This is a genomic window from Mycobacterium sp. SMC-13, assembly GCF_045311035.1.
Classification (GTDB): domain Bacteria; phylum Actinomycetota; class Actinomycetes; order Mycobacteriales; family Mycobacteriaceae; genus Mycobacterium.
This window is the reverse complement of sequence record NZ_JBJIAI010000030.1, coordinates 1-50,067: the sequence shown is the minus strand read 5'-3', so window position 1 is coordinate 50,067 and position 50,067 is coordinate 1. Positions and strand designations below refer to the sequence as shown.

46 protein-coding genes and 1 rRNA gene are annotated in these 50,067 nt (G+C 67.9%); 13 read left to right on the top strand and 34 right to left on the bottom strand.

Translation table 11 applies throughout. From position 1 onward, the window contains the following. The 3 genes from ACJH6I_RS28250 to ACJH6I_RS28240 form a co-directional block, all read right to left on the bottom strand. Window positions 1-62: ribosomal RNA gene (locus ACJH6I_RS28250) — 16S ribosomal RNA — on the bottom strand; the annotation flags it as partial. 396 nt (window positions 63-458) lie between these two features. Then, window positions 459-1,757 (bottom strand): tyrosine--tRNA ligase, encoded by a 1,299-nt coding sequence (gene tyrS / locus ACJH6I_RS28245; protein ID WP_406784959.1) that lies wholly within the window; start codon window positions 1,755-1,757, stop codon window positions 459-461. Window positions 1,758-1,795: 38 nt separating this feature from the next. Then, window positions 1,796-2,407 (bottom strand): DNA-3-methyladenine glycosylase, encoded by a 612-nt coding sequence (locus tag ACJH6I_RS28240; protein WP_061007313.1) that lies wholly within the window; start codon window positions 2,405-2,407, stop codon window positions 1,796-1,798. Window positions 2,408-2,475: 68 nt separating this feature from the next. Between ACJH6I_RS28240 and ACJH6I_RS28235 the strand changes: the two genes are divergently transcribed. From ACJH6I_RS28235 to ACJH6I_RS28225, 3 genes are read left to right on the top strand one after another with little or no spacing between them, the layout of a single operon-like run. Further along, entirely contained in the window at window positions 2,476-3,240 is a 765-nt protein-coding gene (locus ACJH6I_RS28235; RefSeq protein ID WP_406784958.1) for an ABC transporter ATP-binding protein, read from the top strand. After that, window positions 3,174-3,992, top strand: coding sequence for an ABC transporter permease (locus tag ACJH6I_RS28230; RefSeq protein WP_406784957.1), 819 nt, complete (start codon window positions 3,174-3,176; stop codon window positions 3,990-3,992). Before ACJH6I_RS28235 ends, ACJH6I_RS28230 begins: the two co-directional genes overlap by 67 nt. Continuing rightward, window positions 3,989-4,612: a TetR family transcriptional regulator gene (locus tag ACJH6I_RS28225; RefSeq protein ID WP_064860761.1), complete on the top strand. Its 624-nt coding sequence runs from the start codon at window positions 3,989-3,991 to the stop codon at window positions 4,610-4,612. The genes ACJH6I_RS28230 and ACJH6I_RS28225 overlap by 4 nt, the downstream gene beginning before the upstream one ends. Here ACJH6I_RS28225 and ACJH6I_RS28220 read toward each other — a convergent pair. The 3 genes from ACJH6I_RS28220 to ACJH6I_RS28210 all read right to left on the bottom strand — a co-directional run bounded on the left by ACJH6I_RS28220 (window position 4,609) and on the right by ACJH6I_RS28210 (window position 8,314). After that, window positions 4,609-4,815 (bottom strand): Trm112 family protein, encoded by a 207-nt coding sequence (locus ACJH6I_RS28220; RefSeq protein ID WP_406784956.1) that lies wholly within the window; start codon window positions 4,813-4,815, stop codon window positions 4,609-4,611. The two genes, ACJH6I_RS28225 and ACJH6I_RS28220, sit on opposite strands and share 4 nt — an antisense overlap. A gap of 6 nt (window positions 4,816-4,821) precedes the next feature. Then, window positions 4,822-5,253, bottom strand: coding sequence for a hypothetical protein (locus ACJH6I_RS28215; protein ID WP_406784955.1), 432 nt, complete (start codon window positions 5,251-5,253; stop codon window positions 4,822-4,824). 88 nt (window positions 5,254-5,341) lie between these two features. After that, on the bottom strand, window positions 5,342-8,314 hold the full coding sequence (locus ACJH6I_RS28210) for an acyl-CoA synthetase (protein WP_406784954.1): 2,973 nt from the start codon (window positions 8,312-8,314) through the stop codon (window positions 5,342-5,344). Window positions 8,315-8,445: 131 nt separating this feature from the next. Here ACJH6I_RS28210 and ACJH6I_RS28205 point away from each other — a divergent pair, with 131 nt between their 5' ends. Continuing rightward, on the top strand, window positions 8,446-10,254 hold the full coding sequence (locus ACJH6I_RS28205) for an ABC-F family ATP-binding cassette domain-containing protein (protein ID WP_406784953.1): 1,809 nt from the start codon (window positions 8,446-8,448) through the stop codon (window positions 10,252-10,254). Here the strand turns inward: ACJH6I_RS28205 and ACJH6I_RS28200 are convergent. The 14 genes from ACJH6I_RS28200 to ACJH6I_RS28135 form a co-directional block, all read right to left on the bottom strand. Next, window positions 10,244-10,609 (bottom strand): DsrE family protein, encoded by a 366-nt coding sequence (locus ACJH6I_RS28200; RefSeq protein WP_061007321.1) that lies wholly within the window; start codon window positions 10,607-10,609, stop codon window positions 10,244-10,246. The genes ACJH6I_RS28205 and ACJH6I_RS28200 overlap by 11 nt on opposite strands. Further along, on the bottom strand, window positions 10,606-11,004 hold the full coding sequence (locus tag ACJH6I_RS28195) for a nuclear transport factor 2 family protein (protein ID WP_406784952.1): 399 nt from the start codon (window positions 11,002-11,004) through the stop codon (window positions 10,606-10,608). The genes ACJH6I_RS28200 and ACJH6I_RS28195 overlap by 4 nt, the downstream gene beginning before the upstream one ends. Before the next feature lie 52 nt (window positions 11,005-11,056). Beyond that, window positions 11,057-12,616, bottom strand: a complete 1,560-nt coding sequence (locus ACJH6I_RS28190) for an HD domain-containing phosphohydrolase (protein ID WP_406784951.1) — start codon at window positions 12,614-12,616, stop codon at window positions 11,057-11,059. A 26-nt stretch (window positions 12,617-12,642) separates the two neighbouring features. After that, on the bottom strand, window positions 12,643-12,942 hold the full coding sequence (locus ACJH6I_RS28185) for an HNH endonuclease (RefSeq protein ID WP_061007324.1): 300 nt from the start codon (window positions 12,940-12,942) through the stop codon (window positions 12,643-12,645). Between the two features lie 123 nt (window positions 12,943-13,065). After that, window positions 13,066-14,502: a tetratricopeptide repeat protein gene (locus tag ACJH6I_RS28180; RefSeq protein ID WP_406784950.1), complete on the bottom strand. Its 1,437-nt coding sequence runs from the start codon at window positions 14,500-14,502 to the stop codon at window positions 13,066-13,068. A gap of 6 nt (window positions 14,503-14,508) precedes the next feature. Further along, on the bottom strand, window positions 14,509-15,927 hold the full coding sequence (argH, locus tag ACJH6I_RS28175; protein ID WP_061007326.1) for an argininosuccinate lyase: 1,419 nt from the start codon (window positions 15,925-15,927) through the stop codon (window positions 14,509-14,511). Continuing rightward, window positions 15,928-17,127, bottom strand: a complete 1,200-nt coding sequence (locus ACJH6I_RS28170) for an argininosuccinate synthase (protein WP_064857955.1) — start codon at window positions 17,125-17,127, stop codon at window positions 15,928-15,930. A gap of 26 nt (window positions 17,128-17,153) precedes the next feature. Beyond that, entirely contained in the window at window positions 17,154-17,627 is a 474-nt protein-coding gene (locus ACJH6I_RS28165; protein WP_133428208.1) for an arginine repressor, read from the bottom strand. Next, the gene (gene argF / locus ACJH6I_RS28160) at window positions 17,624-18,553 is read right to left on the bottom strand and encodes an ornithine carbamoyltransferase (protein ID WP_135355142.1); all 930 of its coding nucleotides are present in this window, start codon (window positions 18,551-18,553) and stop codon (window positions 17,624-17,626) included. The genes ACJH6I_RS28165 and argF overlap by 4 nt, the downstream gene beginning before the upstream one ends. After that, window positions 18,550-19,737, bottom strand: coding sequence for an acetylornithine transaminase (locus ACJH6I_RS28155; protein ID WP_167837869.1), 1,188 nt, complete (start codon window positions 19,735-19,737; stop codon window positions 18,550-18,552). Before ACJH6I_RS28155 ends, argF begins: the two co-directional genes overlap by 4 nt. Next, window positions 19,734-20,618, bottom strand: coding sequence for an acetylglutamate kinase (gene argB, locus ACJH6I_RS28150; RefSeq protein ID WP_064857959.1), 885 nt, complete (start codon window positions 20,616-20,618; stop codon window positions 19,734-19,736). Before argB ends, ACJH6I_RS28155 begins: the two co-directional genes overlap by 4 nt. Beyond that, window positions 20,615-21,820 (bottom strand): bifunctional glutamate N-acetyltransferase/amino-acid acetyltransferase ArgJ, encoded by a 1,206-nt coding sequence (argJ, locus tag ACJH6I_RS28145; RefSeq protein ID WP_207546778.1) that lies wholly within the window; start codon window positions 21,818-21,820, stop codon window positions 20,615-20,617. Before argJ ends, argB begins: the two co-directional genes overlap by 4 nt. After that, entirely contained in the window at window positions 21,817-22,851 is a 1,035-nt protein-coding gene (argC, locus tag ACJH6I_RS28140) for an N-acetyl-gamma-glutamyl-phosphate reductase (RefSeq protein ID WP_061007331.1), read from the bottom strand. The genes argJ and argC overlap by 4 nt, the downstream gene beginning before the upstream one ends. Window positions 22,852-22,910: 59 nt before the next feature. After that, window positions 22,911-23,462, bottom strand: coding sequence for a TIGR03086 family metal-binding protein (locus ACJH6I_RS28135; protein WP_020103331.1), 552 nt, complete (start codon window positions 23,460-23,462; stop codon window positions 22,911-22,913). A gap of 174 nt (window positions 23,463-23,636) precedes the next feature. Between ACJH6I_RS28135 and ACJH6I_RS28130 the strand changes: the two genes are divergently transcribed. Then, on the top strand, window positions 23,637-24,665 hold the full coding sequence (locus ACJH6I_RS28130) for a zinc-binding dehydrogenase (RefSeq protein WP_061010623.1): 1,029 nt from the start codon (window positions 23,637-23,639) through the stop codon (window positions 24,663-24,665). Window positions 24,666-24,694: 29 nt separating this feature from the next. Next, a complete protein-coding gene (locus ACJH6I_RS28125) occupies window positions 24,695-25,723 on the top strand; it encodes an alcohol dehydrogenase (protein WP_406784949.1) in 1,029 nt (342 codons plus the stop codon). A 58-nt stretch (window positions 25,724-25,781) separates the two neighbouring features. Here ACJH6I_RS28125 and ACJH6I_RS28120 read toward each other — a convergent pair whose 3' ends face one another. The 5 genes from ACJH6I_RS28120 to ACJH6I_RS28100 are packed head-to-tail and all read right to left on the bottom strand — an operon-like array spanning window position 25,782 to window position 30,569. Then, on the bottom strand, window positions 25,782-27,209 hold the full coding sequence (locus tag ACJH6I_RS28120; protein ID WP_212814122.1) for an NAD(P)/FAD-dependent oxidoreductase: 1,428 nt from the start codon (window positions 27,207-27,209) through the stop codon (window positions 25,782-25,784). After that, window positions 27,209-28,129 carry an NADP-dependent oxidoreductase gene (locus ACJH6I_RS28115; RefSeq protein ID WP_061007340.1) on the bottom strand — a complete coding sequence of 307 codons (921 nt, stop codon included), beginning with the start codon at window positions 28,127-28,129 and terminating at the stop codon, window positions 27,209-27,211. The genes ACJH6I_RS28120 and ACJH6I_RS28115 overlap by 1 nt, the downstream gene beginning before the upstream one ends. A gap of 5 nt (window positions 28,130-28,134) precedes the next feature. Next, complete coding sequence (locus ACJH6I_RS28110; RefSeq protein WP_061007341.1) at window positions 28,135-28,965, bottom strand: alpha/beta fold hydrolase; 831 nt, start codon at window positions 28,963-28,965, stop codon at window positions 28,135-28,137. An 11-nt stretch (window positions 28,966-28,976) separates the two neighbouring features. Then, entirely contained in the window at window positions 28,977-29,696 is a 720-nt protein-coding gene (locus ACJH6I_RS28105) for a hypothetical protein (RefSeq protein ID WP_061007335.1), read from the bottom strand. A 9-nt stretch (window positions 29,697-29,705) separates the two neighbouring features. Further along, complete coding sequence (locus ACJH6I_RS28100) at window positions 29,706-30,569, bottom strand: alpha/beta fold hydrolase (protein WP_061007336.1); 864 nt, start codon at window positions 30,567-30,569, stop codon at window positions 29,706-29,708. A gap of 160 nt (window positions 30,570-30,729) precedes the next feature. Here ACJH6I_RS28100 and ACJH6I_RS28095 point away from each other — a divergent pair, with 160 nt between their 5' ends. Continuing rightward, window positions 30,730-31,551, top strand: a complete 822-nt coding sequence (locus tag ACJH6I_RS28095) for an alpha/beta fold hydrolase (RefSeq protein ID WP_406784948.1) — start codon at window positions 30,730-30,732, stop codon at window positions 31,549-31,551. Here ACJH6I_RS28095 and ACJH6I_RS28090 read toward each other — a convergent pair. Then, on the bottom strand, window positions 31,538-31,993 hold the full coding sequence (locus tag ACJH6I_RS28090; RefSeq protein ID WP_406784947.1) for a winged helix-turn-helix transcriptional regulator: 456 nt from the start codon (window positions 31,991-31,993) through the stop codon (window positions 31,538-31,540). The two genes, ACJH6I_RS28095 and ACJH6I_RS28090, sit on opposite strands and share 14 nt — an antisense overlap. A gap of 54 nt (window positions 31,994-32,047) precedes the next feature. On the opposite strand from ACJH6I_RS28090, the gene ACJH6I_RS28085 reads away from it, so the two are divergent. Next, window positions 32,048-34,750 carry an AAA family ATPase gene (locus ACJH6I_RS28085; RefSeq protein ID WP_406784946.1) on the top strand — a complete coding sequence of 901 codons (2,703 nt, stop codon included), beginning with the start codon at window positions 32,048-32,050 and terminating at the stop codon, window positions 34,748-34,750. Between the two features lie 106 nt (window positions 34,751-34,856). Here ACJH6I_RS28085 and pheT read toward each other — a convergent pair whose 3' ends face one another. Genes pheT through ACJH6I_RS28065 form a run of 4 tightly spaced genes read right to left on the bottom strand, consistent with a single transcriptional unit; the run spans window position 34,857 to window position 40,021 of the window. After that, a complete protein-coding gene (gene pheT / locus ACJH6I_RS28080; protein ID WP_406784945.1) occupies window positions 34,857-37,343 on the bottom strand; it encodes a phenylalanine--tRNA ligase subunit beta in 2,487 nt (828 codons plus the stop codon). Then, window positions 37,343-38,386 (bottom strand): phenylalanine--tRNA ligase subunit alpha, encoded by a 1,044-nt coding sequence (gene pheS, locus ACJH6I_RS28075; protein WP_029105651.1) that lies wholly within the window; start codon window positions 38,384-38,386, stop codon window positions 37,343-37,345. The genes pheT and pheS overlap by 1 nt, the downstream gene beginning before the upstream one ends. Next, complete coding sequence (locus tag ACJH6I_RS28070) at window positions 38,362-39,108, bottom strand: rhomboid-like protein (RefSeq protein ID WP_406784944.1); 747 nt, start codon at window positions 39,106-39,108, stop codon at window positions 38,362-38,364. The genes pheS and ACJH6I_RS28070 overlap by 25 nt, the downstream gene beginning before the upstream one ends. A gap of 10 nt (window positions 39,109-39,118) precedes the next feature. Beyond that, window positions 39,119-40,021: an adenylate/guanylate cyclase domain-containing protein gene (locus ACJH6I_RS28065; RefSeq protein ID WP_406784943.1), complete on the bottom strand. Its 903-nt coding sequence runs from the start codon at window positions 40,019-40,021 to the stop codon at window positions 39,119-39,121. A 203-nt stretch (window positions 40,022-40,224) separates the two neighbouring features. Here ACJH6I_RS28065 and ACJH6I_RS28060 point away from each other — a divergent pair, with 203 nt between their 5' ends. Together ACJH6I_RS28060 and ACJH6I_RS28055 are read left to right on the top strand one after the other, a co-directional pair. Next, entirely contained in the window at window positions 40,225-41,253 is a 1,029-nt protein-coding gene (locus tag ACJH6I_RS28060; protein ID WP_406784942.1) for an oxygenase MpaB family protein, read from the top strand. 4 nt (window positions 41,254-41,257) lie between these two features. Then, complete coding sequence (locus ACJH6I_RS28055) at window positions 41,258-42,499, top strand: acyl-CoA dehydrogenase family protein (protein ID WP_406784941.1); 1,242 nt, start codon at window positions 41,258-41,260, stop codon at window positions 42,497-42,499. Between the two features lie 7 nt (window positions 42,500-42,506). On the opposite strand, the gene ACJH6I_RS28050 is transcribed toward ACJH6I_RS28055, so the two are convergent. The 4 genes from ACJH6I_RS28050 to infC form a co-directional block, all read right to left on the bottom strand. Then, window positions 42,507-43,247, bottom strand: a complete 741-nt coding sequence (locus ACJH6I_RS28050) for a TrmH family RNA methyltransferase (protein ID WP_406784940.1) — start codon at window positions 43,245-43,247, stop codon at window positions 42,507-42,509. A 41-nt stretch (window positions 43,248-43,288) separates the two neighbouring features. Continuing rightward, a complete protein-coding gene (gene rplT / locus ACJH6I_RS28045) occupies window positions 43,289-43,678 on the bottom strand; it encodes a 50S ribosomal protein L20 (protein ID WP_029121325.1) in 390 nt (129 codons plus the stop codon). Window positions 43,679-43,718: 40 nt separating this feature from the next. Continuing rightward, window positions 43,719-43,913, bottom strand: a complete 195-nt coding sequence (gene rpmI, locus ACJH6I_RS28040) for a 50S ribosomal protein L35 (protein ID WP_020103309.1) — start codon at window positions 43,911-43,913, stop codon at window positions 43,719-43,721. 70 nt (window positions 43,914-43,983) lie between these two features. Next, complete coding sequence (infC, locus tag ACJH6I_RS28035; RefSeq protein ID WP_082762265.1) at window positions 43,984-44,583, bottom strand: translation initiation factor IF-3; 600 nt, start codon at window positions 44,581-44,583, stop codon at window positions 43,984-43,986. Between the two features lie 259 nt (window positions 44,584-44,842). Between infC and ACJH6I_RS28030 the strand changes: the two genes are divergently transcribed. Genes ACJH6I_RS28030 through ACJH6I_RS28020 form a run of 3 tightly spaced genes read left to right on the top strand, consistent with a single transcriptional unit; the run spans window position 44,843 to window position 49,990 of the window. Then, on the top strand, window positions 44,843-45,190 hold the full coding sequence (locus tag ACJH6I_RS28030; protein ID WP_061003551.1) for a DUF1844 domain-containing protein: 348 nt from the start codon (window positions 44,843-44,845) through the stop codon (window positions 45,188-45,190). A gap of 51 nt (window positions 45,191-45,241) precedes the next feature. Next, window positions 45,242-48,574, top strand: coding sequence for a bifunctional lysylphosphatidylglycerol synthetase/lysine--tRNA ligase LysX (lysX, locus tag ACJH6I_RS28025; RefSeq protein WP_064857970.1), 3,333 nt, complete (start codon window positions 45,242-45,244; stop codon window positions 48,572-48,574). A 39-nt stretch (window positions 48,575-48,613) separates the two neighbouring features. Then, complete coding sequence (locus ACJH6I_RS28020; protein WP_406784939.1) at window positions 48,614-49,990, top strand: alpha/beta hydrolase; 1,377 nt, start codon at window positions 48,614-48,616, stop codon at window positions 49,988-49,990. Window positions 49,991-50,067 lie beyond the last annotated feature (77 nt).

The window sequence follows — 50,067 nt, the reverse complement described above, 5'->3', positions numbered from 1 at the left end:
ACTTGCATGTGTTAAGCACGCCGCCAGCGTTCGTCCTGAGCCAGGATCAAACTCTCCAAACAAAAACTCCCCATCCAAAGACAGGGCAGAATTTCAAGTTCAGAACAATCTGACCTAAACAAAAGACACCAAACAAACTGGCATCAAAAAAACAACCACACCCCACAAACGGGAAAACACGAGGCATGGTCAAAAAACAACAAACAAAAACCACCAAACACACTATTGAGTTCTCAAACAACACGCCCGGCCTGACCGCGCAACAAACCCGCGGCTAAAAGCCGCGGTCCGTAGTGCGGGCAGTGAGGAACTCCCAACTTAATGGGTGTTACTCTCGGATTTGGTCTTCGCTCTCCGGCGCTTGTCCGTGTCGCTCTGACCTGGAATAAGTTACGGCAGGGCTAACAGCGAGTCAAATCGCCAGGTCAGCGGGATGTTTCCCCTGGTCAGAGGGGCCGTCACACCTGGCCGGAGCCGCCAACCCGCCGCACCCCTGCGATGTGGCGCTTGCCACGCCGCAACACCAGCCAGCGCTCACCGAGAAAGTCCGACTGCTGTGGTACCCACTCGTCGCTTTCCACTCGTGCGTTGTTCACATAGACGCCGCCTTCGGCGACCGTCCGGCGCGCTTCCCCGCGGCTCTTCGACAGGCCCGTCGCAACCAACAGATCGGTGATCCCGTCCGGACCACCTGGTGCCAGCTCCGCGACCTGGCCATTACTGGCCTCCGTCAGCGCCGCCGACAGCGTCGACTCATCGAGATCCGCCAGCTCGGCGCGGCCGAACAGCGCCTGACTCGCCAGCTCGACGGCGTCGGTCGCCGCCTGACCGTGCACCAACGTGGTCAGCTCCCGAGCCAGCCGGCGCTGCGCAGCCCGCTCGTGCGGACGCTCCGCGGTAGCGATCGCGAGTTCACCGAGCTCGTCGGCGGACAGGAAGGTGAACCAGCGCAGGTAGCCCACGACATCGGCGTCGGCCGCGTTCACGAAGTACTGGTACCAGGCATATGGGCTGGTCAGCTCCGGATCGAGCCACAGATTGCCGCCGCCGGTCGACTTGCCGAACTTCTTTCCGTCGGCCGAGGTGACGAGCGGAACCGTCAGCGCATGTGCGGTCGCGCCCAGCTTCTGGCGCACCAGGCGGACGCCCGCGATGATGTTCCCCCACTGGTCAGAGCCGCCGACCTGCAGACTGCAGCCGTGCTTCTTGTACAGCTCGACGAAGTCGTTGGCCTGCAGGAGCATGTAGCTGAACTCGGTGTAGGAGATGCCGTCGCCTTCGAGGCGCCGCTTGATGGTGTCGCGGTCGAGCATGACGTTGACCGAGAAGTGTTTGCCCAGGTCACGCAGGAACTCGATGGCCGACATCGGCCCGGTCCAGGACAGGTTGTTCTCGACGATCGCACCGTTGCCGGAGTCGTTGAACTCGACGAAGCGCTCCAGCTGACCGCGAATACGTTCGGCCCAGTCGGCGACGGTGTCGGCGGTGTTCATCGTCCGCTCACCGTTGTCGCGGGGATCGCCGATCATGCCGGTGGCACCGCCGGCCAGCACGATGGGTCGGTGGCCGGCCTGCTGGAATCGCCGCAGCGTGAGCAGGGGAACCAGGTGTCCGGCGTGCAGGCTGGGTGCGGTCGGGTCGAAGCCGGCATAGAGCGTGAGCGGCCCATCCGTCGTCGCGGCGGCGAGCGCTTCGCGGTCGGTCGATTGCGCGATCAGGCCGCGCCAGTCCAGTTCATCGAGGATGCCAGTACTCACGACGTCGATCTTCCCCTATAGCAGGTCGGCCACCGCCATCAGTCGCTGTCGCCCAGTGCCGGCGCCCGGGGACTGCGCCGGTAATTCGATACCTCGGGCGTACCCGGCAACCAGAACCGCCATGGGCGGTCGGCGGCCTGACTGACGCCCACTCGCGGCCCGGCGCTCGCCTCCTGCGGCGGATTAAGTTCGATCCGAACCGGTGATCGGCGATCCATCAGGTCAATGCCGTTGTCCGCCAAGGTGATTCCGAGCGCCTCGCACAGATTGCCCGGGCCCCGGGCGTACGCCGCGGGCGTGATGCCGGCCCGCCGCCGACTCGCGGCCACGCCGTCACCACCGACGATGCGAGCCGCACGGAGCAGTACGGCACCGGCCACGCCATCAGTGCAACAAACCACGTTGGCGCACACATGGATTCCGTGACTGCGGTAGGTGTACAAGTGCCCGGCCGGCCCGAACATCACCGAGCTCCGGGGCGTCGGCCCACGGAACGAGTGCGCAGCCGCGTCCGGCCAGGGTCCCGATGGTGGGCCGCCATAGGCCTCGACCTCGACCACGGTCGCGACGACGCCCCGGCCGTACAACGTGGCGCCGAGCAGCCGTCGAGCCGCGGTCACCGGATCGACGGCGAGTAGCTCGGCACTCATGGCCCGCCATTCTGCCCGGTCCGAGCCGGCCGTTGACACGTCGACGCCATGAGCGGATTATTCATCCTATGATGAGTTCATCGGTTGGTGAATTACATGGTCATGCCGCTGACGTGGCAATTCGGATCGAGAACCTGACCGTGGTCCGCGGTAAGCGGCGCGCCATCGACGACGTGTCCCTGCAGGTCCGGCGTGGCAGCATCACCGGCTTGCTCGGCCCCTCCGGCTGCGGCAAGACCACCCTGATGCGCGCCATCGTCGGTACGCAGATCATCACGAACGGCACGGTCACCGTGCTCGGGAAACCCGGCGGATCGGCCGACCTGCGCCGCCGCGTCGGGTACGTGACGCAGGAGCCGACGGTCTACAACGATCTGCGCGTCATCGACAACGTGCGGTATTTCGCGGCGCTGACGGGCTCGAGCAAGACCGCGGCCGACGAGGCGATCGCTGCCGTCGGCCTGCAGGATCACCGAACGGCGTTGTGCGGCAACATGTCCGGCGGGCAGCGGACGCGCGCCTCATTGGCCTGCGCATTGGTGTCCAAACCTGACCTGCTGGTGCTCGACGAACCGACGGTGGGCCTGGACCCGGTCCTGCGGGTCGACCTCTGGGACCAGTTCGACCGACTGGCCCGCGGCGGCACCACCCTGCTGGTGTCCAGCCATGTGATGGACGAGGCCGATCACTGCGGCGAACTGCTGCTGATGCGCGACGGCCGTCTGCTCGCACACACCACGCCCACCCAACTACGAGAGGACACCGGATGTTCATCGCTGGAGGAAGCGTTCCTGACCGTCATCCGGCGCAGCACCGCGGCCAGAGCCGGCTGACGCTGCAGCCCTACCTGGCCACGACGGCCCGCATCCTGCGTCAGCTCGCCGCCGACCATCGCAGCATGGCGATGATCCTGGTGGTGCCGAGCGCCGTCATCACCTTGATGTACTTCATGTTCGACGATCTGCCGCACCGTCCCGGCACGCTGTCGCCGTTCAACAACGCCTGTCTGATCCTGCTCGGCGTCTTCCCGCTGATCGTCATGTTCCTGATCACCTCGATAACCATGCAGCGCGAACGGGTTTCGGGCACGTTGGAACGGATCCTGACCACTCCCCTGCGCCGGCTGGATCTGCTGGCCGCCTACGGATCGGCATTCTCGGTGGCCGCGGCCGCTCAGGCGACGCTGGCCTGCCTGGTCTCGTTCTGGTTCCTCGGGTTCGACACCGCAGGTAGTCCCGCCCTGGTCTTCCTCATCGCGATCATCAACGCGGTGCTCGGCGTCGGACTGGGCCTGTTGTGCAGTGCCTTCGCGCGTACCGAGTTCCAGGCCGTGCAGTTCATGCCGGTGGTCATCGTTCCGCAACTGCTGTTGTGCGGCATCATCGTTCCCCGCGAAATGCTGCCCGACTGGTTACGGTGGATCAGTGACGCACTACCCGCGACCTACGCGCTCGAAGCTCTCCAGCAGGTGGCCGGCCACCCCGACATCACCAGCACCACAATGCGCGACATCGTGATCGTGATCGCGTTCGCGGTCGTCACCATGTGCCTGGCCGCCGCGACCCTGCGTCGTCGGACCCCATGACCACGACACAGCCGCGGCCGCGCCGCAAGCCGCCCGGTCGTCCCACCGGAACCTCGGACACCAAGGAGACGATCCTGTCGTGTGCGCGGGACCTGTTCGCCCGCAACGGTTTCAACAACACGTCGGTGCGGGCGATCGCCGCTGCCGCCGGTGTCGACGCGGCGCTGGTGCATCACTACTTCGGGACCAAGCAGCAGCTGTTCGCAGCGGCAGTGCACATTCCCATCGATCCGCAGATGGTGCTGGGCCCGTTACGGGAGACCCCCGTCGACGAACTCGGCCACACCCTGCCGTCGCTGTTGTTCCCGATCTGGGATTCGGAGCTCGGCGTGGGATTCATCGCGGCGTTGCGCTCGATGCTCGCGGGCGACGACGTCAACCTGATCCGGATTTTCCTGGAAGACGTGATCACCGCCGAAGTCGGTGCGCGGGTTGACAATCCGCCCGGCACGGGACGAACCCGCGTGCAGTTCGTCGCTTCCCAGCTGATGGGCGTCGTGATGGCCCGCTACATCCTGCAACTGGAGCCGTTCAGATCGCTTCCCGTGCAACAGATCGCGGAAACGATCGCGCCCAACCTGCAGCGCTACCTCACCGGCGACCTGCCGGCCCTGAGCTAACGCTGGCCAGCGGCGAGCAGTCGCTGATGCTCGGCGCCGTCGGTGACGTCGACCGCCTCGTCGATGAGCAGCACCGGTACCCCGGCGTCGATCCGGTACGCGCGGCGCAACCGCGGGTTGTACAGGCATTCGTCCCCGACCAGCAGCAACTCACCCCGGTCCTGCGGGCACACCAAAATCGCGCGCAGCGCTTCGTCGATCACCGTGCGTCAGCCACCCAACGGAATCTGCGAGCCACCGGTACCCGGCACCAGGCCAGGCGGCAGGCCACCCGGACCACCGATGACGATGGGGTTCTGCGGCTTCGCGCCGGCGGCGCGCGCCTGATTGCGCTTCTGGAACTTCACCGTGTCCTGCAGCGCATGGATCAGCGGCACCTGGTTGGGACGCTGGTCGAGCGCCGCCTCGATATCGGCGAGGTTGCCCCGCGAGGGACCGAAGCCCTGCGAACGCAGCTTGAGCGCCGTGTGGAGCAGCTTCGAGAGATCACCGCCGCTGGCACCGATGTCGTACTGGGCGTCCAGGTCGTCCAGGATGTCGGCGTGTGCCGCGGCAGGAGTGACCATCATCCCGGCAGCCACAGCTCCCGCCAGAATCGCGCCGGCAACACCACGCCGCCTCCGGCTGGTGTGTGACGTCATGCGTTCTCCATTCGATATCTGCGCCCGACGGCGTGAACCCCGACTGACAAACCGCAGCCTAACAGCGACAACCAGGACCGGCAGGCTGTCACGACAGACTGCTCGTCCCGGTCAACTCGGCCTGGGCGGCCGCGGTGAAGGGCACGAACGAGTCGCTGTCGACGTCGAACTGCCACGAGTTGTCCGTCGATTCGGGCACGCCCGCGGCCCGCAGTTCGGCCAGCACCGGGCGATACGACGCGTTGAGCGCCAGCTCCGGCACCACATGGATGAGGTCCGGCACCACACCGACAGGCAGATCGGCCAACGCTTCACGGAGGTCGGCGGGCAGCACACTGCCACCCGGACGCAGGCTCAACGCCGTGACCGCCAGCTCCCGATCGGCAACCGGCACCCGGTAGGTGACGGCGATGTCGACCGCGTCGAGACGGCCCAGCGCATTGCCGACCTCCTTGCCGAACACGGCGCCGCGCGGAGTGCGGATGACCGAACGGCGGTTGTCGACCATCCAGTAGTCGCCGTCGTCGTCGCGGCGGAACAGGAACTCGGTCGAGACCCAGGTGTCCCCCGGCGCGAAGACACCACGCTTCACCGACGCCGTCGGGTCGACAGGCCCACGGGGCTTGGCCAGCAGCACGCCCACCTCGTTGGGCTCGGCGAGCGCCACGAAACCGTCGTCGCCCTCGAGGATGAGGTCGTCGTCGACGTCGTAGGCGGCCAACGCGATCTGGCCGCCGCCCGGCAGTGGCCGGCCCTCGCTGCCGATCTTGGCGCCCGACACGTTGGCCAGCACGGCCTGACCGTCGGTCGTGGTGAAGAATTCCAGGACATGCGCGGGCTGGAACGCCTGCTCGACGCGGCGCCACAATCCGGCCGGCATGCCTGAGCCGATGAACAGGCGCACCGGGTGGGTTCCGTTGATCACGAACGACGGGTCGTCGATGACGTCGCGCAGCATCGCCCACGTGTAGGACACGACGGTGACGCCGTACTGCCGCAGTTCGTGCACGAAGCGGTCGGGCCGCAATCCACGGGACAGCGCGATGCGCGCGCCGCCGACGACGGCGCCGCCGAGCGAGACCAGCAGGCCGGACTGGTGGTGCAGCGGGGTCAGGCAGTAGACGGTGTCGCCGCGGCCCAGGTTGGCCGCCGATGCGGTGCCGAATGCCGACAGCGCCCAGCGGAAGTTGGTGATCTGCCGGGCCACCAGCTCGCCGCCGACGTTCGCGAACGCGATGTAGGCCAGGTCCTGCGCGTAGCCGGGGTTGGGCCGGTACCAGCCGGGCAGCTCGACGACGTCGGGGTCGATCTGTTCCATGTCGACGACGTCGGCGTCGTCGGTCAGGTGCAGATCGCGGTTCTCGCCGCCACCGAGCACCAGCACGCGCGTCCGCAGCCGCCGGGCCGCATCGAGATTCGCCGGGTCCGAGATGATGTCGGTGACGCCACCGAGGCGGGCTGCCACGGCCAGGTCGGCATCGGGCGGCATCAGGACGGCCACCGCGCCGAGACGCGACAGCGCCGCGATGGCGACGAGCGCACTGGGTCGGGTCTCCATCAACACGCCGACCCGAACGCCCTGCCGCACACCGACTTCGATCAGTCCGCGGACGACGTTGTTGATGCGGCGGTCCACTGCCTCGTAGGTGTGCACGCGGCCGTCGAACAGCAGGAACTCACCGTCCGGCGCGCCCTGGGCCTGCTCACAGATGATGCGGCCCAACGAGATTCGCGTGTGGTCGTTGATCTGGCCGAGACGGGCCAGCCGCGGCAGGGTCCGGACGGTCTCGATGGCCAGCGCCCGCGTCGACTTACCGGCCGTCACCACGGCGTCGGCCGCGGTGTTGGCGAGACTGAACGCCATCTCCGTCGCGGCTGCGGCACCGTGGGCCACGCGGATCGCCAGCGGCACCGACTCGCGCGGCAGTTCGGACTGCAACGGCATCGGTACCACGTCGGCAGGCATCGGTCCGCCGGCGTCGAGCCACTTGACCCACGACGCCACCGTCGGCCAGCTCTGGCCGGCGGCCTTGGAACCCACGACGAGACCGAAATGCCCGACGCGAATGAGGTATTCGTAGACGTCGGCCTCCGGGGCGGCGCGCTTGATACCGCGCACCGCGGCGGGCTGACCGATGTCGTCGACCTCGCCGACCACGGCGAGGACCGGGCAGGTGATGTCGGACAGCGTCACCAGATTGCCGTGGATGGCGAAGCCGCCGGTCATCATGCGGTTGTGCGCGATGAACTGCTTGAGCAGCTCCGCGATGGCCGGGCCGGACCAGGCGATCCAGCCGTCGCTGGCCAGGAACCGGCGCTGCTGCTCGCGCGGCAACAACGCCTCACGGTCATGCAGCTGGCGCAAGAAGTCGAGGCGCGACTGCGCGGTCTTGATCGGGTCCAGCATCTGAAAACCGTTGCGCGCCAGCCAACCCGGGATGTTGAGGCGGCTGAAGACATGGTCGGCCATGAAGTCCGCGACACCGGATGCCAGGTTCGCCGGCATGTTCATCGGCAGTGCGGCCAGCGTGTCCACCGGGGACCCGAAGGCGATGATGCTGGCCAGATCGCGGGACTGCCGGTACGCGGCGGTCTGGTAGGCGAACATGCCACCCTGCGAATAGCCGGCCAGGTGGACGTGTTTGCCGGTGGTCTCCTTGACGGTGTCGATGGCCGCACTGAGCCCCACCACATGGTCGGCCAGGTTGCGGTCCATGCCGCCCTCCACCTGATCCGGCGAGCCGAAGTCGATGACCCACGGGTCGAGGCCGGCGGCGTGCAGGATGCCGACGGCGCCGTCGTCGCGCGTCACGTCCCACATGTCGGCGGACATCATCATCGGATGCACCATCAGCACCGGCGAACCGGCCGGCGCCGCGCCCGGACGCGCGTCCGGCGGGAAGTAGCGCCGCAGGCGGTACATCGGCACGCTCTCGACGATCTGGAACGGCGACGGCACGGCGCCCGTCTCCAAACCGCCATAGCGCAGCACTTCCAGGCCGTTTTGAGCGGTAGCTACCAACCGCTCCACCGGCCCGGTGATCACCGAAAAGTCCACCACCGGGTACTCCCTTTTGGTCAAATAAGTACAAATCCCCCCGATTACGACGCCATCATGGCACAACGCGCTGGTTACCTCGTGGTTACGGCGTGGCAGAGGCACCTGCGGCCGACGCCTAGAATCTGCGCCTGATGGCGCATCTACTCGGGGCCGAAGCCCTGCATCTGGAATTTCCGACCCGTGTGGTTTTCGATTCGCTGACGGTCGGGATCGAGGAGGGCGACCGGATCGGCATCGTCGGCCGTAACGGCGACGGCAAATCCAGTTTGCTGGCAATGCTGGGCGGCCGGCTCAAGCCCGACTCCGGGCGGGTGACGGTGCGCGGCGGCGTCCGGATCGGGATGCTCGACCAGGCCGACACCCTCGACCACACCGACACCGTCGGGCACGCCGTCGTCGGCGACGTCCCCGAGCACGAATGGGCCGGCGATGCGCGCGGCCGCGACGTCATCGCCGGGCTGCTCGGCGACCTCGACTGGAACGCGGTGATCGGCACGCTGTCGGGCGGACAGCGCCGCCGCGTGGCCCTGGCCCGTCTGCTCGCCGGCGACCACGACGTCCTGATCCTCGACGAGCCGACCAACCACCTCGACGTCGAAGCGATCACCTGGCTGGCCGCGCATCTGAAGAAGCGCTGGGCCGCCAACGCCGGCGGCTTGCTCGTCGTCACCCACGACCGGTGGTTCCTCGACGAGGTCTGCACCGCGACCTGGGAGGTGCACGACCGCATCGTCGAGCCCTTCGAAGGCGGCTACGCGGCGTACATCCTGCAGCGCGTGGAGCGCGACCGGCAGGCGGCCGCCTCTGAGGCCCGGCGGCAGAACCTGGCCCGCAAAGAACTCGCGTGGCTGCGCCGCGGCGCACCCGCGCGCACGTCGAAACCGAAGTTCCGCATCGACGCCGCCAACGCGCTGATCGCCGATGTGCCCGAGATCCGTGACAAGGTGGCGCTGCAGTCGCTGGCGGTGACCCGGTTGGGCAAGCAGGTCGTCGACATTCTGGACGCGTCGGTGACCTACGGCGACCGGCAGGTGCTGCAAGACGTCGAGTGGCGGATCGCCCCCGGCGAGCGCACGGGCATCCTCGGCGTCAACGGCGCCGGCAAGTCGACGCTGCTCGGATTGATCGACGGCTCGGTCGAGCCGACCGGGGGCCGGGTCAAGCACGGCAAGACGGTGCAGATCGCCGCCCTCACCCAGGGCGTCGAGAAGCTGGCCGAGCATCTCGATGAACCCGTGCGTGTGGTGCTGAGCCGGCTCGCCACGACGTACTCGTTCGGATCTGGTTCCAAGGCACAGGAACTCACGCCGAGCCAGCTGCTGGAGCGCCTCGGCTTCGCCAGTGCCCAGCTGTCCACGCCGGTAAAGGATCTGTCCGGTGGACAACAGCGCCGACTGCAACTTCTGCTGATCCTGCTGGAACAACCGAACGTGCTCATCCTCGACGAGCCGACCAACGATCTGGACACCGACATGCTGGCGGCCATGGAGGATCTGCTGGACTCCTGGCCGGGCACACTGATCGTCGTCAGCCACGACCGGTACTTCCTCGAGCGCGTCACCGATCAGCAGTTCGGCATCCTCGGCGGTCGTCTGCGCCACCTGCCCGGCGGGGTCGACGAGTACCTGCGGCTGCGGGCCTCGCACGCGGCGCAGACCGGTGCGGCGGTGACAAAGCCGGCGGCGGTGGCGGCCGCCGGCTCAGCCGGGGGCTTGTCCGGCGCCGAGCTGCGCGCGGCGCAGAAGGAACTCACCGCCATCGAGCGGCGACTGGAGAAACTCTCCGGCCAGATCGACACGGCACACCAGCGTCTGGCTGAGCATGACCAAGGCGATTACGAAGGGCTGCAACGCCTCACGGGCTCGCTGCGCGAGCTCGAAGGTGAAGTGACCGAACTCGAGGACCGCTGGATGGAGTTGTCCGAGGACGTCAGTAGCTGAACGTGGTGGCCGGTTCGTCGCCGATCCACTGCCACAGCGGGATGGTGCCGCCGAGGTCCGCGTTGGCCACGATGTGTTCGGCGTCAAGGGCTTTGGCGTTGAAGCAGATCGGGCAGATGAGGAACTTGCCGCCGGCGGCGGCGTAGCGGGCCATCAGGTCAGGCAGTGGTGGGCAGCCGTCGCACGCGACGCCGAGCGCGAATCCCGGTTGGGCGAGGCGCACGGCTTCCTTGGCCAGGAACATCATCGTCGGGTGTCCCTGTTCGGCCGCGCCGACGGCCATGAGCAGGGCGATGGTGACCTTCTCGGCGTCCTCCAGACCGGTGGTGAGGCTGATCGCCACTTTCGAGCTCATGAGCGGTTCTCCTTCTGTTCGGGCTGAAATCCTGAGCACAGCAAGTCGATTGAACGGATGCGGTCATCGGCGGCGGCGAACAGGCGCTGCTCGACGATCTTGACGGCGGTCGGGTCGCCCGGTGGCGAGGTGCGAACCCGCCAGCTCAGCGCGACGCGGTCGCCGACGCGGCCGACGGAAGCATCGACCAGTTCGAAGGTGTCGGCGCCGAACCAGTGCCGGAAGCGCCCGACGGTGTCGTCGGCGCCGGTCACGTCGACGAGGCCGGGCGGGATCAGGGCGCGGAAATGTACCTCGGGATCTAGGCATTCGGCGAGCGCGGCGAAATCCTGGCCGGCGAAGGCCTCCAGGAAGGCGCCCGCCACTGCCCATCCTGTGCCGGTGTCGTTGTTCATGTATCGGTTCTACGGCCCGCCGACACCCGGGCACATCGGGTGAATACCCGATCTATTCAGCCGTGCTGACCAACCCGTGGCGCATGGCGAACATGGCGGCGGCGCCGCGGGTCGACACCCCGATCTTGGTGTAGATGTGTTCGACGTGGGTGCCGACGGTGCGTGGGGTGATCGAAAGATGTTGGGCGATCTGCCGATTGGACGAACCACGGACCAGTAGCTCGAGGACTTCGAGTTCGCGGCCGGTCAGGCCGGCGACGAGTGGGGTACGGCGGCCGGGCCGGCAGCCCGCGGCGGTCAGCACCGCTCCGACCGCGGCGCCGTCGAGCCGCCCTGCGGTGACCTCCGCGCGCAGGGCCTCGGCGCGGTCGGCGAGTGCCAACGCGGTCCGGTGCGGGCGATCCTCGCCGAGTGCCTGGTAGACCGCCGCGGCAGCCAGGAGCCGGGCCGGCGCCGGGATCGCCGTGCCAGTGAGCCCGCGTGGGTACCCGCTGCCGTCCATGCGTTCGTGGCCGGCCGCGGCGACCGCGCCGATCTCGCACAGCCGCGGCTGTCGGCACAGCACCCGTTCGGTGAGATACGGGACGGTGCGAACGCGCTCGCGTTCGGCAATGGTCAAGGGACCCGGCTTGTTCCAGATGCCCGTCGAGACACCGATGGCCCCGATCCGGTGTACCAACGCCGCGCGCTCGGCGAGAGCGACGTCGTCGGCACTGAGTCCGGCCGCTCTGGCCGCCGCCGCGGTGAGTTCGGCGACGCGGCGTGAATAGCCCAGGAACCAGGGCGATTTCAGGTCTGCGTAGTCGGCGAAAACCCGCAGCACCGCGGTCAATTCGGCGTCGGGGATGGTGCAATCGAGCGACGCGCAGCCCCCGATCACCGAGCCCCAGGCGTCGACGGTGTCGAGTCCCCCGAAAATCTCGTCGGACCGGGCACAGCACACGTCCACCAGCTCGGGGTCGAACTCGGTCCCCCGGCGGCTGCGCAGCATCGCCAGCGCGCCGTCGACGCCGCCGCTGCGGTGGTGCACCTCGGCGTCGTCGGCGATGTGCACGACGCGCATCACCGGCTGGATCTGCGTACCCCGGACCCGGCCCGGCACACCCTTGCCGTCCCAGCGCTCGAAGGCGTCGAGCAGTGCGGCGCGCACCTCGGGCGGCAGGTCCAAACGGTCCGCGATGTCGCTGGCCGTCTGACAGTGGCTGACAAACAGTTTCGGCATCTCGACGACGCCCTGGGCCAGGAAACGGCCGACCATGGTGATGCGCTGCAACGCCGGCTGCCCTTGCGCGAGGTGTCCGAGCAGAAAGCGCGCCATGCCGGGTCCGGCCTTGTCCACCCGGTAGCTGTCGGACCGCATCTGTAGGTCGTCACCGAACCAGTGCGCCAGCTCGTGCGAGTCGGCAACACATCCCATCCAGGCCAGTAGCGACACATAGAAGGCAGCGGCCTGAAGCTCGGGCGCCATGCCCGCGGCCGCGGCCAGGCGCGTCGCGATGACCGTCTGGCGCAACACATGCTCCTGCGGCTGTCCCAGACCGAGATCGGTGGCGAGCGAGAGCGAGGCGACGAGCTCCGCCAGGCGCACTTCGGGCGTCTGCGTAGCGGCCATCGGCTCAGCGTAGGCGTCGGGCGGCGTCAGGAGTCGGCGTATTGCGCCAGTTCCCTGGCGATGGTGGCCTTCCGGAGCAGAAACCTGCCCTCGTCCAACTTCTTTCGGCGTAACCAGCCGGTGACTTCGGCATTGCACTTGCTGGCGTTGCACGACCGGCACGCCGGCACCACGTTGTCGAGCGTGTACCGCCCGCCGCGGGAGATGGGCTGCACGCAGTCCTTCTGCAGGTCGGCGTCGTCCGCGCCGCAGTAGGCACAACCACCCCAAATCTCTTGCAGGACAGCCCACTGCTGTGTCGTCAGGTCGTGGTCGACCTTCGCCATCCGGCGTTTGCGACGTCTGGCGTAGACGGCGGCGCGGCTGCGAACTGGCACCGCATGAGCCTACGGCCGCGGACTGGCTCAGCCCTGCAGGCGGCCCGCAACCGATCGGCGGTGTCGGCTGGTTCAGCGGCCGGGTGGTGCCGGCACCGGGAAGGTCGGGATGGGCGGCAGCGGGCTGAACGTCGGCACCTGAATGTTGCCGGGTGACAACGGGCCCGGCCGATACTTGAAATCGATGCTCGCCGCCCGGTGGCCGCACCACAGCACGAGCCACACACAACCGGCGAGGAACAGCGCCGCCATGACATACCCCGGCCACCGCAGACCCCGGCCGGCCAGCGCCACGATGTACTCCATGCAGCGGACCCCGAACACGATCGGCAGCACCATCAGCGCGAACCACAGCGCGCCGGGCTGCGCTGCCAATGGGTAACACGCCCACCCGAGGCCGACCGGCAGCCCCAAGCCGAGCAGCCAGACCAACCAGTAGCCCGATTGCTCGGCCAGATGGTCGCCCAGGCTCACGTCGCGGTCGCTCCGAAGGCGCCCGATGGTCACCATGACGTGCGCGAGCCCGGCCAGCAGACACGCGACGATCAGTGCGTCGTACCCGAGGCGAACCCCGTCCGGGCTCCATCCGACGATGATCAGCACGGGTGCCAAGGTGGCGATCATCGCGGCGAATGCGGCCAATCCGATGCCGGCCAACGCAATCGGACTGTGCCGCAGACGCCGGGCCAGGTAGCCGCGCGGAAGCTGCTTGCGCACCCGGAAGAAGGTGCGAGTCCAGTGCACCAGCAGCGGCGCCATCAACACCGGCGCCAGATGACGCAACGCCGACGGCGGCACCCACGCGGAGAACAGGACGACCGCCAACGTATAGATCCACACGCCACTGGCAAGCCGCGCGATGGTGCCCCACACGGTCTGCGCGAGAGTGTGTCGCGCTGCGTCGTGGGTGGGTGCGTCGACCAGAACCGCGGACAGACCCGCCACGCGCTCACCGGCGAAAGTCCGAGCCGCGGCGGCCTCGGTTTGCAGATCGGCATTGGCTGGATCGAGGTCCAATCCGGTGGCGATGAATTGCGCAGCACGGTCGTCACCGCACCGGCGGGCCACGCGTGCCGCGGCCAAGAACAGCTCAGCGTCATGGGATTCGAGTTCCAACGCTCGATCCAGGGCCGCCAGCGCGGCACGCCGATCCGGCACCTGCGCCAGGCAGGTCGCCAGGAGCATGTGCGCGTCGGCGTCATGGGGATGCGCGCCTGCAGCCCGGCGGGCATACCGGACCGCGTCCGCGGTGCGGCTCACCGAGAGGCTGACGCGCGCCAGGACCTGCAACGCCGACAGCGACGTGTCGTGTTGCGCTGTCGCCGCCTCTGCCGCGGCGCGGGCACGGTCCAGATCTCCGACGTTGTAGGCCGCGACGGCGAATGCCGCGAGCAGCTGTCCGTCGTGTGGGTGCTCGGCAAGGGCGGACGACAACAGGTCCGCGGCGGCTTGCCACTGGCCGACGTCGCCGAGCAGTTGGGCCCGCAGCACCACCGCCTCGACGTCCACCGGCGCCTACCCCAGCTGCGACCGCAGTTGCGCCGCCCGATCCCGAACGATGGTGAGCTGCTCGGCGACCCGGGCCGGCGCGGTGCCACCGCGGGCATCACGGGAGTCGACCGAACCGGCGATGGTAAGGACGTCCCGTACCTCGGCGGTGAGCCCCGGATGGATGCCCGCGAGCTCGTCGGCCGCGAGTTCTTCCAGTCCGACTCCCCTGGCCTCGGCGGCCTTGACCGCCGCGCCTGCCGCCTCGTGCGCGATGCGGAACGGAATGCCTTGGCGCACCATCCATTCGGCGATGTCGGTGGCCAGCGTGTAACCGAGCGGCGCCAGCGCCGCCATCCGGTCGGTGTCGAACGTCAGGGTGCCGACCAGGCCGGCCATCGCGGGCAGCAGCAGCTCGAGCTGCGCGACGGAGTCGAAGACCGGCTCCTTGTCCTCCTGCAGATCCCGGTTGTAGGCCAGCGGCTGTGCCTTGAGCGTCGCCAGCAGACCGGCCAGGTTGCCGATGAGGCGGCCGGACTTGCCACGCGCCAGTTCGGCGATGTCGGGATTCTTCTTCTGCGGCATGATCGAGCTGCCGGTCGACCAGGAGTCGTGCAGCTTGACGTAGCCGAATTCCGTTGTGCTCCAGAGGATGATGTCCTCGGACAGCCGAGACAGATCCACGGCGATCATCGCAAAGACGAAAGCCGCCTCGGCGGCGAAGTCACGCGACGACGTGGCGTCGATCGAATTGTCCGCGGCCGCATGGAATCCCAGATCCGCGGCGATGGCGTCAGGGTTCAGGCCGAGCGAGCTACCGGCGAGCGCACCGGATCCGTAGGGCGACACCGCGGCCCGCTTGTCCAGATCCAGCAGCCGGTCGGCGTCGCGCAGCAGTGGGTGCGCGTGCGCGAGCAGGTGGTGGGCCAACAGCACGGGCTGCGCCGACTGCAGGTGCGTCTTGCCGGGCATGATCGCCGTCGGGTGCGCCTCGGCCTGGCCGGCCAGCGCGGCCGCCACGTCGAGCACGCCGTTGCCGACGGTCTTGATGGCGTCGCGCAGCCACATGCGGAACAGCGTGGCCACCTGGTCGTTGCGGGACCGGCCGGCGCGCAACCGGCCACCGAGGTCGTCACCGACGCGGTCGATCAGACCGCGCTCCAGCGCGCCGTGCACGTCCTCGTCCGTCGGCAGTGGCCCGAAGGAGCCGTCGGCGACGTCGTTCCCCAGGCTGTCCAGCCCGGCCAGCAGTCCGTCGCGCTGCTCGTCGGTGAGCAACCCGGCGTTGTGCAGCACGCGGGCGTGCGCCTTGGACGCGGTGACGTCATAGGGCGCCAGCGCCCAGTCGAAGTGCGTCGACTTGCTCAGGGCGGCAAGCGCGTCGGACGGTCCGGAGGCGAACCGGCCACCCCACAGCGAACCTTCGTTGGTCGTGCTGCCCGACATTTACAGACCCAGGTCGCGCTTGGCGGAGATCTTGGAGCTCAGGCCGTGCAGCTGGACGAAGCCCTTGGCCGCGCTCTGGTCGAAGCTGTCGCCCTCGTCGTAGGTGGCGAGGTTGAAGTCGTAGAGCGACTCACCCGAGCGACGGCCGTTGACCGAGATGTGGCCACCGTGCAGGACGAGGCGGATGTCGCCGGAGACGTGCTGCTGGGTGTGCTCGACGAACGCCTCCAGCGAGGCCTTCAGCGGGCTGTACCAGAGGCCGTCGTACGTCAGCTCGCCCCACTTGCGGTCCACGCCGCGCTTGTAGCGGCCGAGCTCGCGCTCCAGGCAGACGTGCTCGAGCTCGGTGTGCGCGGTGATCAGCACCATGGCGCCCGGGGCCTCGTAGATCTCGCGGGACTTGATGCCGACCAGACGGTCCTCGACGACGTCCAGGCGGCCGACGCCCTGCGCACCGGCGCGGGAGTTGAGCTCCTGGATGATCTGCAGCACGCTCAGGGGGCGGCCGTCGATGGCGACGGGGCGGCCCTTGTCGAAGCTGACGATCAGCTCGTCAGGGGTGTTGAAGTGGACCGTCGGGTCCTCGGTGTAGTCGTAGACGTCCTTGGTCGGCGCGTTCCACAGGTCCTCGAGGAAGCCGGTCTCGACGGCGCGGCCCCACACGTTCTGGTCGATCGAGAACGGCGACTTCTTGGTGACGTTGATCGGGATGTCGTTCTCCTGCGCGAAGGCGATGGCCTTCTCGCGGGTCCAGGCGTAGTCGCGGACCGGGGCGATGACCTCCAGCTCGGGGGCCAGGGTGTTGAAGCCGACCTCGAAGCGGACCTGGTCATTGCCCTTGCCGGTGCAGCCGTGCGCGACGACGGTGCCGCCATGGCTGCGGGCCGCCTCGACCAGGTGCTTGACGATCAGCGGGCGCGAGATCGCCGACACCAGCGGGTACCGGTCCATGTACAGCGCGTTGGCCTTGATGGTGGGCAGGCAGTACTCGTCGGCGAACTCGTCGCGCGCATCGACAACCACGGCCTCGACAGCGCCGCAATCGATGGCACGCTGACGCACCACCTCCATGTCCTCGCCGCCCTGGCCCAGGTCGATGGCCACGGCGACGACCTCTTTGCCGGTCTCCTTGCCGATCCAGCTGATCGCGACCGAAGTGTCCAGACCGCCGGAATACGCCAGGATGACGCGCTCGGACATGTGTCAATCTCCTTGTTCTAGTACTGCTACAGGTTCTCGAAGGTGGCGGCGAGCTCGGCGCCGCTCATCGGTTCGCGGGCGACAACCAAAAGGGTGTCATCACCGGCGATCGTGCCCACAACATAAGGCAGAGCCGCCCGATCTATTGCACTGGCCAGGTACTGCGCCGCCCCAGGTGGCGTACGTAACACCGCCAGGTTGGCGCTGGCGTCGGTGGACACCAGCAGCTCGCCGAGCAGTCGGGACAGCCGCTCGGTGCCGCCCGAGACGCCTTTGACGGGGCTGCCGTCCTCGGGGACGACGTAGACGCCGGTGCCGCCGTCGGCGCCGCGCAGCTTGACCGCACCGAGTTCCTCCAGGTCCCGCGACAGCGTGGCCTGGGTGACGTCGATGCCCTCCGCGGCGAGCAGGGCCGCGAGTTCGGTCTGGCTGCGCACCGGGTTCGCCGACAGCAGCGCCACGATGCGCGACTGTCGTCCGGCCCGGGTCGGTGCGGTCATCGTGCGTTGTGCTCCAACAGCCAGACCAGCATGGCCTTCTGCGCGTGCAGACGGTTCTCGGCCTCGTCGAACACCGCGCTCTGCGGGCCGTCGATCACCTCGTCGGTGATCTCGTCCCCGCGGTGCGCCGGCAGGCAGTGCAGCACCACGGCGTCATCGTTGGCGCGGCCCAGCAGCGCGGTGTTGACCTGGAACGGGCGGAACGGCCGCACGCGGTCCAGGCCGTCGTTCTCCTGGCCCATCGAGGTCCAGGTGTCGGTGACGAGGACGTCGGCGCCGTCGGCGGCGGCCTGCGGGTCGGTGGTGACGGTGACGGTCGCGCCCGTCTCCGCCGCGCGCTTCTTGGCGGCCTCGACGAACTGCGGGTCGGGCTCGAAGCCCTTCGGCGCGGCGATGGTCACGTTGAGGCCGGCCGTGACGCCGCCGACCATCAGCGAGTGCGCCATGTTGTTGGCGCCGTCGCCGAGGTAGCTCATGTTGAGCCCGGCCAGCTTGCCCTTGCGCTCGGCGATGGTCTGCAGATCGGCCAGCACCTGGCAGGGGTGGAACTCGTCGGACAGGGCGTTGACGATCGGTACGGTCGCGCCCGACGCCATGGCCGTCAAGCGCTCCTGCGCGAACGTGCGCCAGACGATGCCGTCGACGTAGCGCGACAGCACGGCGCCGGTGTCCTCGAGGGTCTCCTCGCGGCCCAGCTGCGTGCTGCGACCGTCGACGACGACGGCGTGCCCGCCGAGCTGGGCGATGCCCATCTCGAACGAGAAGCGGGTGCGGGTGGAGTTCTTCTCGAAGATGACGGCGATGCCTCGCGGGCCCTCGAGCGGACGACGGCTGAACGGCGCCTTCTTGAGTTCGGCGGCCAGCGCGAGGACCTCGGCCTGCTCTTCAGGCGTCAGGTCGTCGTCACGGAGAAAATGGCGGATCACTGGGACTCCCCTGCTGCGGTGTCGAGAACGGTGGGTAGGGCGGTCAGGAACGCGTCGATCTGCGCGTCGGTGATGACCAGCGGCGGCGCCAGCCGCACGACGTCGGCAGCCGCGGCGTTGACGAGGAAACCCGCGTCGCGCGCGGCGTTCTCGACAGCCTTGGCCTGCGGCGCGGTCAGGACGACGCCGAGCAATAGCCCGCGGCCACGCACGTGGTCGACCAGCGGGTGGTTCAGCTCCTCGATACCGTGTGCCAGCGTCTTGCCGGCGGCGTCGGCGCGGTGCACGAGGTCGTCATCGGCGAGGGTCTTGACGACCGCCAGGCCCGCAGCCGTGCACACCGGGTTACCACCGAAGGTGCTGCCGTGCATGCCCGGCTGCAGCAGTTCGGCCGCATCGCCGATGGCGATGCAGGCGCCGACGGGCAGACCGCCGCCGAGGCCCTTGGCCAGCGTGATGACGTCGGGCGTGATGCCGTCGTGCTGGTGCGCGTAGAACGCGCCCGTGCGGCCGATTCCCGTCTGCACCTCGTCGAGCACCAGCAGCGCACCATGTTTCGCGGTGAGCTCTCGTGCCTTGACCAGGTAGCCGGCCGGCGGGGTGACGACGCCGCCCTCGCCCATGATCGGTTCGAGGAACACCGCCGCGGTCTCGTCGGTCACGGCCGCTTCGAGCGCCTCGACGTCGCCGTACGGCACGTGGGTGACGTCACCGGGCAGCGGCAGGAACGGCTCCTGCTTACCGGGCTGGCCGGTCAGGGCCAGCGAGCCCATGGTGCGGCCGTGGAACGCCCCTTGGGCCGCAACGATTTTGGTGCGGCCGGTGAGCCGGCTGATCTTGAACGCGGCTTCGTTGGCTTCGGCGCCGGAGTTGCAGAAGAAGACTCGCGCCGGCGCGTCGAGCTGGGCCACCAAGGCTTCGGCCAGCGCGATACCCGGTTCGGTGGCGTACAGATTCGAGGTGTGGCCCAGCGTGTTCAGCTGCGTGGTGACGGCCTCGATCACCGCCGGATGACGATGTCCCAGCACGTTCACCGCGATGCCGGCCAGGAAGTCGACGTAGCTCTTGCCGTCCGCGTCGGTGACCACGGCGCCGTCGCCGCTGACCAGCGCGACGGGCGGCGTGCCGTAGTTGTTGGTCATCACCGCTTGCCAACGGGCTTGCATTGCTTCGGTTCCCTTCATGCGGGTGACACGACCTTGGTTCCGGTGCCCTCGTCGGTGAACAGCTCGACGAGGACACAGTGTTCGACCCGGCCGTCGATGACGTGCGCGCTCGGGACACCGTTCTCCACGGCCCGCAGGCATGCCTCGATCTTGGGCACCATGCCGGATTCGAGCTTCGGCAAGAGTTGTGCCAGTGCGGCGGTGTCGATTTCGGTGACCAGCGAGGTGCGGTCCGGCCAGTCGGTGTACAGGCCTTCGACGTCGGTGAGCATCAGCAGCTTCTCGGCGCCGAGCGCTTCGGCGACTGCGGCCGCGGCGGTGTCGGCGTTGATGTTGTGCACCACGCCGTCGGCGTCGGGAGCGATGGTGGACACCACCGGAATCCGGCCCGCGTCGATGAGATCCAGGATGGCCTCGGCGTTGACGTGTTCGACGTCGCCGACCAGACCGATGTCGGTGGGCACGCCGTCGACCGTCACGCTGCGCCGCACCGCGGTGAACAGCTGTGCGTCCTCACCGGTGATGCCGACCGCGTACGGGCCGTGGGCGTTGATCAGCCCGACGAGCTCGCGGCCGACCTGCCCGAACAGCACCATCCGGGCGACGTCGAGGACCTCGGGCGTGGTGACGCGGAAGCCGCCCTTGAAATCACCTTCGATACCAAGGCGTTTCAGCATCGCGCTGATCTGCGGACCACCGCCGTGCACGACCACCGGCTGGATGCCGCAGTTGCGCAGGAACGCCATGTCGGCGGCGAAGGCCGCCTTGAGGGTGTCGTCGGTCATGGCGTTGCCGCCGTACTTAACCACGACGATCTTGCCGTGCAGCTGCTTGAGCCACGGCAGCGCCTCGGCAAGCACCGCCGCCTTCACCGCGGTCGAGAGCCCGGCCGTGCTCATGAGCTGTACGCCGAGTTCTCTTCGACGTAGGCGTGCGAGAGGTCGGTGGTCCGGATGGTGGCCTCGTGCTCGCCGATCTGCAGGTCGACGACGACCTCGATGTCGGCGCCCGAGAGGTCGACGTCCCGGGCTCCCGGCGCGCCGGCACCGTCGATGCACACCGCGGAACCGTTGAACGACACGCTGATCCGGTCCGCCACGAGTTCGATGGGCGCGATGCCGATGGCGGCCAGGACCCGGCCCCAGTTGGGATCGGACCCGAACAGCGCGGTCTTCACGAGGCTGTCGCGCGCCAGCGCTCGGGCACCCACGAGGGCGTCGTCCTCACTGGCCGCGCCCTTGACGGTGATCGCGATGCGCTTGGTGACGCCTTCGGCGTCGGCCTGCAGCTGCGCGCACAGGTCGTCACAGACGGCGAGGACCGCCTCGTCCAATTCGCTTTGGCTGGGCCGGATTTCGCTGGCGCCGGACGACAGCAGCAGCACCGTGTCGTTGGTGGAGCAGCTGCCGTCGATGTCGAGCCGGTCGAAGGTTCTGCCGGCCGCGTTCTTGAGGGCGAGGTTCAGCGCTTCAGCGTCGGCGACGGCGTCGGTGGTGATGACCACCAGCATGGTCGCCAGCGACGGCGCCATCATCCCGGCACCCTTGGCCATGGCACCGATGGTCCACTTGCCCGGGTGGTGCAGCGCAACCTGTTTCGGCACGGTGTCGGTGGTCATGATGGCCCGCGCGGCCTCGTCACCGCCCGACAGCCCACCGGCCATCTCATGCACGATCTCGGTGACACCGGCCAGCACCTTGTCCATCGGGAGCCGATCCCCGATCAGGCCCGTCGAACACACCGCGACCTCGATGGCCCCGGTCTCGGTGCCCCAGTCACTCAGCGCGGCGGCGACGGCCTCGGCGGTCTGGTGGGTGTCCTGAAAACCGCCCGGGCCGGTACAGGCGTTGGCGCCACCGGAGTTCAGGATGACCGTCCGCAACCGGCCGCTCTTGAGGACCTGTTCGCTCCACTGCACGGGAGCGGCCCGCACCTTGTTGCGGGTGAAGACCCCGGCGGCCGACAGGTCGGGTCCCTCGTTGAACACCAGCGCCAGGTCCGGTTTCCCGGAAGCCTTGATGCCGGCTGCGATTCCGGCTGCCCGGAAGCCTTCCGGCGCGGTGACGCCCTGGTTGCGATGCAGGGACGGGGTGTCGGTCACGGTGCTACTCCCACGGTGGATAGTCCTTCGGTTTCCGGCCAGCCGAGCGCGATGTTCATGGACTGTACTGCCGCGCCGCCGGTGCCCTTGGTCAGGTTGTCGATGGCGCACAGAGCGACAAGGGTCTTCGCGTCCTCGTCGACCGCGACGGCGATCTGCGCGGCGTTGCTGCCCACGACCGAACCGGTCTTGGGCAGCTGTCCTTCCGGCAGCAGGTGGATGAACGGCTCACTGGCATAAGCCTTTTCGTACGCCGCCCGGATCTCCTCGACGGACGCCGTGGTGCGCGCGGTGCACGTCGCGAGGATGCCGCGCGATGTCGGGATCAGCACCGGGGTGAACGAGACCGTCACGTCCTTGTCGGTGACGGCCCGCAGGCCCTGGGCGATCTCCGGCGTGTGCCGGTGCGCGCCGCCGACGTTGTAGGCCCGGGCCGAGCCGATGACCTCGGCGGCCGACAGGTCGACCTTGCCGGACTTGCCGGCGCCCGAGGTGCCGCTGACCGCCACCACGGTGACGTTGGGCTCGACGAGCCCGGCCGCGACGGCCGGCACGAGAGCCAGCAGCGCCGAGGTCGGGTAACAGCCCGGAACCGCAATGCGTTTCGTACCGACGAGCTTGTCCCGGCCGCCGGGCAGCTCCGGCAGCCCGTAGGGCCAGCTGCCGGCGTACTCGGAGCCGTAGAACTTCTCCCAGGCCGCGGCGTCGGTGAGCCGGAAGTCGGCGCCGCAGTCGACGATCAGGGTGTCCGGGCCGAGTTGCTGCGCGAGCGCGGCCGAATGTCCGTGCGGCAGACCCAGGAAGACGACGTCGTGCCCGGCGAGAACGTCGACCTCGGTGGGCTGGAGCACCTGGTTTGCGATCGGAAGGAGGTGCGGGTGGTGGTCACCGACCGTGGTGCCGGCATTGCCCGCGGCGGTCAGCGCACCGATGGTGAGGCGACCGTCGGCGTAGGCCGGATGGCCCAGCAGGAGCCGCAGAATCTCGCCGCCGGCATACCCACTGGCGCCAGCCACCGCCACAGAAGTCATACGAGCGATTCTGCATGTTTATGCATCAACTTGCAAACCAATTACTGCGCCTTCTGGAGTCACGCAACGTGTTGTCGCGGATGACGCCCGGTGAAAGCGACCAAGCGATCAAGAGCCTCGGCATCGGTGGTTACCGGTACCTGAGGGTCGAACCCCGCAGTACGCCGACTGTCCGGGGTGATGATGCGCTGTGCAAGCGAGAGCACGAAGTCGGCGTGTGCGGCGGCGACAGCCAGCGGGCGTGCCAGTGCCTGCGCGAAGTCCCAACCGTGCACCACCAACTCGACCGACAGCACTCCCAACGCCAGGTGCGCAGGCATGACCCTGCCGGCGAACATCGCGTCGCCTTCCGTGCCCCGAGCGCGCCAGGCGTCGATCACCGAATTCGTGGTCTGCGAGATGCGTGTCCCGATGCCCGCGTTCTGCGTGACGAAAACCTGCGCCCCAGCCGCCTCGCCCACCATTGTCACAGTTCCCGCCAGATGATCCGCCAGCGCGGCCACATCGAATCCCGGGCAGGGCGTCGGCAATCGCACACTCTCGCCGACGGCGGCGGCCAGCACCGGGAGAATCGCAGCCAATGCCATTTCAGCGCTCGACAATTCGTTCATGCCGGTGATTCTCGCCGTGCATCGCGAAGCGCGGCATAAGTAATCTGACTGCCGGCCGCGGCGGACAACGCTTGCCAACCTGGCCAGATCACTTGGAAGACCGTCACGCCCGCCGCACGCCAAACGACGGTCACCGTGCGGATACCGCGATTCGGTCCGGGTTGATGTCCTGACGTGGTGACGGCATATCGGGCGTATCAGGTGACCGGACAGCGGCAATTCACCCTCGTGGAACGGGAACTTCGGGAGCCGGACCATGGGCAGGTCCGCATCCGCGTGTTGGCCTGCGGGGTGTGCCACAGCGACGTGCTCGCCGTGGAGGGGCAGCGAACCGACCCGCAGGAACCGGTGGTGCCGGGACATGAGGTGATCGGCATCATCGACGCTGTCGGCACCGGCGTCGATCCACGCTGGCAGGCCGGTGACCGCGTCGGAGTGGGGTTTCTCGGCGGGCAGTGCGGGCAGTGCGACTTCTGCCGCCGCGGAGACTTCGTCAACTGCAGTGATCAACCACAGCCGGGTACCACCACAGACGGCGGCTATGCCGAGATCATGTACGCCCGGTCCACCGGATTGGTCCGTGTCCCAGACGGTTTCGACGCGCTCACCGCAGCCCCGCTGCTCTGCGCGGGTGTCACAGTGTTCAACGCGATACGCGCCGCTGGGCCACCGCTGAACAGCTTGGTGGCGATCCAAGGCATCGGCGGGCTCGGCCATCTCGGCATCCAGTACGCAAAGAAGATGGGATTCCAGGTCGCCGCCGTCGCGCGCGGCACCGGGAAGGAGGAGCTGGCAAAGACATTGGGCGCCGACCATTTCATCGACAGCTCGACCGAACATGTCGCATCGACGCTCAACGCACTCGGCGGTGCCGCCGCCGTCATCGCGACGGCGTCGAGCGGACCGTCGATGGCAGGGTTGGTCGCCGGACTGCGGCCCCGCGGACGTTTGGTCGTTGTCGGGGCATCCCCCGAGCCGCTGCCTGTTCACACATCCGACCTGATCTTCGGGGGCCGCAGCATCCTCGGCAGTCTGACCGGTTCTGCGATCGACAACGAAGACAACCTGGCGTTCAGCCTCACGCACCAGATCGCGCCGCTCGTAGAGCCCATGCCTTTCACCGAAGCACCCCGTGCGTATGACCGGATGATGTCCGGCCGCGCCCGGTTCCGCGTGGTGCTCGACGTCGCCACCCCCGCCTGATCCGTTTCTGTCGCAAAGGAGTCACATTCATGGTCGCCACATACCGGAGCGTCGAGGTCACCGAACCCGGCGGTGCAATCACACTCACGGACCGGCTGGTGCACGAACCCGGCGACGGCGAGGTGTTGGTCCGCGTCGAAGCCTGCGGCGTGTGCCATTCGGACTCTCAGATCGCCGCGGGCCACCTGCCCGACACGGTCTTTCCGGTGACGCCCGGTCATGAGGTCGCCGGTCACATCGTGGCGGTCGGGCCCGGAGTGCTCGACTGGCAGATCGGCGACCGCGTCGCAGTCGGCTGGTTCGGGTATTACTGCGGGAGCTGTTCCCGCTGTCGCCGCGGTGATTTCGTGCACTGCACGCGCTCGAAGGTGACCGGGGCCGGGTTTCCGGGCGGCTATGCCGAGATGCTGCTCGTGCACCAGTCCGGACTGGCACGGATCCCCGACGCCCTCACCGCCGTCGAAGCCGCACCACTCGCGTGCGCCGGAGTGACGATGTTCAATTCGCTGCGCCACAGTGGTGCACGCCCAGGCGACGTGGTCGCCGTCTTGGGCATCGGCGGACTGGGTCACCTGGGCGTGCAGTTCGCCGCACGCATGGGATTCCGGACCGTGGCCATCGCACGCGGCGCCGAAAAGGCCGATATGGCTTATCAATTGGGCGCTCACCATTACATCGATTCGACCGCCGCCGACGTGGCCGCCGAACTGCGCAAGCTCGGTGGCGCGCGGGTGGTGGCGGCGACGGCCACCAATCGGACCGCGATCAGCGTTGCGGGCGACGGCCTCGCGCCACACGGTGAGGTACTCACGCTTGCCGTGCTCGCCGAACCACTCGACATAACTCCGCTACAACTGATCAACGCCTCAGGCACCATTCATGGACATCCTGCCGGTACCGCAGCGGATACCGAAGACACCCTGGAATTCGCTGCCCTGCATGGCATTCGGCCGTGGGTTGAACCGATGCCGCTGCGGGATGCGGCCGCCGGTTACGACCGGATGATGCGCAATGAAGCGCGCTTTCGGGTGGTCCTGACGATGACCGACGCCGGGTAGTCGGTAGCGGCGGTGCCTCGCGTGGTTGCGCGGGCACCGCCCGCACCGGGCAATGCGCTCAGGCCAATAGTCCCAGTAGCTGGTTGAAGCACTCCGACATCGAAGGGTGCGTGTAGATCTCGTCGCGCAGTGCACGCGCGGTGATACCGTGCCGCATCGCCAGTGCGACGATGTTGATCACTTCCTGGGCGTCATGACACCACAGTGTGGCGCCGAGAATCTTGCCGGTGGTGGCATCGACGACGACCTTCATCATTCCTTCGGTCTGTTCGACGATACGTGCACGGGCCACGGTTGCGAGATTTGCGACCGGACTTGCGGCGACGAGGACGTCGTGACCCGCAATGCGCGCCTGCGACTCGGTCAATCCCACCCGGGCCAGCGGCGGGGTGAGGAAGAGACACGTAGGCACTGCCGTTCGCTGCGACGCCCGCCGCGGTTCATCGACCCCGGATAGCTGGTCGGCGACGATGCGGTAGTCATCGAGTGAGATATAGGTGAATTGGGGTCCCCCAGTGACATCACCGACGGCGAAGATGTGCGGCACGGTGGTTCGACGGTAGTCATCGACGACCACTGCACCCCTGTCGGTCGTCTCGACTCCCGCCCGGTCGAGGCGCAATGCAGCCGTGTTCGGGGTGCGCCCGAGCGCGACGAGAACAGTGTCGGCGTCGACACTCACCGGTCGTCCATCGCTCAGGTACCGAACACGAGCCATCGGCGCGGCTCCGGGACGGAGGATCGTCTGCACGTCGACGACATCGGCGCCGGTTTGGATATCTACGCCGCGCGCGAACAGCAGTGAACGCGCCATGTCCGCGATCTCAGGCTCCTCGCTTGCGAGCACTGCCGGATTCCTCTCGAGGACCGTGACCGAGCAGCCGAACGCGGCATACATCGACGCGAATTCGAGGCCGATGAATCCACCACCGAGAACGACGAGGCGTTCCGGGCGAGCTGCCTGATGCAACAGCTCGACGTTGGTGACGGCCACCGGACAAGCAGCCAGGCCGGGTATCTCCGCGGTGCCGGCTCGCGCCCCGGTTCCGATGACGATCTGACGAGCGCTCACCGTCACGGCACCTGCATCACAACTGACCTGCACCGTGTTGGCATCTACGAACATGGCGGTGCCGATCAGCACCGTGACCGACGGAATGCTTTCCAGTGCAGCGAGGTTGGCCGCACGAAGCCCCGCGGTCAACCGCTCTGTTGCGGCAACCGCTGCGGCATAAGCCAGTTCACCCGGGAGGTTTGTCGCGGCGTTCTTCTCGCCCTGATGGACCATCGACTTCGTCGGCACGCAACCGGTGTTGATGCAGGTGCCGCCGAACATCTGCGCCGCCTGCTCGACCAGGACCACCCGTTGGCCTGTCCGGCCGACGTCACCGGCCAGCGTCTTGCCACCCTTACCGAAACCGATGACGAGCAGATCGGCTTCGATCGCCGTGCTCTCCACGACGTCGGTTCCAGCTTCGTTCGCCATCACAGGGTCAACACCACCTTGCCGGTCCTGACACGGTAGGACTGCGCCTGCCCGGCCTGTTCCAGCGGGAAGGTGGCCGCGATCGTCGGGACCAGCGCCCCGCGGCCGGCAAGCTCTGCCAGCGCAGTCATGCCCAGCCGGTCGGCCTCGACGAACAGTCCGGCCGGCCGGATACCTCGCGCGACAGCGTCGGCGACGACCTCCGGCAGAGACTGCGGCAGCGACGAGACCAGCGTGCCGCCGGGTTTGAGCACCTGCAGCGCCTTGCGCTGATAGTCGTTACCAATGAGGTCGAACACCACATCCACATCGCTGAGCACCGTCGCGAAATCGGTTGTGGTGTAGTCGATCACCTCATCGGCGCCGAGGCCGGTCACTATCTCGACGTTATCGGGTGACGCCAGTCCGATGACATACGCGCCGAATGCCTTGGCGATCTGCACCGCCAGATGTCCCACCCCGCCGGCCGGGGCGGTGATCAGCACCCGGGTGCCCTCTCCGATGCCGGCGGTGTCCACCAGTGCCTGGTAGGCCGTCAACCCGGCCAGCGGCAACGCGGCGGCCTGAACATGGTCGAGGTTCGCCGGTTTCGGCACGAACACCCGAGTCGGAGCGACGACATAGTCGGCATAGGCGCCGTGCCCCAGAGGGAATGGCAACAGGCCGAACACCTCGTCACCGGGCCGGTAGAGGGTGACGCCGAAACCCACGGCTTCGACAGTGCCGGACACATCCCAGCCCAGGACGAACGGTGTCGCCCCGACGAGTACCCCGCTCTGACGGTTCACCCCGTCAACCGGGTTCACACCGGCGGCGTGCACCCGGACCAGAATCTGCCCAATTCCTGGTGTAGGACGGTCGATCTCGACCACGTGTAGCACCTCGGGCCCGCCGAGTTCGTCCTGGCTGACAGCTCTCATGGCGCTCATCCCAGGAACCGGTTGACGTCGTGCGCGAAATCCGCGATGTGCTGGAACAGGAATCCGTGGCCGGCGTCGCTGTAGAGCACCACCTTGGCATCCGGCAGTTGCTGCGACATCGCGTAGGTCGCATAGGAATTGATCATCACGTCATGGGCACCGTTGACGACCAGCACCGGCAGCTTCAGTTCGGCCAGCCGCAGGTAGTAACCACCGAACGCGGCGATGGCACTCAACTGGGCCCGATAGGTGTCCCCTTGCACCGCGGCCTGGGACTGCAGCAACCGAGTGTCCAAGCGCCGCAATGAAGCCAGTCCGGCGGCACGACCCTGATCGGTTTCGGGGAAGAACAGGTACAGGTAGTCCTCATCGTCGTTGACGGGGTGGCCGAGAATCTCCCCCACCCGGGGCCCGGGGGCCGGCTGGTCCGGCACTCCTGCCGGCGTGCTGCCCGCGACCACCAGCCGACGCACCAATTCCGGTGCACGCAACGCAATGCCCTGGGCGACAATGCCACCCAACGACCATCCCAGCACGTCGACCTCGGTCAGCCCGAGCGCCCGGATGAACGCGATACCGCCGTCTGCAAGCCCGTCGATGGTGGTCGGCGCGGCACCGCTGGAGAGGCTGGTCCCCCGATTGTCGAAGACGATGACCTCACGTTCGGCGGCCAGCGCATCGAGCAGTTGTGGATCCCAATGGTCGACAGTTCCGCGCAGGCGCATGCACAGCACCAGCGGGACTCCGCCGGTCCTCCCGAATCGGCGGTAGTGGAAACGTTCGCCGTCAGGGCCCCCGACGAAGCGATCCTCTGCTTGATCGGACAAATATGTCATGGGCATTCCCTTCAGTTGACGGTGATATCGGTCAGTTCGATGGACACCACGAGTTGCTCCGGTAGCGGGTGGTTGTCGGCGTCGCGGACGTAGATCATCCGGGTGCGTGGGATGACCAGACCGCCGATCTCATCGAAATCCGAAACGTAGTGAGCGCCCGGGGATCCCCCGGCAATGTCGACCTGGTAGTCGCGACGTCGAATCAGTCCGTCGGAATCGATGTACAGGATCTGGTGGGGACTGTGGGTGGCGATCGCGTCGGGGTAGTCGACGTGCAGGGTGCGCCATTGCTGGCCGTCCTCGGTCCAGGATTCGCCCTCTGCGGTACGCACACCGGGAAAGGTGAGATTGAACGGCTCGGCCGTGTAGGTCCACATGGCGTACCCGGTGAAGTACGCCAATTGCAATGTGCTCCAAGGTGTTTCGAGAGTATGCCCGGCGAACGATGCTCTGGGATCGTCGAGCATCTCGACGATGTCCCCGGCTGTTGTCTCGATACCGACCCGTTGCGGCGTGTAGGCGGTCTTCAAATCGGGCGCAGTGAAAGGCGACAGCGAGGTGCGTTGGTCTTTGATCCAGACCGTGATCTCACCGTCGTCGACGATGCCGGGTACGGCCTTGATGTCCCAGATGGCGCCCCCGAACCGTTTGCGCGCGGTGACCGAGGTCAACTCCCGCCAACGGTCGACGCCGCCGTAGGCATTCAGCACAGAGGTGAGCAGGTCGGTCATGAATTCTCCTTAGCGGCCGAGGAATTGGCGGACGTGCTGGCCGAACTCGACCGGATACTGGTCGAGGAATCCGTGGTCTGCATCGGGATAGATGCGCAGTTGGGCGCCGCGGATCCTCTCGGCCAACAAGTAACTGTTCTTGGTCGACATCATGGTGTCGTTGTCGCCGTTGGCGACAAGCGTCGGTTGGGTGATGGCCGAAAGCCGTTCCAGCTTCGACGATTCCGGTATGCCCCAAGTCATCAGCGCCTGGTACTGCGCGTCACGACAGGCCAGAGTGGTTTCGGCGTCACGGTCGGTGTCTCGAGCGTGGGTGCGCGCCAGGTACTCCCAACCGCGCTGGACGCTCTTCTCGGAGCCGGAAAAGAAGAGCGCGATGAATCCTTCGGCGGTGATCTCGTCGGCACAGGCGTAGGCGTAGACGTCCTCGGACCACCTGTGCAGATCGGGAGCACCCTGCGGCGCCGTGCCGGCGAGCACCAGCCGGCGCGGCAATCGCGGACGCACCAGCGCGATCTCCTGGGCGATGTGACCGCCGAGTGAAAAACCGAGCAGATCAACGGATTTCAGGCCGAGCGCGTCGATGAACCGGAGGGCGTCGCGCGCCATGTCCGCGATGTTGTCGGGTGTGGCGCCAGTGGAGCCTCCGACGCCGCGCAGGTCGACGGTGATCACCTCACGGTCGGCCGCGAGCACGTCCAGGAATGCTGGGTCCCAGTAATCGAGATTGCCGCGAAAATGCTGAAGCAGCACCAGTGGCGGCACCGTGGCCGAAGGACCACCGAAGCGCCGGTAGGCGAACCGTTCACCGTCGACCTCGATGTCCAGGTTGGCGGCGTGCGCAGCGCCCACCGCGGTGGAGGCTTCCGTCATGTGGTGTCTCCCTGCTGTCGTCGTTGTCACCAGCCTGCGTTCTCGGCCCGGCTCCCGGTATCCGTCAATTGACTACGGGGGTATGCGGACGAGGGCCCGCGTGTCGCGATGGTCGTTTGACTGATGGCCGCGTCTGACAGCTGAGGCCAGACTGGCACCCATGCCATTCATCGAGGGCTCCGACGGGGCGCAGCTGTACTACAAGGACTGGGGATCCGGGCCGGCGGTGGTCTTCAGTCATGGCTGGCCGCTCAGCGCCGACGCGTGGGATGTGGAACTGAAACTCCTCGCCGACAACGGTTTCCGTGCCATCGCCCACGACCGTCGGGGGCACGGCCGGTCCGAGCAGACGTGGTCTGGCAACGATATGGACACCTACGCCGCAGACCTGGCGGCGCTGATCAACGGACTCCGATTGTCCGACGTCGTCGTTGTGGGGCATTCCACCGGAGGTGGCGAGGTGGTGCGGTACGCGGCACGCCACGGCGCCGGTCGGGTGCGCAAGGTGATCACGGTCGGCGCGGTGCCACCGGTGATGGTGGCATCAGCAGAAAACCCCGAGGGCACACCGCTGTCGGTGTTCGACGACATCCGGGCCCGCGTACTGGACAACCGATCCGGGTACTGGCGGGAACTCGCGGTGGCGTTCTACGGTTTCAACCGAGACGGTGCCACCGTCTCCCAGGGACTGATCGACCATTTCTGGCTCCAGGGCATGCAGGCGGGACTCGCATCGGCGTACGACTGCGTCAAGGCGTTCTCGGAAACCGACCTGACCGCGGATCTGCGGGCCCTCGAAGCGCCGATCCTGATCGCCCACGGCGACGACGATCAGATCGTCCCGATCCACGATGCGGCGTCGAAATCGATCGAGCTGGTGCGGTACGGCACCCTACGGGTGTATCCGGGCGCCTCCCACGGTATTCACGGCGACTACCAGCAGCAGTTGGATCGCGATCTGCTGGACTTCATTCGGAGTTGAGCGAGTCGATGAGTGCCACGTCACGGGTAGGTACAGCGATGCCGTCGTGCCGCCGGAAGACCACCAGTGCATGCTCGCCGGTGGATTTCTCGATGAACCGGTAGCCGCTGCGCTTGGTGGTGACCCGGTGTTTGCGACCCCACTGCCCCATCGCGGCGAGCACTGTCACCAGATCATGTCCGGCGTCGGTGAGCACGTAGCGACTGCGCGTGCGCTCGCCGGGCTCCCGGTAATCCTCGACCTCCAGGATGCCGGCGGCCACCAACTCGGCCAGCCGCGCGCTGAGTACATCGGAGGCCACCCCGAGCTGCTCGCGGAATTCGGAGAACCGGGACCGCCCCAGCAATGCCTCGCGGACGATCAGGATGGCCCACCGCTGCCCCAGCACCGCCATCGTGCGGGCTATCGGGCAGGCGTCGTCGGACCACGGGTCGGTGCGCATCCTCACACCATACCTGGGTTGGCAATGCCAATTCAGACTGCTAGCTTGGCAACGGTGATAATCGGTCGGTCAACCGAGTTGTCGAGCGTCACCGACACGCTCGCCGCGATCTCTACAAATGGCGCAGCGCTTGTCGTCGACGGTGAGGCCGGTATCGGCAAGTCCACGTTGCTATCGGCGATCGCCGACTGGGCGGTGGCCAACGGCTACAGCAGGCTGGGCTGTTCGGGCCTGCAGAGCCAGAGCGAAGTGGGTTTCGCCGGCATCCACGAACTCATCCACCCGGTGCTCGACCACACCCCGGCATTACCACCCCGCCAGCGCACGGCCCTGCTGACCGCTTTTGGCCTGGCCGAAGGCCCGACGCCAGATCGGCTGATGGTCAGCCTGGCGGTACTCGGACTCCTCGAAGAATCGGCGAACCGACGCCGAATCGTCCTGATCATCGATGACGTCCAGTGGCTGGACCAGTCTTCGCTGGAGGTTTTGGCGTTCGTGGCGCGCCGGCTCAGTAATGCACCGCTGATGATGTTGTGCGCCGAACGTACGGGGCTCGATGGCGCCACCGCATATCTGGACGGTCTGCCTCGATTGTCATTGGGTCCCTTGGCTCCCGAACATGCCCGTCAACTGTTGAGCACCACCGCCCAGCACGCAGACGCCCTGCTCCAGCAACGGGTACTCGAGCAGGCAGGCGGCAACCCGCTGGCCGTCATCGAACTGTCCGGCGCCCTGAGCGAGCGCGGCAGCAGCGCCACCTTCTCCGGTGAGCCGCTGCCCACGACCCGCCGGGTCGAACGAGCTTTCCTGTCCCAGCTCGACGACCTGACCGACAACGGCCGCCTGCTGCTGCTATTGATCTCGGCCAGTGATGGCCAGCTACGTGACATCGACGTCGCAGCTGATCTACTCGGCCTGGTACTCACCGATGAAATGGTGCCGCTGGAGCGGGCGGGCCTGATCAGGGCGGGCGGCGACCGGATCCACGTCCGCCATCCGTTGATCCGATCGACGGTCTATGGCGCAGCTCCGCTGTCCACGAGGACAGTCGTCCACCGGGCACTCGCCGACGCGACGGTGGACCTGGTCCGCGCGGCATGGCACCGCGCGGAAGCCACATTCGGCACCGATGAGCAAGTTGCCACAGCTTTGGAAGGCGCCGCGCGGCACGCCCATGCGCGCGGCGCAGGCGCCGAATCCGCCGCGGCCCTGCGCCGGGCGGCCGTGCTGTCCCCAGAACCGTCTTCTCGGGTGCGCCGGTTGACCGAAGCGGCCGAGATCGCCCGCAGCTCCGGACTGACCGCCGAGTCCATCAGCATCCTCGGCGAAGCCGAGAATCTCGGTGCCAAGCATTGCAGCACAGAGCAATTGGCCATCACCCGATTCGTCCTCAATGCGACCGCTGCGCTATCGGGCCAGTCGGCGACCGAACTCGTGGCGCTCGCCGGCAAGTTCACGGACGGCGACGCCGCACAGCGTCGGTTGCTGTGGGCTGCAGCCATCGAGTGCCGCATGCACGGCCTCGCCGAGGAGCCCCGTCGCGACATCGTCGCGGCCATCAGCCGCCTCGATCGCGGCGCGGACGATCCGGCGGTATGCATGGCAATGGCGTTGCTGGACGACACCGGCGCGGGTCAGGCCCTACGCACCCGTCTGCCCCGGTTCGTAAACGAGGTTGCCGACGACCCCTTGCTGTTGATGGCGCTCGGGTTCGCCGCCGAGGCGGTCGCCGACCGCACGCATGCCATGCAGTGCTGGAAGCTGGTCCAGAGCAGGTCCAGGACCTCAGGGTCAGCCGCCGACGAATGCGAGAGTCAGCGCGGCGCGTCGCACCTGCTGTTGCAAGAGGGCCGAATCCAGGCCGCGGCCATCGCGGCCGAGAATGCGCTGCGGCTGGCCCGGGACATCAAGCTACCGATGACCGCGGCCTCGGCGGCGGCCACCCTGGCCCGGGTGCAGGTATGGCAGGGCCGGTTCGACCAGGCCCACGAGACCATAGCCACCGCGCGTCGACTGCTGGCTCCCGATCCCGCGATCCTGTGGCATGACGACGCGCACTGGGCAGCGGGCCTGTTGTCACTGTTTACCGCCGATCCGGCCGAGGCATTGGGACACCTACTGAAAATGACCGGGCACAGGACATCCCAGCGGTGGGCCGTCGCCGATCTCGCCGAGGCCGCGGCCGGCAGCGACCGAGCCGAACTGGTGCGACCGCTGCTCGCGGAGATCGAGGATCAGGCGCGACAGCTGGGGACCGGCCTGGAGTTGATGCTCGCGCATCGCGCACACGCGCTGTTGGCCCAGACCGATGATGCGGCACAGGACCATTTTCTGGCAGCTCTGACCGCCGGAGATGACGCGGATGCCGAACTCGAAACGGCCCGAACGCATCTGGCATATGGGCAATGGCTGCGCAGACAGCGCCGGATCACCGAGGCGCGCACCCATCTGTCGTCGGCGCTGGCCGTGTTCGACGCCGCCGGCGCGGCACCGCTCGTCGATCGGGCCGCCGCCGAGCTGCGTGCGGCAGGCGTGGCCACCCCTGCCGGGACTCTTCGTCAGGGCCCGGCTTCCGACCTGACCTCCCAAGAACTTCAGATCGCTCAGTTGGCCGCCGCAGGGCTGACCAACAGGGAGATCGCCGACCGCATCTACGTTTCACACCGAACCGTTGCGGCCCACCTTTACAAGATGTTCCCCAAGCTCGGCATCACCAACCGCAATCAACTGCACACCGTGTTGGGCCAACAACAATGATCTGACCGATGCCTACGATGCGCACGCAGCTCCGGCGAGCGGCCCCAAAATGCACGCCGCAGGCGGCGTGTCTGCGTACAAACACGCCCGCTCGCGGTAAGTCGAATTAGCGCCGGTGCTCGGCGCCGAGACGCTCGGTGGCCAGGGCGACCGCGGCGTCGCGAGCCGCGCTGGCCTCGTCCTCGGTCAGGGTCCGGTCGGGCGCCCGGAACCGCAGGGCCAGGGTCAGGGATTTGCGACCCTCCCCGATCTGCGGGCCGGTGTAGACGTCGAACAGCCGCGCGTCTTCCAGCAGGCCGCCGGCGCCCTCACGCACGACGTCGACGACGGCCTGCGCCGCCACGTCATCAGCGACGATGAGGCTGACGTCCTGGAACACCGCCGGGTACGGCGACACCGACGGCACGATGGCGCGCTCGACGACCGGGATGGCATCCAGGTTCAGTTCGACCGCGCAGGTGCCCTTCGGCAGACCTGTCCGCTCGATGACGGCCGGGTGCAGCTGGCCGGCGTAGCCGACGACGGTGTCACCGACGAGCACCTCGGCACAGCGGCCCGGGTGCCACGGCAGTTCCTGGGCCGACCGCAGCGTCACCTCGACGCCGCACGCCCGGGCGATGATCTGCACGGTCTCCAGAGCGTCGGTCGCCTCGACGGCACGACCCGGACCCCACGGGCCGGCCGGCTCACGCAGGCCGGTGAGCACCGCGGCGACATGCAGCGGCTGGTACGGCAGGGCCTGGTCGATCTCGGCGAGCTCGGCTTCGGTCGGGCGCCGGTCCACCGGGATCGGCGCCAGGGCCTTGGTGTGCGGCGTGGCCTGCACGACCTGCTCGATACCGAACAGCGCGACATCGGCGGCACCGCGAGACACGTTGCGCACCAACGCCTCCAGCAGGCCCGGCAGTAGCGTGGTGGCCAGTGCGGGCCGGTCGGCTTCGAGCGGGTTGAGCACCGAGATCGTGGCGCGGCGCGGGTCGTCGGCCGGCAGATCCCAGGCGTCCAGCACACCGGCAGGCAGGAACGGCGTCGGCAGCACCTCGACGAAGCCGTTGAGCGCCAACGACTTACCGATGGCGCGGCGACGCTGCTGTGCCGCCGTCAGGCCGCGGCCGGCGGGTGCCTGCGGGAGCACCGACGGGATGCCGTCGAGTCCTTCGAGCCGCAGCACTTCCTCGACCAGGTCGGCGGGCTGCAACATGTCGGGCCGCCAGCTCGGCGGCACGACGGTGGCGGAAGCACCGGACACGGTGACGTGCGCGCCGATCTGCATGAGGCGACGGGCCGTGGTGCCGTCGGGGTAGCTGACGCCGGCGATGCGGTCGGGCAAATCGACGGCGATGGCGACGGGCGGCTGCGACCAGTCCGGTGCGGTGTGCTCGGCACGCCAATCCGTGAGAGTGGGTTCGACGGTGCCACCGGCGATTTCGGCCAGCAACGCGGCACAGCGGTCCAGCGCGGCCCGGGAGATCGCGGGGTCGACAGACCGCTCGTAGCGGCGGCTGGCCTCGCTCACGAGGTGCAGGCGGCGCTGGGTGCGCGACACCGCGGCCGGATCCCAGACTGCCGCTTCGAGCAGCACGTCGGTGGTGGTGTCGCGGACCTCGGTGGTGCCGGCGCCCATGACGCCGCCGATGGCCGCGGTGGCCACGTCGTCGACGATCAGGACGTCGCCCGGATCCAGTTTGCGCTCAACATCATCGAGGGTGACGACGGTCTCCCCCGGGTTGGCGAAGCGCACGTCGAAGCCGCCGGTGATCAGCTTGCGGTCGTGGGCGTGCATCGGGTGGCCGAGCTCGAGCATCACGTAATTGGTGACGTCGACGGCCGGCGAGATGGCGCGGATACCGGACAGCAGCAGGCGCCGCTGCAGCCACCACGGCGACACCGCCGTCGGGTCGATGCCGACGACGGGGCGCAGCCCGAAACGCTGCACACCGGTGCCGGGCTGGACCGTCAACGGCCAGGCCTCGCCCTCGGCGGGCAGGGCCGGCACGTCGGCGGGGTCGACGAAATCCAGGTCGAAGGCGCAGGCGATCTCGCGCGCCATGCCGCGGATCGAGAGGCAGTAGCCGCGATCCGGGGTGATGGCGAGGTCGAACACCACGTCGTCCAGGCCCAGTACCTCGGCGCCCGAAGCGCCCGGCTCCGCGGTGCCCGGCGGCAGCACGATGATGCCGGAATGGTCGGAGCCGAAGTTCAATTCGGCGGCCGAGCAGATCATGCCGTCGGACACCCGGCCGTAGGTCTTGCGGGTCGCGATCTTGAACTCGCCGGGCAGCACCGTGCCGGGCAGGGCCGCCACGACGAGGTCGCCGACGGCGAAGTTGCGTGCGCCGCAGACGATGTCGCGCGGCTGCGCCTCACCCACGTCGACCTTGCAGGCCCGGATGGGCTTCTTGAACTCGGTCAGTTCCTCGATCTCGACGACGCGACCGACCGTCAGCGGACCGGTGACCGGCCCCGCGGCGATGACGTCCTCGACCTCGTGGCCGATCCGGATGAAGGCGGCTTCCAGCTCTTCCGGCGACACGTCCCAGCCCGGCGCCCCGGCCTGGACGGCTTCCCTCAGCCAGCTGTAGGGAACGCGCATCAGGCACCCACCCCGAACGGCAGGGAGAAGCGCACGTCGCCCTCCACCATGTCGCGCATATCGGGAATTCCGTTGCGGAACTGCAGGGTTCGCTCCAATCCCATACCGAAGGCAAATCCGGAGTACTCGTCGGGGTCAATACCGCAGGCCCGCAACACATTCGGGTTGACCATGCCGCAGCCGCCCCATTCCACCCAGCCGGGACCGCCCTTCTTGTCCGGGAACCAGACGTCGACCTCGGCCGACGGCTCGGTGAACGGGAAGAAGTGCGGACGGAACCGGGTGCGCCCCTCGGGGCCGAACTGGGCACGCGCCAGCGCATCAAGGGTGCCGCGCAGGTTGGCCATCGTCAGACCCTTGTCGACGGCCAGTCCCTCGACCTGGTGGAACACCGGGGTGTGGGTGGCGTCGAGTTCGTCGGTGCGGAAGGTGCGGCCGATCGACACGATGTAGACCGGCAGTTCGCGGTCCAGCAGGGCGCGGATCTGCACCGGCGACGTGTGGGTGCGCAGCACCTGCCGTGAGCCCTCGGGCGCGATGTGGAACGTATCCTGCTCGCTGCGCGCGGGGTGGTCCGGCGGGAAGTTCAGCGCGTCGAAGTTGAACTGCTCGGTCTCGACCTCGGGCCCTTCGGCCAGCTCCCAGCCCATCGCGACGAAGGTGTCGGCGACGTTCTCGGCCAGGATCGTGATCGGGTGCCGGGCGCCGATGGGCTGCCGGGTGGTCGGCAACGTCACGTCGATGCGCTCGGCGACCAGGGCGGCGGCGTCGCGTTCGGCGCGCAGCACCACGATGCGGTCGTCGTACGCCTGCTGCGCGGCGCTACGGGCGACGTTGACGCGCTTGCCGGCGTCGGCGCGGTCTTCCTTGGCCAGGGTGCCCAGTGCCTGACGGGCCAGCGCGATGGGCGCCTTGTCCCCGAGGTGCTCGGTCTTGGCGCGCGCCAGGGCGTCGAGGTCAGCGGCCTGTTCGAAGGCGAGACGGGCGGCGTCGACCGCCGCGGTCAATGCTGCTTCCGTTAGTTCTTCACCCTGCTCAGCCACCCGGAGATCATAGCGACGAGCGCCGCGCCCACCGCACTCGCAGGGACCCCGACCACTGCCAGCTCCGGTGTGTGGACCAGTACGGCGTAGCCGAAGCACGCGCCCACGCCGAACAGGGCGCCCTGCGCCGGCGTCCAGCGCACCGGCGCGGCCAGGCGCCGCGCGAGCACCAGACCCAGCGCCAGCGCGACCACGTGACCGGCTTCCGTGAAGTCGTCGCTGACCGCGAGAACGGCGACCGAACCGGCCAGCCACCACGCGAGCCACACCGCTCTGAGGCGGGCGGGCACGACCGCGGTCAGCGCTCCGACCACCGTCAACACCCCGTAGCTGACCCCGACATCGGCAACCCGGCTGATCGACCACGGCAGCCACCCCAGCTCGACGGCGGCCACCAACCCCGCCGCGACGACGAGCGTCGTTCCGATATGGCCGACGAGGAACACCGCCAGCAGGCGGCGGCTGCGCCAGGCCAGTTCGGCGACAGCGAGCAGGCAGATGAGTCCGGGCAGCCACAGGAAGAACCGGCCGTCATCAGCGATGAGCGCACTGGCGAAAAGCGTGTCGATTCGGCCAGCGCCGAGATTGTGCAGATTGGTACTGGCGTACCCGACCACCCGGTCGTGCACCGCCGGGCCGAGCGCCCCCAGGGTCACGGTGACGACGACCAACAGCGCGGCGTAGACGACGGTGACCGGAACGCGGCACAGGCGCCGCCGCACCGGGCCGGCCCTAGGCCTCAGCGAGCTCCCCGTCGTCGGGTTCGGTGCCGGCGTCCTTGCGCTGCCTGATCCAGTACATCGACAGGTCCTCGGGCACACCCGACGCCTTGGCGGCGAACAGCTGCTTGCGCACCTTCTTGGGCGTCACGCCCAGGGCGTCGAGGTATTGCTGGTCGATCCGGTCGAGCGTGGACTGCGAGATGATCAGGCCGCCCTTGGTGGCCCGCTCCATGACGCGCGCCGCGATGTTGACGTCGACGCCGAACAGATCCGACCCGATGCGCTGCGGCCGCCCGGTGTGGATGCCGGCGCGCATCTTGGGGTGATACCCGTCGATCTCGACTTCTTTGAGCGCATCGAGCGCGCGGATCACCGACCGCAGCGCGGTGACCGGATTACTGAACACCGCCATGGACCCGTCGCCCATGCGCTTGACGATGTGGCCGCCCGACTCCAGCAGTGGTGGCTCGAAGACCTGAGCCACCCGGCGCAACAGCCGCAGTGTGGTCTCGTCGCCAACGCTCAGCGACCACTTGGAGAAGCCGACGAGGTCCGTGAAGACGATGGTCACCTCCGGGTTCGCCGGGCGTCCGGACACCCTCTCGGTGAGGGCCTGCCACACCTGCAGCCCCGCGAGACTCACCTCGTGGGACGCCCCACCACGAGGGAGCAACCGATCGGCGGCACGGGCGGCCGCGCTGGGCCCACCGACGCCGGCGACCGACAGCGGGTCACCGAATTCCGGATCCCCCGGCAGTGCACGGCGCGCCCGTCGGATGAATCCGATGACAGCCGGACTGTGATTGGTGTTCTGCAACCACCCCAACGGTCCACTTGATCCTGGCCCGGCGTGTGCGCCCGGGCCGATCTCTCCGACACCGTCGGATCGTTCTTCGAACGATTCGACTTCCACGACGCCACCCTAGGTGGCGGTTCGCAGCACCGGCAACGACCATGGCAGCGCGCCGGAAAACTGGCTGGTCACCGACGTATGGCGACCCGATGGACGCTCTGTAACGGTCACCGCGACACCGGCACCAAATCGTGGACAACATACGTTGTCACGATTATCGTGACGACACAGAACCCTCGGTATCAACGTTGAGCGAGGCCAGCATGACCCCACGGACGACACCCGCCGCCGAACCACTCGGCCCGGAATCGCTGACCTGGAAGTACTTCGGCGACCTGCGCACCGGCATTCTCGGCGTGTGGATCGGCGCGATCCAGAACATGTATCCCGAGTTGGGTGCCGGCGTGGAGGATCACTCGATCCTGCTGCGGGAACCGTTGCAGCGGGTCGCGCGCTCGGTGTACCCGATCATGGGCGTGGTCTACGACGGCGACCGCGCCGCCGACACCGGCGCCCAGATCCGCGGCTATCACGAGACCATCAAGGGCGTCGACCACGACGGCCGCCGCTATCACGCGCTGAACCCGGAGACCTTCTACTGGGCCCACGCGACGTTCTTCATGCTGATCCTCAAGACCGCCGAGTACTTCTGCGGTGGACTGACCGAAGCCGAGAAGCGCCAGCTGTTCGACGAGCACGTGCAGTGGTACCGGATGTACGGCATGAGCATGCGGCCGGTCCCGGAGACCTGGGAGGACTTCCAAACCTATTGGGAGCACAAGTGTTCCGAGGAGCTGGAGATCAACCGGGCCACCCTCGACATCTTCACCATCCGGATTCCCAAGCCGTGGTTCGTCCTGATGCCGACGCCGGTGTGGGACCAGATGTTCAAGCCATTTGTCGCCGGGCAGCGCTGGGTGGCGACCGGCGTGTTCGACCCCGCGGTCCGGGAGCGGGCCGGCATGCGCTGGACGCCCGGCGACGAGGTGGTGCTGCGGCTGCTGGGCAAGGCCGTCGAACTGGCGTTCCTCGCCGTCCCCGACGAAATCCGTTTGCACCCAAGGGCATTGGCCGCCTACCGCCGGGCCGCCGGGCGCGTGCCGGCCGACGCACCACTGGTCGAGGCACCGGGATTCATGGCCCCGCCGAAAGACCGCTGGGGCCTGCCGATGCATTATGTGCCACGTCACAAATCGTTGATCGAACGCGCCGGGTCACTGGTGCACACCACGTTCTCGTTGGCCGGTCTGCGTCCGCGCGCGGGCCGCTCAGTGTCCGGAAAGGCTGCCTGAATACATGCTTGATTGGTCCGACGTCGATATTGCCGTGCGCGACGCCGTGCGCGAGTTCGTGGACAAGGAAATCCGCCCGCACCTCGACGAGCTCGAGGGCGGCGACATGGAGCCGTACCCGATCATCCGGAAGCTGTTCGCCACCTTCGGAATCGACGTGATGGCCAAGGAGTCGCTGGAGCGGCGGCTGTCCCGGCTGCGGTCCGGTGAGGCCTCGGACGGCAAGCCAAGGGCGTCCGGCGGGATGTTCGGCGGCGGACCCGACCAGGCCGGCATGGGCATGGTGCTGATCAGCGAATTGTGCCGCGTGAGTTCGGGTCTGGTGACGGGCGTGGGCGTCAGCCTGGGCCTGACGGTGCCCACCATTCAGAGCCGCGGCACCCTGGCCCAGCAGGAGCGCTGGCTACCGGGCCTGGTGACCTACGAAAAGGTCGGCGCCTGGGCCATCACCGAACCCGACTCGGGCTCAGACGCATTCGGTGGCATGAAGTCGTACGTGGTGCGCGACGGCGACGACTACATCCTCAACGGCCAGAAGACGTTCATCACCAACGGACCCGACGCCGACGTCGTCGTCGTGTACGCGAAACTGGACGAGGGTGACGGCGCCGACAAGCGCGACCGCAAGGTGCTCACCTTCGTGCTGGACCGCGGCATGGAGGGCTTCGTCCAGTCGAAGCCGTTCCGCAAGATGGGCATTCACTCCTCACGCACCGGCGAGCTGTTCTTCAACGACGTCCGGCTGGGCCGCGACCGGCTGCTGGGCGAGACCGAGGAGAACAAGGCAGGCGACGGCCGCGACAGCGCCCGGTCGAGCTTCTCGGCCGAGCGTGTCGGCGTCGTGTCCATGTCGCTGGGCATCATCGAGGAATGTCTGCGGCTGTGCATCGACTACGCCAAGACCCGCACGCTGTGGGGCAAGGAGATCGGGCAGTTCCAGCTGATCCAGCTCAAGCTGGCCAGCATGGAGGTGGCGCGAATGAACGTGCGCAACATGCTGTTCCGCGTCATCGAGTCGGGCCAGGCCGGCCGCCAGATTCCGCTGGCCGAGGCGTCGGCGATGAAGTGGTACTGCTCGCAGGCCGCCACCGACGTCGCGATGGACGCGATCCAGTTGTTCGGTGGCAACGGCTACATGACCGAGTACCGCGTCGAGCAGCTGGCGCGTGACGCCAAGTCGCTGATGATCTACGCCGGCAGCAACGAGGTGCAGATCACGCACGTCGCCAAGGGGCTGCTCGCCTGAGGCCGGATCAGGAGTGGGCCCGGGAGCTCTCGTACAGGCAGATCGACGCTGCGGCTGCCACGTTGAGGCTCTCGGCGCTCCCCCGCATCGGGATGTGCACCCGCTGCGATGCCAGCGCCATGACCTCGTCGGGCAGGCCGTGCGCCTCGGGTCCGAACAGCCACGCGGTACGTGCCGACAGGTCGGCGGAGCGGATGTCGACGGAGGCGTCCAGCGCCGTCGCGAGCACCTCGATGCCGCCGGCCCGAATCGCTGAAACCACCGCGGCCGCATCGGGATCCACCACGACCGGCAGCGAGAAGATACTGCCCGCCGAGGACCGCAGGCACTTCCCGTTGTAGGGGTCGACGCTGTGCCCGGCGAACACCACGGCGTCGGCGCCCATGGCGTCGGCGATGCGGATCAGCGTGCCGGCATTGCCGGGCTCGGACATGCCGACCGGCACCGCGAGCAACCGTGGCTCTGCCGCCAGCACGTCCGCCAACGACGTCTCGGGCAGCGCGCACACGGCGATGAGCCCGACGGGCGTCACGGTCTCCGACAACGCCTTTGCGGCCTTCTCGGTGATCACCGCGACCGGGGCACCGTCCAGCAGTGCGCCGAAGCGCTCCAGCGCGGCGGCCGTCGCGAAGACCTCAGAAACAAGTCCGCGCCGCAGCGCTGCCTCGACGAGGTTGGGTCCCTCGGCAAGGAAGCGCCCGGCGCGTTTGCGCCCGACGTGGCGCTGCAGCTTGGCTGCAGCGACCACCCGGGCAGATCGCTCGGTGAGCGCTGAGTCTGTAGTCAGACTCAGGCAGCCTCTCCGGACGGGGCGTTGACGTCAGCAGGCAGAGCGGCCTTGGCCACCTCGACCAGCGCGGTGAACGCGGCGGGATCGCTGATGGCGATCTCCGACAGGTTCTTGCGGTCGACCTCGACGCCAGCCAGCTTCAGGCCCTGGATCAGGCGGTTGTACGTGACGCCGTTCTCGCGAGCGGCGGCGTTGATACGCGTGATCCACAGCTTCCGGAAGTCACCCTTGCGGGCGCGACGGTCGCGGTAGGCGTAGGTCAACGAATGGAGCTGCTGCTCCTTGGCCTTGCGGTAGAGCCGCGAGCGCTGCCCGCGGTAACCCTTCGAGGCCTTCAGTACTGTGCGCCGCTTCTTCTGAGCGTTCAGTGCGCGCTTCACGCGTGCCATGAGTTTTCCTATCCTTCGATGTTCAGGGGAGCGGGCGGTACTAGCCGGCCAGCATCTTGGCGACACGCGCGGTGTCGTTGGCAGCAACCACGGCGCGACCGTCGAGACGACGGGTGCGCTTGGTGGCCTTGTGCTCCATCAGGTGGCGGCGGTTGGCCTTCTGGCGCACGATCTTGCCGGTTCCGGTCTTGCGGAACCGCTTCGATGCGCCACTGTGGGTCTTGGCCTTGGGCATGTGTCCTCAGTTTCTTTCCATGCGGTCGCTCGCGGCGGCTGGAGGCCGCTGCGAGCGATCGCGACTGCTGTTACGCGGTTGCGTCAGATTCAGGTGCCGCGGGGGCCGGCCGTCCGGCCGGCGCGTCGGCGTCGTGCGCCGCCTTGGCGCGAGTCTTCGCGCCGCGGTGCGGAGCCAGCACCATCGTCATGTTGCGGCCGTCCTGCTTGGCGGACGTCTCGATGAAGCCGTATTCGGCGACGTCGGCGCCCAGCCGCTGCAGGAGTCGGTAGCCCAGTTCGGGCCGCGACTGCTCACGTCCGCGGAACATGATGGTCACCTTGACCTTCGACCCTGCTTCGAGGAAGCGGACTACGTGACCCTTCTTGGTCTCGTAGTCGTGGTCGTCGATCTTGGGACGCAGCTTCTGTTCCTTGACGACGGTCTGCTGCTGGTTCTTGCGAGACTCACGTGCTTTCTGAGCCGTCTCGTACTTGAACTTGCCGTAGTCCATGATCTTGCAGACCGGCGGCTTGGCGCCTGGCGCAACTTCGACAAGGTCGAGATCGGCGTCCTGGGCGACGCGGAGGGCATCTTCGATGCGCACGATCCCTACCTGCTCGCCGTTCGGTCCGATCAACCGAACTTCAGGTACGCGAATGCGCTCGTTGACGCGTGTCTCAGTGCTGATGGGGCCTCCCGGGTTGTTCCATTACTTGTTCAGTAGAGGTCACACCCGGCTCAGCCATCTGTTCGCATGAACAGAAAAGCCCTGCATATAGCAGGGCCCATTGCCGACCGATCACGGCTCACGCCGCCTGCGCACAACGCAGAACAGGCACAATGTGCCTGTGACCGGACCGTCAAGCCGCGAGGCCGACGGTGGGAGTGGGACTCCACTTGCTGTCCTGACGTAAGCCAGGACGGTCGCGCATGACACTCTAGCAGTCATGACCGACCCGAACCTAACCAGTGACCAGGTGCGCGAGCTCGCCGAGATCCCCGCCGTCGAGGTGATCACCCGCGCCGCCGTCATGCTGATGAGCGCGGCCGCCGAGAAGCTCGGCCTGGCCGATGCCGATCCCGACGAGAGCCCGCACCGCGACCTCGACGAGGCCCGTCGCCTCATCACCGCGCTGGCCGGCCTGGTTCAGGCCTCGGCCGAGTATCTGGGACTGCACGCCGGCCCGGTCCGGGACGGCCTCAAGAGCCTGCAGCTGGCGTTCCGCGAGGCGAGCGTCGCGCCGGACGAGCCCGGGCAGGGTCCGGGCGAGAAGTACACCGGCCCGGTCTGGTAGCTCAGGGGCTGTGCAGACACTTCCAGGTTTCACCGCATATTGTCCGAACTTATGACGTTGACGCCGAGCAGATCGCAGCAGCGCCCGACGACATTGGGGTGGGTTCCGCCCGCGGCCGGATGGACCGTCGGTGTCGTCGCGACCCTGTCGCTGTTCGCCAGTCTGTCGCCGCTGATCCGGTGGATGATCCACATCCCCCGCGAGTTCGTCAACGACTACCTGTTCAACTTCCCGGACACCAGCTTCGCCTGGTCGTTCGTGCTGGTCCTGCTGGCCGCCGCGCTGGCGGCGCGCAAGCGGATCGCCTGGTGGATCCTGCTGATCTACATGGTCGGCCACATCGGCTGGAACATCTACGGCCTGCTGTCCGACAACTTCCCGGACGACGTCCCGACCGTCGTCGAGGATTTCGGCGAGGCACTGGGCCTGGTGTTCCACATCGGCGTCATCGTCCTGCTGCTGCTGTCACGAAACCAGTTCTGGGCCAAGGTTCGTCGCGGCGCGCTACTGAAGGCGGCCCTCACGCTGGTCGCGGGTATGGCCGTCGGCATCCTGGCGGCCTGGGGCCTGCTGGAGATGTTCCCCGGCCGGCCGCCGCTGGACCCCGATTACCGGCTGGCCTACGCCGTGAACCGAGTCAGCGGTTTCGCCGCGGTCGGCAAGGAAGCGTTCGAGGGCGGGCATCCGCATGCGTTCCTCAACGCGCTGTTCGGCCTCTTCGGCGCGGTGGCGTTGATGGTTGCCGCGATCGTGCTGTTCCAGTCGCAGCGCGCCGAGAACGCCCTCACCGGCGAGGACGAGTCCGCGATCCGCGGCCTGCTCGAACTGTGGGGCAAGAACGACTCACTCGGTTACTTCGCCACCCGCCGCGACAAGGCCGTGGTCTTCGCGCCCAACGGCCGCGCGGCCATCACCTACCGCGTCGAGGTGGGCGTCTGCCTGGCCAGTGGTGATCCCGTCGGCGACCCCCGGGCCTGGCCGGCGGCCATCGACGCGTGGTTGGCCCTGTGCCAGACCTACGGCTGGGCACCCGGCGTCATGGGCGCCAGCTCGACGGGCGCCGAGGCTTATCGACAGGGCGGCTTGAACGCCCTGCAGCTCGGTGACGAAGCCATCCTGCATCCGCAGAACTTCCGGCTGTCGGGCCCGGACATGCGGGCCGTCCGCCAGGCCGTCACCCGCGCCCGGCGCGCCGGGCTGACGGTGCGCATGCGCCGGCACCGCGACATCAGCGCCGACGAGATGGCTCAGGTCATCACGCATGCCGACGCCTGGCGCGACACCGAGACCGAGCGCGGCTTCTCGATGGCGCTGGGCCGCCTCGGCGACGCCGCCGACGGCGACTGCCTGCTGGTGGAGGCCGTTCAGGGTGACGGCCAGGTCGTCGCCATGCTGTCGCTGGTGCCGTGGGGCAACAACGGGGTTTCGCTGGACCTCATGCGCCGCTCCCCCGCCTCCCCCAACGGCACCATCGAACTGATGGTGAGCGAGCTGTGCCAGCGCTCGGAAGAGATTGGCGTCACCCGGATTTCGCTGAACTTCGCGATGTTCCGCTCGGCCTTCGAGCAGGGTTCGCAGCTGGGCGCCGGCCCGATCCTGCGTCTGTGGCGTGCGCTGCTGATCTTCTTCTCCCGCTGGTGGCAGCTGGAGACGCTGTACCGCTCCAACATGAAGTACCTGCCCGAGTGGGTGCCGCGCTACGCCTGCTACGAAGACGCGCGGCTGATCCCGCGCGTCGGCGTCGCCTCGGTGATCGCCGAGGGCTTCCTGGTGTTGCCGTTCTCCCGGCGCGACGAGCAGCCCCACACCGGCCACCACACCGCGGCCCCCAAGAATCTGATCGATTCGGGGCGGTTGCACGCCGACGGCAGTGCACCCGATGTGGCCGACCTCGCGGCCGGGGCCTCCGACACCGCCGACGCTCGCCGCCTGCCCGACCAGGTGCGGGTCCGGATGGCCAAGCTGCAGGCGCTGCAGGCGGGCGGCATCGACGCCTACCCCGTCGGGCAGGCGCCCAGCCACACGGTCGCCGAGGCGGTGCAGGCAACCGCCGACACCGCCGTCTGCGTCGCCGGACGTGTGCTGCGGCTGCGCGACTACGGCGGCGTGCTGTTCGCGCAACTGCGCGACTGGTCCGGCGAAGTCCAACTGCTGCTGGACAATTCACTTCTGACCGGCAGCACCGTGACCGAATTCACCGGCGCCATCGACCTCGGTGACCTCATCGAGGTCTCCGGCGTCATGGGCACCAGCCGCAACGGCACGGTGTCGGTGCTGGTGCACAGCTGGCGGCTGATCGGCAAGTGCCTGCGACCGCTGCCCGACAAGTGGAAGGGCCTGACCGACCCCGAGGCCCGCGTCCGCACCCGGTACCTGGACCTGGCCATCAACACCGAGTCGCGGGAGTTGATCACCGCGCGCAGCCGGGTGCTGCACGCCATCCGGGAAACGTTGGTGGGCAAGGGTTTCCTGGAGGTCGAGACCCCGATCCTGCAGCAGATTCACGGTGGCGCGAACGCCCGCCCGTTCGAGACGCACATCAACGCTTACGACCTGGACCTGTACCTGCGCATCGCGCCCGAGCTGTACCTGAAGCGACTGTGCGTGGGTGGCGTCGAGCGCGTCTTCGAGCTGGGCCGCGCGTTCCGCAACGAGGGTGTGGACTTCAGCCACAACCCTGAGTTCACTCTGCTGGAGGCGTACCAGGCGCACGCCGACTACAACGTCTGGATCGACGGCTGCCGCGAGATCATCCAGAACGCCGCGGCCGCGGCCAACGGCGCCCAGGTGGTCATGCGCCCGGGCCCCGACGGGGGCCTTACGCCCGTTGACATCTCGGGCATCTGGCCCGTCAAGACTGTGCACGACGCGGTGTCCGAGGCGCTGGGCGAGCACATCACCCCGGAGACCGACGTGGCGACGCTGCGCAAGCTGTGCGACGGCGCGACGATCCCGTACCGGACCCATTGGGACGCCGGGGCCATCGTGCTGGAGCTCTACGAACACCTCGTCGAAGACCGCACCGAGGCACCGACGTTCTACAAGGACTTCCCCACCTCCGTGTCGCCGCTGACCCGCCCGCACCGCAGCATCCCGGGCGTTGCCGAACGTTGGGACCTGGTGGCCTGGGGTGTCGAGCTCGGCACCGCGTACAGCGAGCTGACCGACCCGGTGGAACAGCGCCGGCGGCTCGAAGAACAGTCGCTGCTGGCCTCCGGCGGCGATCCCGAGGCCATGGAGCTGGACGAGGACTTCCTGCAGGCCATGGAATACGCGATGCCGCCGACGGGTGGCCTCGGTATGGGCGTCGACCGCGTCGTCATGCTGATCACCGGGCGCAGCATCCGCGAGACGCTGCCGTTCCCCCTTGCGAAGCCGCGCTGAACACAGGAGCCTCCCAGCTTCGCGCGGCACGCTGACGTCGTGACGATCGGGGCGACGAACACCGGGCTCTATGGCGAGCAACATGTTTCGTTGACACACGGCTGGCTGCCCTTCACCGTCCAGGCCCTCGCGGCGGCGGTGCTGATCCTCGCGGTCGGCTGGCGCAACCAGCGGTGGCGCACCCTCTGGCTGCCCTTCGCCGCCGTGTCCGGCTTGCTGCTCACCGCCGCCGCCCGCTGGGTCATGACATCGCAGGGCTGGTCCGACGGACCCGCACCGACCCAGCTGTGGATCTGGACCGCGGCGACCGGCGCCGCCGTGGTGCTGCTGATCGTCGGCTGGCATGCCACCCGCTGGTGGCGCCGCGGCCTGGCGGTGCTGTCCGTCCCGCTGTGTGTGTTGTCCACCGGGCTGACGCTCAACAGCTGGGTCGGGTACTTCCCGAACCTCGACACCGCCTGGGAGCAGGTCAACTCAGCGCCGCTGCCCAACCAGACGCGGCCTGAGACCGTGGTCGCGATGCAGAAGGCCCGGCAGATACCGAGCAAGGGCAGTGTCGTCGAGGTCCAAACAGGCTCGGCCGCATCGGGATTCAAACACCGCGACGAGTACGTGTACCTACCGCCGGCCTGGTTCGCCAGCAGCCCGCCGCCCCCGCTGCCGATGGTGATGATGATCGGCGGTGAGTTCAACACCCCCGCCGACTGGCTGCGGGCGGGTAATGCGATCAAGACGGTCGACGACTTCGCGGCCGCGCATAACGGCAACGCCCCCGTGCTGGTGTTCGTCGACCCCGGCGGTTCCTTCAACAACGACACCGAGTGCGTCAACGGGCCGCGCGGCAACTCCGCCGACCACCTGATCGAGGATGTGCTGCCCTTCATGACCGCCACTTACGGCGTGAGTGCCGATCGCCGGCACCGCGGCATCGTCGGCTGGTCCATGGGTGGCACCTGCGCGGTGGACCTGGCGGTGATGCATCCCGATCTGTTCAGCGCGTTCCAGGACATCGCCGGAGACATCGCACCCAACGCCGGTGACCGACCGCAGACCGTGCAACGGCTGTTCGGTGGCAGCACCGCCAAATACGCCGACTGGGACCCGATGACGGTGATGTCCCGTCGCACCTACAACGACATCGCGGCCTGGTACGACATCAACGGACCCGAACTCTCCCGCAGCCCGTTGCCCGCGCAGACGGTTGCGGCACATTCGCTGTGCGGCGCCGGTAGCAGCCGTGGCATCCGGTGCGCGGTCGTCGAACAGCCGGGCAAGCACGACTGGCCGTTCGCGGCGCAGGCGTTCAGCGTGGCGCTGCCGTGGCTGGCCGGTCAGCTCGGTACACCGGACGTGCCGCGGCTGCCGTTGCCCGGTGCGACGACGCCGGCCATGCCGGTCGAGGCCGCGCGCCGGTGACCTAGTGTCCTGCGCCGGGAATTCGTTGAAGATATGAACCGAGTCGTTCGAAGATCTCGTCGGCGGTCTTGGTCCAG

Coding starts and splice junctions, on each gene's coding strand:
- ACJH6I_RS28090 (WP_406784947.1), bottom strand. CDS start 31,993: ATGCGCACCGACCCGTGGTCCGACGACGCCTGCCCGATAGCCCGCACG.
- ACJH6I_RS28190 (WP_406784951.1), bottom strand. CDS start 12,616: ATGGCCGCTACGCAGACGCCCGAAGTGCGCCTGGCGGAGCTCGTCGCC.
- ACJH6I_RS28030 (WP_061003551.1), top strand. CDS start 44,843: ATGACCGACCCGAACCTAACCAGTGACCAGGTGCGCGAGCTCGCCGAG.
- ACJH6I_RS28195 (WP_406784952.1), bottom strand. CDS start 11,004: ATGAACAACGACACCGGCACAGGATGGGCAGTGGCGGGCGCCTTCCTG.
- ACJH6I_RS28230 (WP_406784957.1), top strand. CDS start 3,174: ATGTTCATCGCTGGAGGAAGCGTTCCTGACCGTCATCCGGCGCAGCAC.
- ACJH6I_RS28155 (WP_167837869.1), bottom strand. CDS start 19,737: ATGAAGGGAACCGAAGCAATGCAAGCCCGTTGGCAAGCGGTGATGACC.
- ACJH6I_RS28200 (WP_061007321.1), bottom strand. CDS start 10,609: ATGAGCTCGAAAGTGGCGATCAGCCTCACCACCGGTCTGGAGGACGCC.
- ACJH6I_RS28100 (WP_061007336.1), bottom strand. CDS start 30,569: ATGACGGAAGCCTCCACCGCGGTGGGCGCTGCGCACGCCGCCAACCTG.
- ACJH6I_RS28215 (WP_406784955.1), bottom strand. CDS start 5,253: ATGACGTCACACACCAGCCGGAGGCGGCGTGGTGTTGCCGGCGCGATT.
- argH (WP_061007326.1), bottom strand. CDS start 15,927: ATGTCGGGCAGCACGACCAACGAAGGTTCGCTGTGGGGTGGCCGGTTC.
- ACJH6I_RS28105 (WP_061007335.1), bottom strand. CDS start 29,696: ATGACCGACCTGCTCACCTCTGTGCTGAATGCCTACGGCGGCGTCGAC.
- argB (WP_064857959.1), bottom strand. CDS start 20,618: ATGAGCACGGCCGGGCTCTCGACCGCGGTGAAGGCGGCGGTGCTTGCC.
- ACJH6I_RS28060 (WP_406784942.1), top strand. CDS start 40,225: ATGACCCCACGGACGACACCCGCCGCCGAACCACTCGGCCCGGAATCG.
- ACJH6I_RS28095 (WP_406784948.1), top strand. CDS start 30,730: ATGCCATTCATCGAGGGCTCCGACGGGGCGCAGCTGTACTACAAGGAC.
- ACJH6I_RS28115 (WP_061007340.1), bottom strand. CDS start 28,129: ATGAGAGCTGTCAGCCAGGACGAACTCGGCGGGCCCGAGGTGCTACAC.
- rplT (WP_029121325.1), bottom strand. CDS start 43,678: ATGGCACGCGTGAAGCGCGCACTGAACGCTCAGAAGAAGCGGCGCACA.
- ACJH6I_RS28110 (WP_061007341.1), bottom strand. CDS start 28,965: ATGACATATTTGTCCGATCAAGCAGAGGATCGCTTCGTCGGGGGCCCT.
- ACJH6I_RS28240 (WP_061007313.1), bottom strand. CDS start 2,407: ATGAGTGCCGAGCTACTCGCCGTCGATCCGGTGACCGCGGCTCGACGG.
- rpmI (WP_020103309.1), bottom strand. CDS start 43,913: ATGCCCAAGGCCAAGACCCACAGTGGCGCATCGAAGCGGTTCCGCAAG.
- ACJH6I_RS28165 (WP_133428208.1), bottom strand. CDS start 17,627: ATGACCGCACCGACCCGGGCCGGACGACAGTCGCGCATCGTGGCGCTG.
- lysX (WP_064857970.1), top strand. CDS start 45,242: ATGACGTTGACGCCGAGCAGATCGCAGCAGCGCCCGACGACATTGGGG.
- ACJH6I_RS28185 (WP_061007324.1), bottom strand. CDS start 12,942: ATGGCGAAGGTCGACCACGACCTGACGACACAGCAGTGGGCTGTCCTG.
- ACJH6I_RS28170 (WP_064857955.1), bottom strand. CDS start 17,127: ATGTCCGAGCGCGTCATCCTGGCGTATTCCGGCGGTCTGGACACTTCG.
- argC (WP_061007331.1), bottom strand. CDS start 22,851: ATGACTTCTGTGGCGGTGGCTGGCGCCAGTGGGTATGCCGGCGGCGAG.
- ACJH6I_RS28225 (WP_064860761.1), top strand. CDS start 3,989: ATGACCACGACACAGCCGCGGCCGCGCCGCAAGCCGCCCGGTCGTCCC.
- ACJH6I_RS28235 (WP_406784958.1), top strand. CDS start 2,476: ATGATGAGTTCATCGGTTGGTGAATTACATGGTCATGCCGCTGACGTG.
- ACJH6I_RS28125 (WP_406784949.1), top strand. CDS start 24,695: ATGGTCGCCACATACCGGAGCGTCGAGGTCACCGAACCCGGCGGTGCA.
- ACJH6I_RS28120 (WP_212814122.1), bottom strand. CDS start 27,209: ATGGCGAACGAAGCTGGAACCGACGTCGTGGAGAGCACGGCGATCGAA.
- pheT (WP_406784945.1), bottom strand. CDS start 37,343: ATGCGCGTTCCCTACAGCTGGCTGAGGGAAGCCGTCCAGGCCGGGGCG.
- ACJH6I_RS28205 (WP_406784953.1), top strand. CDS start 8,446: ATGGCGCATCTACTCGGGGCCGAAGCCCTGCATCTGGAATTTCCGACC.
- ACJH6I_RS28135 (WP_020103331.1), bottom strand. CDS start 23,462: ATGAACGAATTGTCGAGCGCTGAAATGGCATTGGCTGCGATTCTCCCG.
- ACJH6I_RS28055 (WP_406784941.1), top strand. CDS start 41,258: ATGCTTGATTGGTCCGACGTCGATATTGCCGTGCGCGACGCCGTGCGC.